Origin of the sequence: Oricola indica (assembly GCF_965227485.1) — a bacterium.
Taxonomy (GTDB): domain Bacteria; phylum Pseudomonadota; class Alphaproteobacteria; order Rhizobiales; family Rhizobiaceae; genus Oricola; species Oricola indica.
On sequence record NZ_OZ245747.1, the window covers coordinates 2,318,915 to 2,375,739 of the forward strand.

Consider the following 56,825-nt stretch of genomic DNA (forward strand, 5'->3'; position numbering starts at 1 on the left):
AGACCCCCGGTTGGAACAGTCGGAACGCGGGGTTCGCCAGTGCTCGAAATCACGAATGTGACTCGCCGTTTCGGCGCCAATGCGGCCGTCAAGTCGGTCACCCTGACAATCCCCTCCGGCCAGATGGTCGGCGTCATCGGCGCATCAGGCGCTGGCAAATCGACCCTTCTTCGCATGATCAATCGCCTGATCGACCCGTCCGAGGGTCGGATCGTTTTCGAGGGCGCGGAAGTATCGTCGATTTCGGGACAGACGCTGCGCAACTGGCAGCGCGACTGCGCGATGATCTTCCAGCAGTTCAACCTGGTGCCGCGCATCGACGTGCTGACCAATGTGCTGCTCGGCCGGCTGAACCATCGCTCGACGCTATCGAGCATTCTGAACATGTTCACACGCGAGGAACGCGCCATGGCGATCGCCTCGTTGGAGCGCCTCGATATCGCGAAGACCGCGATGCAGCGCGCCGGCACGCTATCGGGTGGCCAGCAGCAGCGCGTCGCCATCGCGCGCGCGTTGATGCAGCAGCCGAAGGTGATCCTGGCAGACGAGCCGATCGCCTCGCTCGATCCGCGCAATGCGCAGATCGTCATGCAGTCGCTGCGCGACATCAACCAGAGCGACGGCATCACCGTCATCACCAATCTGCACACGCTCGACACCGCGCGCGCCTATTGCGAGCGCATCATCGGCATGTCGGGCGGCGAGGTCGTGTTCGACGGCACGCCGGACGACCTGACGGAGGCTGCAGCGCGGCGCATCTACGGCGCGGATGCGCTGGAGGAAGCGTTCTCCGAGGCCGTCACCTCAACCAGCTTCGGAGCGGGTCGCGAAAAGGTCGCGCCGAAACCCGAACCCGAAGTGGTCGCCGCACGGCCCTGACAGACAGAGAGAATTCCGCGCGATGTCGGTCGCGTTGCGCGGTGCGTTTTCAGAACGACCATCAAACGGGGACATTCCCCGCCAACAGGAGAGACGAAATGCTCAAGAAACTCCTTCTTGCTACCGCCGCGGTCGCGGCCATCGCAACCGGTTCCGTTTCCGCCCAGGCCCAGGACGTGTTCCGTATCGGCATCCTCGGCGGTGAAAACGAAGCCGACCGCCTGCGCAACTTCCAGTGCATGGTCGACCAGCTTCCGGAAGCCATCGGCGTCAAGGAAGTCAAGCTGTTCCCGGCTGCCGACTATGACGGCACGATCCAGGGCCTGCTCGGCGGCACGCTCGATTATGCCGAGCTCGGCGCATCCGGCTATGCCAAGGTCTACCTGACCGATCCGGACGCGGTCGATCCGGTCCTGACCACGGTTCAGACCGACGGTGCGACCGGCTATTATTCCATCATGCTCGCCCGCAAGGATTCCGGCATCAAGACGCTGGAAGACATGAAGGGCAAGAAGCTCGGCTTCGCCGATCCGGACTCCACCTCCGGCTACCTCGTCCCGTCCGTCGCCCTGCCGGCGCAGATCGGCGCGAAGGTCGATGACTACTTCGCTTCCACCGGCTTTGGCGGCGGCCATGAGAACAACGTTCTCGAAATGCTCAAGGGCACTTTCGACGGCGCCGTGACCTGGTCGTCGGGCGTTGGCGACTATGCCGACGGCTACACCTCGGGCAACATCCGCAAGATGGTCGACAAGGGCCTTCTGGACATGAACGACGTGGTCGAAGTCTGGCGTTCGCCGCTGATCCCGAACGGCCCGATCGTCGTTTCGAACAAGCTGGACAAGGACGTCCGCGCCAAGTTCGTTTCCTGGATGAAGGCTCTTCCGGAGTCCGATCCGGATTGCTTCTCCGCCATCCAGGGCGGCGACTACAAGGGCTTCGTCGACGTCGACCAGTCCTTCTATGAGACCATCATCGCCGCTCGCAAGGCGAAGATCGGCTCGTAAGGTCCGAGGCCTTTTCGATCGCCGCGGCTTTCGGGCCGCGGCGGCTTTTTCCTCTTTCGGATCTGATCGATGGCCGTGACAGATGCATCCGCGCATGGCGCCTATGTGGACAGAGACGGGCGTTATGACGTCGAGCGCCACTGGCGCGACCTCAACGCCACCAGGCGGCTCTACACCATCGGCGGACTTGTCGCTCTGGCGATCGCGCTGGTCGCGTCGCTGTGGTTCGCCAACGAGACCAATGCGGGCAAGTTTTTTGATCGCCTGCCGCATTTCTTCGATTTCGTCGGAGACCTGATCCCGCGGGACGGCTGGGAAGTCTGGCGCGCCCTGTTCGACCTGCCGAGCCCCTACGACACCGGCAGTCTGCAGTACAATTACCCGGTCGGACGGGTCTACATCACCGACAGCCTCTACGTTCCGGAATATTTCTACAAGATGCTGGAAACGCTGAACATTGCGGTGTTCGCGACGCTGATCGGCTTCACGTTCGGCTTCGTTTTCAGTTTCGTCGCGGCGAAGAACCTGACGGCGTCGCGCTGGTTGCGCTTTGTCGTGCGCCGCTTGATGGAAATCCTGCGCGCCTTTCCCGAAATCGTCATTGCGGGCTTCTTCCTGGCGATCTTCTCGCTGGGGCCGATCCCGGCGATGATCGCCGTGTCGATCCATACAATCGGCGCGCTCGGCAAGATGTTCTTCGAGGTCGTCGAAAACGCGGACATGAAGCCCGATGAGGGCCTGCGCGCGGTGGGCGGAAACTGGTTCGAGCGCGTCTGGTTCGGCATAGTGCCGCAGGTCATGCCGAACTTCATCAGCTATTTTCTGCTGCGCCTGGAGATCAATGTGCGCGCCTCCACCATTCTCGGCGCGGTTGGCGCGGGCGGTATCGGCGAGGCGCTGAGGCTCTCGATCAGCCGCGGCCACGAGGCCAAGACGCTCGCCATCATCCTGCTCCTGTTCGTCACGATCATCTGCGTGGACCAGCTTTCGGCCTGGTTGCGCAAGAAGCTCGTCGGCAAGCAGGCCTTCGAATTCGGACGCTGACCATGACGACGCTGACCGCAGACCAGATCGACGATATCGAACGGCGTCACCCGGACGCCTTCCGTCAGCCCTTTTTCAAGCGTTTCGCCTATCCGATCGCCGTCGTGGTGCTGGTTCTCTACACCGTCTATGCGTGGTGGTTCTTCTCCATCGGTTCGGTCATCGCGAACGGCAACTGGAACATCGCCGGCGCCTATCTCGCCGACTGGGTGTCGTACGAAGTGCGGCCGGATGTCGAATACAAGACCGGCGATATCGAGATCACCTATCCGCGTTTCTCGCCGCTCGGCGAGAATCCGGATCCGTCCTGGATCACGACCGAGCGCGGCCTCGTGACGGTTTCGGTCGAAGGTGCCGACACCAGCGATTCGAAGCCCGCCAGCACGGGCGGGGCAGGGGTCGGCGGCAGTTTCATGTCTCCGTCCTCGGATGCCACAAACACCGGCGGCAGCGGCCTTGCCGGCAGTTTCATGTCGCCGAGTTCGGATGCGTCCAGCATGGGCGGCAGCGCGGATGCGGGCGGCGACACGAGCGTCGTGACCGAAACCCGCGAGGGTATCGCCGAAGCGACGGTGGAGATTTCCTCGACCGCGAAGGCTGAGATCATCGCAGACGAGGTCCGGCTGACGCGCGGTGGCGAGACGCTGGTGCTGACGATCGATCGCAAGAACGAGAAGGTGTTCCCCGTCCGCGATCTGCCGTCCTGGGCGCTGCAGAAGGAAGAGGGTGAGAAGGTTCTCGCCTATTTCGGTTTTGCCGGCCGCGCGGAAGTGCGCTGGTACGAGGTCAAGGTGAACCGGCGGTTCCTCGGCTGGGAGAATTTCTGGTTCGACACGCGGTCGCCCTATTGGGGCAAGACCTTTCCCGAGGTGATGGCGTTGGCCTTTTCCAGCGAGCGTATTGATCCGGACCGGTCCAATCTCGCGGTGATGTGGGACAATATCGTCAACAATGCCGAGTGGCAGCATGGCGATGTCTGGATCAAGCTGCTGCAAACCATCGTCATGGCGTTTGTCGGCACGCTGTTTGCCGTGACGATTGCCTTTCCGCTGTCCTTCATGGCCGCGCGCAACATCACGCCGAACCGCTTCGTCAACCAGGTGCTGAAGCGGTTCTTCGATTTCCTGCGCTCCGTCGACATGTTGATCTGGGCGCTGTTCTTCACCCGCGCCTTCGGGCCGGGGCCGCTGGCCGGCATCTCGGCGATCTTCTTCACCGACACCGGCACGTTCGGTAAGCTCTATTCCGAGGCGCTGGAGAATATCGACGACAAGCAACGCGAAGGCGTGCGGTCGGTTGGAGCGTCGCCAGCGGCCGTTCAGCGCTTCGGCGTCGTGCCGCAGGTGTTGCCGGTTTTCATTTCGCAGGCGCTCTATTTCTGGGAATCCAACACGCGTTCGGCGACCATCATCGGCGCGGTCGGGGCCGGCGGTATCGGCCTTAAACTGTGGGAAGCGATGCGCACCAATGCGGACTGGGAAAATGTCGCCTATATGGTGATACTCATCCTCATTGTCGTCTTTGTTTTCGACAATATCTCGAATGCGCTTCGCTCGCGGCTGGTCGAGCCGGCGTCCAAGGAATGACGATGTCCACCGGAAAGCTTTTTTGATGAACGAGATACGCGGCGCGTCGGCCTTCGCCGGCGCGGGGACCGAAGAGATTTTCACCAATGCGCATGTCATCCTCGCCGACGAGGTGATCGACGGAACGGTGGTCGTGCGCGACGGCCGGATCGCCGATATCCAGCCGGGCCGCTCCAGCGTGCCGGCGCACGATCTGGAGGGCGACTACCTGACGCCTGGTCTTGTCGAACTGCACACCGATCACCTCGAAACACACTACAGCCCGCGTCCCGGCGTGGCGTGGAGCCTGATGGCGTCCGTTCAGGCCTATGACGCCCAAATCGCGACATCCGGCATCACCACCGTCTTCGATTGCTTCCGGATGGGTAGCGACGAGGACAATGGCTACGAGAAGGGCGAAATGCGCCGGCTGGCCGACGCGCTCAAGGCGGGGCAAGCGGCGGGACGGCTGCGCGCCGAACACCGCATCCACCTTCGCTGCGAGGTTTCCGCGCATAACGTGATCGACGAACTGGATGAATTCCGCGATGAGGATCTCGTCGGACTGGCTTCGCTTATGGACCATGCGCCCGGCCAGCGGCAGTTCCAGACGATGGACAAATACATCCTCTACTACAAGAAAAAGCGCGGTCTGACCGACGCCGAGTTCGAGGATTTCATCAAGCGGCGGCAGGCGGAATCCGCGCGCTATTCGGACAAGCACCGCGACGAGATTGCGGAGCATTGCCATGCGATGGGGATTACCGTCGCCTCGCATGACGACGCAACGCTCGAGCATGTCGATGACGCCATCCGGCTCGGCGTGAAGCTCGCGGAGTTTCCGACTTCCATTGAGGCGGCCAAGGCGTCGCACGAGGCCGGCATGAGCGTCCTCATGGGCGCGCCGAACATCGTGCGCGGCGGTTCGCATTCCGGCAATGTCGCCGCGATTGACCTGGCGCGCCACGGAATCCTCGACGTTCTGTCCTCGGACTATATTCCGTTCAGCCTGTTGCACTCCGTCTTCGTGATCGCGCGCGATGTCGATACGCTCGGTCTGCCGCAGGCGCTGCGCATGGTCACCAAGACACCCGCCGAGACCGTTGGATTGACCGACCGCGGCGAGATTGCCATCGACAAGCGCGCGGATCTCGTCCGGGTCCATCACGATCCGGATCACCCGGAAGATGTCCCGGTCGTGCGCGGCGTTTGGCGAGACGGCAAAAGGGTCGCCTGACGGCAGGGAGAGGCGATGTTTGCGGGGCAGGGCTGTTTCATTGCCATTGTCGGCCCGAGCGGGGCCGGCAAGGACACGCTGATTTCGTGGCTGAAGCCGCGGCTGGAGCCCATCGACGAAATTCTGTTCGCGCGCAGGGCCGTCACACGCGATGCGGATGGTTCGACAGAAGATCACGACTCGCTCGACCGAGAGACATTCGCTGCGCAGGAGGACGCGGGGGCGTTCGCCGTCACATGGGAAGCGCATGGCCTGCGCTACGGTATTCCGGCGGCGACCCTTCGTCATGTCGAGACGGGCGGGATCGTGATCGGCAACGGGTCGAGATGGGCGCTCGCCGACATAGAGCGCGCATACTCGAACCTGCTCGTGGTCAATTTGGCCGTGGACCGGCATGTGCTGGCCGAGCGGCTTGCCGTACGCGGTCGCGAGACGGCCGAGGAAATTGAAAAGCGTCTTGCACGCAGCGCAGAGAAGCTGCCGGAAATCGGCCATGTGGTCGAGATCGACAATTCCGGTGAAATCGAAATGGCGGGACGGGCGTTCCTGTCGCTCCTGAAAGAGCGCTTCGATCTCGGCGAGACGGCTGTCATCGGCGCCTGACGCCGGTTTGCGGCGCTGTCAGTCCTCGAAGGGCAAGCCGATATATTCGTATGCGAGCGCCTGTTGCACTTCCTCGGATGCCAGCAGCAGGTCGTAATCGTTCTGGCGGATCTTCTGGTCGAAGGGGTCCTCGTCCGGAAAGACGTGGAGGAGTTTCGTCAGTTTCCAGGAGATGTTTTCGGCGGCCCAGATACGGCGCAACGCCATCTCCGAGTAGCAGTCGAGATAGTGATCGCTGCCCTCGTCGTAGTGGGTGATTAGCGCACGGCTCAAATAGAAGATGTCGGAGAAGGCGAGATTGAGCCCCTTGGCGCCGGTTGGCGGCACGATATGGGCGGCGTCGCCAGCCAGGAACAATTTGCCCCAGCGCATCGGTTCGGAAACGAAGGAGCGAAGCGGCGCGATCGATTTCTCGATCGACGGTCCGGTCTGGACCTGCTGCGCCATATTTTCCGGTACACGCCTGAGGAACGCGTCCCAGAACCGGTCATCGGACCATTGCTCGACCTTGTCTGCGGCGGGGACCTGCACGTAGTACCGGCTGAGCATCGGATTGCGGCGCGACGCCATGGCGAAACCGTCCGTGTGATAGGCGTAGACGAGTTCCTTCAGTGGCGGACGCTCGACCATGATGCCGAGCCATCCGAACGGGTAGATGCGCTCATATTCCCGTCGGATATCGGCCGGGATCGCCATCCGGCTCGGTCCGTGGAACCCGTCGCAGCCAATGACGAAATCGCAGTCGATCCGGTGGGGGATGCCGTCCTTTTCATAGGTGACGGAGGGCGATCCGGTGATGTCGTGCAGCGTCGTGTTCGCGGCTTCGAAGACGATCGCCGCGCCATCGCGCTCCCGTGCGGCATAGAGGTCCTCGGTGATCTGGGTTTGGCCCCAGATCATCATCCGCTTTCCGGTCCAGCGCATCGTGTCGATGAAGAAATCGTCCTTGCCCTGCCAGACGATGCGCGTGCCGTCCTTCGGCATACCGTCGCGGTCCATGCGCTCGGAGAGGCTGTATTGGCGCAGCAGTTCGACAGTGCCATGTTCGAGTACGCCGGCGCGGATGCGGCCGAGCACATGCTGTTTGGTCTGCCTTTCGACGATGACGCTGTCGATCCCCGCCGCATGCAGGACATGGGAGAGGAAAAGGCCGGCCGGGCCGCCGCCGATAATGCAGATCTGGGTACGCATGTCGGTTCCGTGAAAGAGGTCGGGCTAAACTGCTAGCGCGAGGCTCCGGCGAGTTCAATCGCGACGGGCGAACGGCATTACTGTGGAAATTCGCCCACTGGCCCGTCCTTAACCGCCTGCATCGAGACATATGTGGAGGTGTTGGAGACATGCGGCAGAGCGGAAATGGTTTCGCCCAGAATGCGGCGATAGGCGGTAATGTCGCGCGTGCGCACCTTCAGCAGGAAGTCGAACGGGCCGGCGATCATGTGGCATTGCTCGACTTCCGGGATTTGCTTGACCGCGGTGTTGAAGGCGGCGAGCGCCTTTTCCGTCGTGTCGGACAGTTTGACCTCGGTGAACGCGACATGCTCGCGACCGATCTTCGCCATGTCGAGGACGGCGCGGAATCCGAGAATGTATCCCTCATCGATCAGGCGCTTGAGGCGGACCTGGCAGGGGCTTTTCGAAAGACCAACGCGCCGCGACAATTCCGTGACCGGCAGGCGGCCTTCCGCCTCCAGAACCGCGATGATGCGCCTGTCGTAGCGGTCCAGTTGATCTTCGGGGTGGCCAGATTCTTTCATTTTGCCCTCAGATGAAGAAAATTTCGGGATACTTGCCCGATATTTCTCAAATCTGGGGAAAAATGCCTTCGCGGTCAATGATAGCATGGCCTGACAGCGTTTCGTGCCGGAGGTCCTGATGCCAAACGAAGCCCTTCACTCCATCCGCAAGACCATGCGCGCGGCGCATCGCGCCGACGAGGCCGGCCTTATCGAGGGTCTGATCGCTCGCGCTGCGCCCGACACGTCGTCACGCGAGAAGGCTGTTTCGCGCGCAGCGAAGCTGGTCGAGGCGATCCGCTCGGAGGATCGGCCCGGCCTCATGGAAGTGTTCCTGGCCGAATACGGGCTGTCGACGGAGGAAGGCATCGCGCTGATGTGTCTTGCCGAAGCGCTGCTGCGCGTGCCCGACGCGGCGACCATCGACGACCTGATCGAGGACAAGATCGCGCCGTCGCGATGGGGCCGGCATCTCGGCCACTCGAACTCTTCGCTCGTCAACGCCTCGACATGGGCCCTAATGCTGACCGGCAAGGTGCTCGACGGTGATCGCAAGCAGCAAGGCATGGCCGGGCTCTTGCGAGGCGCCGTGAAAAGGCTCGGGGAGCCTGTCATCCGGACGGCGGTGCGTCAGGCAATGCGCGAACTCGGCAGCCAGTTCGTTCTCGGCGAAACGATCCAGGCAGCCATGCAGCGCGGCGCCGCGATGGAGGCGAAGGGCTACAGCTATTCCTACGACATGCTGGGCGAGGCAGCACTGACGGCTGGCGACGCCGAGGACTATTTCGAGGCCTATTCCGGCGCGATCCGGGCGATCGCAGCGCGCTGTGTTCATGACGACATCAGGCGCAATCCCGGAATTTCGGTGAAGCTGTCGGCGCTTCATCCGCGCTACGAGCTCGGGCAGGAGGCGCGCGCGATGGAGGAACTCGCGCCGCGTGTCGCCGATCTCGCCGCGATGGCCGCGAAGGCGGGGATGGGGTTCAACATCGATGCGGAGGAGGCAGACAGGCTGGACCTGTCGCTCGACGTGATCGAGAAGGTGCTGGCCGACGAGCGGCTCGCGGGCTGGGACGGGTTCGGCGTGGTCGTGCAGGCCTATGGCAAGCGCGCGCCAGCGGTGCTCGACTGGCTGTATGCGCTGGCCGAAAAGCTCGACAGGAAGATCATGTTGCGGCTCGTCAAAGGCGCCTACTGGGACACCGAAATCAAGCGCGCGCAGATCGACGGTGTCGCCGATTTCCCGGTCTTCACCCGCAAGGCGGCGAGCGATGTGTCCTATATCTGCTGCGCGAAGAAGCTGCTCGACATGACCGGCCGGATCTATCCGCAATTCGCGACGCATAATGCGCACAGCGTGGCGGCGATCCTGGAGATGGCCGGCGACAGGGACAGTTTCGAATTCCAGCGCCTGCACGGCATGGGCGAGGCTCTGCACCGTATCGTGCTCAATGGCGAGAAGACGAAGTGCCGGATCTATGCGCCGGTCGGCGCGCACCGCGACCTGCTTGCCTATCTCGTGCGCCGGCTGCTGGAAAACGGCGCAAATTCGTCCTTCGTCAACCAGATCGTCGACGTGGACGTGCCGGTCGCGGAGATCGTTGCCGATCCGTTTGCCGAATGGGCCGAGGATCCGACGTCCAATCCGCGAATTCGAAAGCCGGCGGCGGTGTTCGAGCCGGTGCGCGGGAATTCCAAAGGGTTCGACCTGCGCAATCGCGACGATCTCGAAACAATCGAGGCGGCGCGATCCCCTTTCCGCACCGAGCGCTTCGAGGCCGGCCCGATGCTCTCCGGCGGACGCGGCAAGGGCGATACACGCGAGGTCTTCAATCCGGCAGATCCGAGCGACGTAGTCGGGACGGTCGCGGATGCCGAACTGAAAGACGTGCGCAATGCGCTGGACCACGCGCGCGACTGGTCCGACTGCCCGGCGGAAAAGCGGGCGCAGACATTGAGCCGTGTCGCCGACCTCTATGAAGAGAATTTCGGGCCGCTCTTCGCGCTTCTGGCGCGCGAGGCCGGCAAGACGCAACTCGATGCCGTGGGCGAGTTGCGCGAGGCGGCGGATTTCCTGAGATACTACGCGAACCAGGCCGAGGGGCTCGGAGACGCGCAACCGCGGGGGCTTTTCGCCTGCATATCGCCATGGAATTTCCCGCTGGCGATTTTCACAGGCCAGATCGCAGCCGCGCTGGCCGCCGGAAACGGTGTGCTGGCGAAACCGGCCGAACAGACACCGCTTGTCGCGGCGCGCGCCGTCCAACTTATGCACGACGCGGGGGTGCCGCGCGATGTCCTGCAATTGCTGCCGGGAGATGGCGCTGTCGTCGGCGCGGCGCTGACCTCCGATCCGCGCATCGGCGGGGTTTGCTTCACTGGCTCGACGGAGACTGCGCAGGCGATCAACCGGTCGATGGCGCAGCATCTCGCCCCGGACGCGCCATTGATCGCGGAGACCGGCGGGCTCAACGCGATGATCGTCGATTCCACCGCTCTGCCAGAACAGGCGGTGCGCGACATCGTTGCGTCGGCGTTCCAGTCGGCCGGGCAGCGCTGTTCGGCACTTAGGGTCCTTTACGTCCAGGAGGACGTGGCCGAGGGCATGCTGGAAATGCTGTTCGGCGCGATGGACGAGTTGAAGCCTGGCAATCCGTGGTCGCTGTCGACCGATACCGGCCCCGTGATCGACGAGGAGGCGAAACAGGGGATCGTCGCGCATATCGAAAAGGCACGTAACGAGAATCGCTTGCTCAAGGAACTTGAGATGCCGGACGAGGGCACATTCGTCGCACCGACGGTCATTCGCGTCGACGGGATCGGCGATCTGGAGCGAGAGATCTTTGGTCCTGTCCTTCACGTCGCAACCTTCCGGGCTGCGGAAATCGACCGCGTGATCGGCGACATCAATGCCACCGGATATGGCCTGACTTTTGGGCTACACAGCCGCATCGACGACCGGGTCGAGCATCTGACATCCCGCGTCAAGGCCGGTAATCTTTACGTCAACCGCAACCAGATTGGCGCTGTCGTTGCGTCGCAGCCTTTCGGGGGCGAGGGGCTTTCGGGCACCGGTCCGAAGGCAGGCGGGCCGAATTACCTCTCGCGCTTCGTGCAGGCCGAGGCGCGTCCCGGCACGCCGACCAGGGCAACGCCAGCCGATCCGCTTGCCGTTCAAAGCCGGCTCGATCAGCTGAAGCCGGCTCGGGAGGCGGCGCTGTCGACGCTGGCCATGCCGGGTGTAACCGGCGAGTCCAATCGTCTGTCGACCTATGCGCGAGGCACCGTGTTGTGTCTCGGCCCGGACCCGGCCGACGCGGAACGGCAGGCAGAAGTTGCGCGCGCGCAGGGCTGCGTGGCGCTGATCGTGACGGCTGACGTAAGCGGTGGAGACGCGATCCCGTTTTTCCTCGACCGCGAGGATTTGACAACACTGACCGGTTTCGATGCCGTGATGCTGTGGAGCGACCCGGCGGACACCCGCGCCGCGCGCAAGGCGCTGGCGAAGCGTACGGGGCCGCTGATACCGCTGGTCACCGAGCCGGACCCGTCGGAGCGCCTCATCATTGAGCGTCACGTCTGCATCGACACGACCGCCGCCGGCGGCAATGCGGCACTGCTGGCCGCGAATGCGTGAGGCGTAACGCGGTAGAAGTTGCGGTGCACAAACCTGAAAACGCGGCGGTTGCGGCGTTTTGCGGGTCTCAGGAGCTGCCTGTCAGCGCAGTATTGACCGCTCGGGCGATCACGCGTTCTTCGTCCGTGGGAATGACCATGACGCGGGTTCGGCCGGTCCCCAACTCCATTGCGTTATCCGCGTTTTTCGCCTTGTCGATCTCGATGCCAAGCCAGTCCATGTTCTCGCAAACCTTGTGGCGAACATGGGCCGAGTGTTCGCCTATTCCGCCGGTGAAGACGAGGGCGTCGAGCCCGCCGAGCACAGCGGCGAGGCCGCCCAGCTCTTGACGGATGCCCGCGACGAAATAATCGATGGCCTGCTGTGCTTCGGGCGCGCTGGACGCTTCGAGCTCACGCATGTCGTGAGTGAGGCCGGACAGGCCTTTCAGACCGCTCTTCCTGTAAAGCAGGTCGGTGAGCGCGTCCGGCGTCATCTTTTCGTGTTCGAGCATGTAGAGCAGGACACCCGGATCGATCTGGCCGCAGCGCGTTCCCATCGGCAGGCCGTCGAGCGTCGTGAAGCCCATGGTTGAAGTCACGCTGGCGCCGCCGCGCAGGGCGCACATGGACGCGCCGTTTCCGAGGTGGGCGATGACCACGCGTGCGTCGCGAAGCTCGGGCGCGACGCGGGCAACTTCGCTTGAAACGTAGTCGTAGGACAGGCCATGGAAGCCGTAGCGGCGAACACCGCGATCGTACCATTCGCGGGGCAGGCCGAAAGTGTCATGCACCCACGGATGCGCCCGGTGGAAAGCCGTGTCGAAACAGGCGATCTGCACGGCATCCGGAAAAGCGTCGATAGCCGCATGGACCGCGGCGAGGTTGTGCGGCTGATGTAGCGGGGCGAGGGGTTCCAGGTCGGTCAGCGCCGCAATCGTCGCTTCGTCCAGCCGGGCAGGCTTGGTGAAATCGGTGCCGCCGTGGACGATGCGGTGGCCGACGCCTGCGACGCCGCCATCCAGCCCGTCATCGGCATGGTCGAGGATTGCCGCGAGCGCCCGCTTGTGATCGGCTTTTCCGATCTCGTAGCGGTGCTTGTCCCGGCCGTCGGCTTCGATGCTCAATCGGGCGTCGCCACCGATATTCTCGACCTGGCCGCGCATCTTCTCGACAGGGTCCGTGCCGGGCGCATAGATCGAGAACTTGATGGAGGAGGAACCGGCGTTGATCGTGAGTATCGCGCCGGTCACGGCTTCTTTCTCCACTCATGAAAAAGCGCGGCGACGGCGCAGGAGGCGAGTCGAGCCTTGTCGTCATCGGCGCGGCTGGTCAGGATGATCGGACAAAGCGCGCCCATTACCACGCCGGCGGCCTCGGCATGGGCGACGAAGGTCAGTTCTTTCGCCAGCATGTTGCCGGCTTCCATGTTCGGAACGACGAGGATGTCGGCATGACCGGCCACAAGCGACTTGATGCCCTTGGTTCTGGCGGCCTCGACATCGACGGCGTTGTCCATGGCGAGCGGCCCGTCGACGATGCCGCCCTTGATCTGGCCGCGCTCGGCCATCTTGGAAAGGACGGCGGCGTCGATGGTCGACGGGATCTTTGGGTTTACGGTTTCAACGGCCGATAGAACGCCGACCTTGGGCTCCTCGATGCCGAGGGATCGCGCGAGGTCGATTGCGTTCTGGGTAATGTCGACCTTTTCTTCGAGGCTTGGCGCGATGTTGATCGCCGCATCGGTTACCATCAGGAGCTGGTCGAGGCCGGGCACATCCATGACGAAGACATGGCTGAGGCGCCGCGCCGTGCGCAACCCGCCGTCCTTCTTGATGACGTGGCGCAGCAATTGGTCGGTGTGAAGATGGCCCTTCATGACCGCCTTGGCGCGGCCCTCGTGAACGAGGTGAACGGCCAGCGCGGCGGCGCGATCATGATCGGGTTCATCGATCAGTTCGATTCCCGTCAGGTCGGCGCCCAGTTTCTTTGCGACGTCTGCAATCTTTTCGCGGTCGCCGATCAGGATCGGATGTATCAGCGTGTGTTCGGCGGCAAGCAGCGCGCCGGACAGGGCCTGCTCCTCCTCCGGAGCGACGACGGCGGTCGGAATCGCCTCCAGCGGTTCTGAAAGGTCGAGAAGCCTGTCGAAATGGACATGGCGACGGATCGTCAGGCCGGGAAGATCCTCGTCGTTGAAAGTGACCTGCTTTTCGGGCGCGATGACCTCGGCCTCGCCCTCGACGATTCGGCGGCCGTCCGGGCCCTCGACCCATGTGTCGAAACAGGCGATCCGGTCTGGCCGAAGCTCGGTGATACGAACCTTGATGGTCAGTTCCTCTCCGGCCTCAGCGCGGCCGAGGAAGCGTAGGGTCTGCTGCTTGTAGAGCGAGCCGGGGCCGGGGAGGAAATTGCCCAGCACGGCGGAAAACAGCGAGGCCACCCACATGGACGGCGCCTTGGGTTCGTCCTCCAGCCCGTCGCCCGTGTGGTCCTCGTGCGGGAGGTGCACCGGATTGTGGTTGCCGGAGGAGTTGGCGAAGATGAAGAAGTCCTCGGCGCGGCAAAGGCGCTTGATCTCGGCCTCCATGCCGACGGAAAGCTGGTCATGGGTCTTGTTGGTATAGATCGTCATTGGATTCGACTCGGAAAATTCGACGTATCGGGGAATGTCGGCGACCTTCGCCCGCTTCGCCGATTCAGGCAAGGCTTGCGCAGAGTTTCACCTGTGCGGACAGGCCACTCGCGTGAAAGTCGCATCAAGGTGTGACAGGTGTTTTACGTCGCGATTTTCAAATTTGACCTTTTGATAAAATTCGGTCATCTTTTTTTCGATGACGTCGCCCGGTGGGCGGCAGGGCAACGCGATGTGGAGGGAGTGCCGCATGAATGCCGATCAACAGGCCCGTGACGTAAAGGCCGGTCGTCTCGATCCGGATGCCTATTCCGATCTGTTTTCGGATCTGCATCCGCCGCTCGACGGGCACGAAGCGCATGTCGAGGCCGACCGGTGCTATTTCTGTTACGACGCGCCCTGCATGGAAGCGTGTCCGACATCGATCGACATACCGATGTTCATTCGCGAGATATCGACGGGCAATCCGCTCGGCGCGGCGAAGACGATCTTCGAGCAGAACATCTTCGGCGGCATGTGCGCCCGCGTCTGTCCGACGGAGACGCTCTGCGAGGAAGTCTGCGTGCGCGAAACGGCGGAAGGCAAGCCGGTGAAGATCGGCCTGCTGCAGCGCTTCGCGACCGATGCGGCCATGGCGGCTGAAAAGCAGTTCTTCACCCGCGCGCCTTCGACCGGTAAGCGCGTCGCGGTGGTCGGGGCCGGGCCGGCGGGGCTGGCCTGCGCGCATCGCCTGGCAGTGAAGGGTCATGATGTCGATGTCTACGAGGCGCATCCCAAGGCGGGCGGACTGAATGAATACGGCATCGCCAGCTACAAGACGCCGGACGGCTTCGCACAGGCGGAAGTCGATTACATTACCGCCATCGGCGGCATCACGATGCACTATGAAAAGGCGCTCGGCGCGGAGATTTCGCTGTCGCAGCTTTCCGCCGACTATGACGCGGTCTTCCTCGGCATGGGGCTTGCGGGCGTCAATGCGCTTTCCATCGATGGCGCCGATGCGGATGGCAGTCTCGACGCGGTCTCGTGGATCGGCGATTTGCGCCAGGCGTCCGACGTCTCGACCGTTCCGGTCGGTCGGCGTGTGGTCGTCATTGGCGGCGGCATGACCGCGGTCGATGCCGCGGTGCAGGCCAAGGCGTTGGGCGCGGATGAGGTGACGATCTGCTATCGCGGACCGAAAGAGCGCATGAAGGCGTCGGAATACGAGCAGGAAATCGCCAAGGTACGCGGCGTCTCGATCCGTTACGGGATGAACCCGAAATCGATGATCGTCGAGGGTGGCGCAATTGCGGGCATAACCTTCGACCGGGGCGGCGAAACCGTCACCATCGCATGCGACGAGGTGATGAAGGCGATCGGCCAGGCTTTCGTGCCGGACAGTCTGAACGGCTCCGGCGAGACGATCGCGCTCGACGGCGGGCGTGTCGCGGTCGATGAAGAGGGCCGGACGTCCATGGCGAAGGTCTGGGCAGGCGGCGATTGCGTCAATGCCGGCGACGACCTGACGGTGACCGCCGTGTCGCAGGGCCGCGATGCGGCCGAGAGCATTCACAGTGCATTGAGCGCCTGACAGGAGGACGCGACATGGCAGACCTTTCGACGAATTTCCTCGGTATCAAGTCGCCGAACCCGTTCTGGCTGGCCTCCGCGCCGCCGACCGACAAGCAGTATAATGTCGAGCGTGCCTTCGAGGCGGGCTGGGGCGGCGTCGTGTGGAAGACGCTGGGCGAGGCGGGTCCGCCCGTCGTCAATGTCAACGGACCGCGCTACGGCGCGATCTGGGGTGCGGACCGGCGACTGCTGGGTCTCAACAATATCGAGTTGATCACCGACCGCGACCTTGAGATCAATCTCGAGGAGATCAAGGCGACCAAGAAGAACTGGCCCGACCGGGCGGTCGTTATCTCGCTGATGGTGCCTTGCGAAGAAGAACCGTGGAAAAAGATCCTCGGCCGCGTTGCTGAGACGGGCGCCGACGGGGTGGAGCTGAATTTCGGCTGTCCGCACGGCATGAGCGAGCGCGGCATGGGTTCGGCGGTCGGACAGGTGCCGGAATATATCCAGATGGTCGCCGAGTGGTGCAAGCAGCACACCGACATGCCAGTGATCGTCAAGCTGACGCCGAACATCACCGACATCCGGCGCCCCGCGGAAGCGGCGAAACGCGGCGGCGCGGACGCGGTGAGCCTGATCAACACGATCAACTCAATCACCGCGGTCGATCTCGACAGCTTCGCGCCCGAGCCGACCATCGACGGCAAGGGATCGCATGGCGGCTATTGCGGGCCGGCGGTCAAGCCGATCGCCCTGTCCATGGTGTCCGAGATTGCGCGCAATCCGGAGACGCACGGACTACCGATTTCCGGCATCGGTGGCGTGACGACATGGCGCGACGCCGCGGAATTCATCGCGCTCGGCTGCGGCACCGTGCAGGTCTGCACCGCGGCGATGACATATGGATTCAAGGTCGTGCAGGAAATGATTGCAGGCCTTGAGAATTACATGGATGAGAAGGGCTTCGAGACGATCGAGGATTTCCGTGGCAAGGCGGTCCCGAACGTCACCGATTGGCAGTATCTCAACCTGAACTACGTCACCAAGGCGAAGATCGACCAGGAGGCCTGCATCAAGTGCGGCCGCTGCCACATCGCCTGCGAGGACACGTCGCACCAGGCGATTACCAACATGGTGGACGGCAAGCGCCACTTCGAGGTGATCGAGGAGGAATGCGTCGGCTGCAACCTGTGCGTCAATGTCTGCCCGGTAGAAGGCTGCATCTCCATGGAGCCGATTTCCGGCGTCGATCCGCGCACCAAGAAGCCGGTCGATCCGGACTATGCCAACTGGACGACGCATCCGAACAATCCGGCCGTCTGGGCGAAGGAAGCCGCGGAATAGCGACGCCACGTTGGTTACAGGATTTCCGGCCCGGCCTTGACGGGCCGGCCGGAAAAGTCCCAATTTCGCTGCATGGCTTACAAACTCTACTACTGGCCCGGATTGCCGGGGCGAGGGGAATTCGTCCGCCTCGCATTGGAATATGCCGGTGCCGATTATGAGGATCACGGCGGCTTCGGCGAAGATCGGGACATTGCGACCCCGTCCTTCGCTCCGCCCTATTTGCGCGACGGCGATCTCGTTATCGGCCAGGCGGCGCTGATCCTGCATCACCTCGGGCCGAAACTGGGGCTTGCGCCGCAGGACGAGGCCGAAAGGCTGTGGCTTCACCAGATACAGCTGACCATCATGGATTTCGTCAACGAGGTTCACGACACGCATCACCCGGTCGGTTCGGGTCTCTATTACGAGGACCAGAAGCCGGAGGCGCTGCGCCGCGCCGAGCATTTTCGGACGGAGCGCATACCGAAATTCCTCGGCTGGTTCGAAACCGTGGTCCGGCGCAATCCGCACGGGCAGGTTCACATGGTCGGCGACGCCGTCACCTATGCGGACCTGTCGCTCTTCCACATCTTCGCCGGGCTGGATTACGCCTTCCCGAAGGCCATGGCGCGGCATATCGGTGATTATCCGCATATCGCCGCGATCGCGAAGGCCGTGGGGCAAATGCCCGAACTATCCGGCTATCTGGCGAGCGACCGCCGTCAGGCCTTCAATGAGACGGGCATTTTCCGGCGCTATCCGGAGCTGGACGAACCGGAAGACGTCTAACGCGGCTTGATCCCGTAAAGTATGATCGAAAGCACGGCCTGGGCAGCCTGTTCGTGGAAGCCGGGCTTGCCCGCCTGGGTGCCGATGACGGCCCTGATCTGGACGTCGAAATCCGCGTAATGCTGGGTCGTTGCCCAGATGGTGAAGATCAGGTGATAGGGGTCGATCGGCGCGAGCTTGCCTTCGCCGACCCATTTGCGGATCACCTTCGCCTTTTCGTCGACCAGTGCCTTCAGCGACGTCGTGAGGAAGTCGCTGATTACCGGTGCGCCGTGAATGACCTCGTTGGCGAACAGTTTGGAGGCGTTGGGATTGCTCTCCGACATCTTCAGTTTGGCTGTGATGTAGCGCCGCAGTTCTTCCACAGGATCGCCGTTCGGATCGAGTTCGGCGAATGGGGTCAGCCATTCGGACAGCGTCTGTTCGAGAACCTGCTGGTAGATCGCTCGCTTGCTCTTGAAATAGTAGAGCAGGTTGGGTTTCGACATGCCCGCCTTGCCGGCGATCTCGTCGATCGTCGCGCCCCGGAAACCGGATTTGGCGAACACATCGAGCGCGGCGTCGAGAATGGCCTTTCGATTGGCTTCCTGGATACGCGAAAGCGGCTTGGCTTCCTTGGCGGTGCTTGTTTTCTTGGGAGACAAGGGCGCCTTCTTTTCTTTCCGTGACGCGGGCGTTCCGTGCGATGGTAATGCCACTTGACCGGCTGTGAAAGCTCTTTTAGCGTCCGATTTGACCAAACGGTCAAGCAATGTGCGAAACTTTCTGATTTTGGTCAAGTTTTCCGTCGGATCGCATAGCGCGACGGAAGAAAAACGGGAAATCGGAACCAGCGGCAAGGTGGTGCAGTGATGTCGGAACGAAATGTAGCGCCGAACAATCTTGAAGCGTTCTGGATGCCGTTCACGGCGAACCGGCAGTTCAAGTCGAGCCCGCGCATGCTGGTTGGCGCGCAGGACATGCACTACACGACGTCCGACGGCCGCAAGGTGCTGGACGGAACGGCGGGGCTCTGGTGCTGCAATGCCGGTCACGGCCGGCCGAAGATCGTCGAGGCGATCCAGAAGCAGGCCGCCGAGCTCGACTATGCGCCCGCCTTCCAGATGGGCCACCCCAAGGCCTTCGAACTGGCCGCGCGGCTGGCCGCCAAACTGCCGAAGCCGCTCGACCATGTCTTCTTCACCAATTCCGGCTCCGAAAGCGTCGACACCGCGCTGAAGATCGCGCTCGCCTATCAGCGCCAGATCGGACAGGGCACGCGCACGCGCCTGATCGGCCGCGAGCGGGGCTATCACGGCGTCGGGTTCGGCGGCATCTCGGTCGGCGGCATCGTCGCCAACCGGCGCACATTCGGCACCATGCTGACCGGCGTCGACCATATCCGCCACACCCATGACATCGCGCGCAACGCCTTCACCCGGGGTGAGCCGGAACATGGCGCGGAATTCGCCGACGACCTGATCTCCGTGATCAACCTGCACGACCCGTCGACCATCGCGGCCGTGATCGTCGAACCGGTGGCCGGCTCGACCGGCGTGCTGATCCCGCCGAAGGGCTATCTGAAGAAGCTGCGCGAGATCTGCGACAAACACGGCATCCTCCTGATCTTCGACGAGGTCATCACCGGCTTCGGGCGTCTCGGCACGCCGTTCGCGACGGACTATTTCGATGTCGTGCCGGACCTGATCACGACGGCCAAGGGGATCACCAGCGGTGTCGTGCCGATGGGCGCGGTGTTCTGTTCCTCCGACATCTACAACGCCTTCATGACCGGGCCGGAGAACATGATCGAACTGTTCCACGGCTACACCTATTCGGCGCATCCGCTGGCCTGCGCGGCGGCGCTGGGCACGCTCGACACCTATGAAGAGGAAGGGCTTCTGACGCGCGCGGCCGATCTCGCTTCCTGTTGGGAGGATGCGGTGCATTCGCTGAAGGACTGCCCGCATGTCATCGATATCCGCAATCTCGGCCTGATCGGCGCCATCGAGCTCGAACCGATCGACGGTCAGCCGACCAAGCGCGCCTTCTCCGCCTTCCTGGAGGCCTATGAGCGCGGCATCATGATCCGTACAACCGGCGACATCATCGCCATGTCGCCGCCGCTGATCATCAGCGAGGCGCAGATCGACGAACTCATCGGCACGCTCCGCGATGTCCTGAAGGCGATCGACTGAAGAGAGCGGGGGGAGAAGCCGATGGAGATCATCAGTAACGCGATAAACGGTAGCCTGGTTCGTTCGGCATCGACGCGAACGCAACCTGTGTTCAATCCGGCGACGGGCGAGGAGAGCGCCGTTCTGCCGCTTTCGACCGTATCCGAGCTGGACGAGGCGGTGGCGGCGGCGAAAGCCGCGCTGCCGGCATGGCGCGACACGCCGCCGCTCAAGCGTGCGCGCTACATGTTCAAGTTCAAGGAACTGCTCGACGCCCATGCCGACGACATCGCCCGCGCGATCTCGAAGGAACATGGCAAGACCCATCCGGACGCGCTCGGCGAAGTGGCGCGCGGCATCGAGGTCGTCGAGTTTGCCTGCGGTATTCCGCATCTGCTGAAGGGCGAGTTTTCCCGCAATGTCGGCCCGGCGATCGACTCCTATGCCGACCGGCAGCCGCTCGGCGTCGTTGCGGGCATCACGCCGTTCAACTTCCCGGCCATGGTGCCGATGTGGATGTATCCCGTCGCGGTCGCCTGCGGGAACACCTTCATCCTCAAGCCGTCCGAGCGCGATCCGTCCGCGCCGATGCTGGTCTACGATCTTTTCAAGCAGGCCGGCTTCCCGGATGGCGTGCTGAACGTCGTCCATGGCGACAAGGAAGTGGTCGACGCGATCCTCGATCATCCGGATATCAAGGCGGTGTCTTTCGTCGGCTCCACGCCGATTGCCGAATATGTCTATTCCCGTGGCACGTCGGCCGGAAAACGCGTGCAGGCACTAGGTGGGGCGAAGAACCACATGGTCGTGCTGTCGGACGCCGATATCGAAAAGGCGGCCGATGCGCTGATGGGCGCCGGCTATGGGTCCGCCGGCGAGCGCTGCATGGCGATCTCTGTTGCGGTTCCGGTGGGTGAGGAAACCGCCGACAAGCTGGTCGCCGCGCTGAAGCCTCGTGTCGAGGCGTTGAAGATCGGCCCCTCGACAGACCCGGATGCCGAGATGGGTCCGCTGGTGACGAAGCAGGCGCAGCAGCGAGTGCTCGGTTATATCGACGCCGGCGTCGAGGAAGGCGCGGACCTTGTCGTCGACGGCCGGGGTTTCTCGCTGCAAGGCTACGAGGACGGTTATTTCGTCGGCGGCACACTGTTCGACCGCGTCACCACCGACATGCGCATCTACAGGGAAGAAATCTTCGGCCCGGTTCTCTCGGTCGTCAGGACGAATTCCTACGAGGATGCGGTCGAGATGATCGACAAGCATGAATATGGCAACGGCACGGCGATCTTCACGCGCAACGGCGATGCTGCTCGCGATTTCGCGGACCGGATCGAGGTCGGCATGGTCGGCGTCAATGTGCCGATCCCGGTGCCGGTGGCCTATCATTCCTTCGGCGGCTGGAAGCGCTCGTTGTTCGGCGACCACTCGATCTACGGATCGGAAGGCGTGCGTTTCTACACGCGGCTGAAAACGGTCACCACGCGCTGGCCGGACGATATCCACGAGGGGGCGATCTTCACGTTCCCCTCCATGAAGTAAGCGAGACAGAAGGGACGTAATACCATGGCGGCACCGGGCGAAAATCTCAGGATCAACGGGGACCGGCTGTGGGACTCGCTGATGGAAATGGCGAAGATTGGCCCCGGCGTCGCCGGCGGCAACAACCGCCAGACGGTGACCGACGAGGACGGCGAGGGCCGCAAGCTTTTTCAGAAGTGGTGCGAGGATGCCGGTTGCACCATGGGCGTTGATACCATGGGCAACATGTTCATGATGCGCGAGGGGACCGATCCCGATGCGCTGCCCGTCTATGTCGGCAGTCACCTCGACACGCAGCCGACCGGCGGCAAGTATGATGGCGTTCTCGGCGTGTTGGCCGGACTCGAGATTGTCCGCACGCTCAACGATCTTGGCATCAAGACCAAGCATCCGATCATCGTCACCAACTGGACGAACGAGGAAGGCACGCGCTTCGCGCCGGCCATGCTCGCGTCGGGCGTTTTCGCCGGCATCCACGAGCAGGACTGGGCCTATGACCGTGAGGACGCCAAGGGCAAGAAGTTCGGCGACGAACTGGAACGCATCGGCTGGAAGGGCGACGAAGAGGTCGGCTCGCGCAAGGACAGGATGAAGGCCTTCTTCGAACTGCATATCGAGCAGGGCCCGATCCTCGAGGCCGAAGGGAAGGACATCGGTGTCGTGACGCACGGCCAGGGCCTGTCCTGGACGCAGGTGACCATCACCGGCAAGGACAGCCATACCGGCTCCACGCCGATGCCTATGCGCAAGAATGCCGGCCTTGGCATGGCGAAGGTTCTGCAACTTGTCGACGAGATCGCCTGGAGCCACGCGCCGCATGCGGTCGGCGCGGCGGGCCATATCGACGTCTATCCGAATTCCCGCAACGTCATCCCCGGCAAGGTCGTCTTCACCGTCGACTTCCGCTCGCCGGACCTCGCCGTCATCACAGACATGGAAGAGCGGCTGAAGATCGGCGCGAAGGAGATTTGCGACGAGATGGGGCTCGGCATCGAGTTCGAAAAGGTCGGCGGGTTCGACCCGGTGGAATTCGATGCGGATTGCGTGAAAGCCGTGCGCGATGCGGCCGACCGGCTCGGCTATTCGCATCGCGACATCATTTCCGGCGCCGGCCACGACGCCTGCTGGATCAACCGCGTCGCGCCGACCTCTATGGTCATGTGCCCCTGCGTGGACGGGTTGAGCCATAACGAGGCCGAGGACATCTCGCTGGAATGGGCGCGGGCAGGGGCCGACGTTCTGTTCCATGCGGTGGTGGAGACGGCGGAGATCGTGGAGTGACGCGTGGCTGACGTGGTGCAGATCCAAAACTACAAGGCTATTGCAGAGCATTTAAGGGCTGCGATGGACATGATTGCTCTGTCAGAGCAACAGGTTGTCGATGTGACCGGTTATCTCGACCATGACGAATTGGGTCTGGCCTACGAGGAAATCCTCGAAATTTGCGTAGAAGCATCCCTGGCCATTGATGATGCTGCCAGGAACGAACTCAATACTGCCGGGCGACTAATGGGGTTCGATGTAGAATCTCCGGTTGTGTCGGTCGAGTATCAAAAAAGAAGTCCGAACTGAAAAATAAAAGGTGCGCGCCATGAGCACAGTCATCAAGAACGGAACGGTCGTTACAGCCGACTTGAGTTGCAAGGCCGGCGTGAAGATCGAGGACAGGGTGATCACCGAGATAGGGCCGAACTTATCAAGGGCCGACGTGCTGTTCCATGCGGTGGTGGAGACGGCGGAGATCGTGGAGTGAACGAACCGCTTGGCGCCGAGGCCCTGCAAGCACCTGTCGCCGTGATGCTGTCCCGCGCCGAGATTGTTGTGCTCGGCGCGGAGCTGGATGCTCTCGCCGACCGCCTGCTGGAGGAAGGCGCCGAGTGCCGCCCGCTCGTACAGGCGCTCTGGAACCTGGACGCAGCCATTGAGCGTGTCGATCACGATGCGTTCAGGCAGGATCATGCGGATTTGCTCGCGCAGGCGAGGGCGTATCTTGCGGGGTACTTTGATGCCTGATGCCCGGGTAACTCTGCCGAAAAGGTCGCGCGGGGGCACGCTGTCAGTTGGCCGGGCACGGACACTAGGAAACGGGGAGTAACGTCATGTCGCAGTCCAATGTCGTAGCGCTGGAAACCGCCGACGAGAAACAGCTTCGCGTCGATCTCGCCGCTGCCTTGCGGTTGGCGGCGCGCAACGACTGGCACGAGGGTGTCGCCAACCACTTTTCAGCTGCAGTGTCGGCCGACGGAAAGAAGTTTCTCGTCAACCGGCGCTGGAAGCATTTCTCGATGGCGAAGGCGTCGGAGCTTCTGCTGGTCGATGCCGACGATCCGGAGACGATGAATCGGCCGGACGCGCCCGATCCGTCGGCATGGTCGATCCATTCGGCCATTCACCGCAATCTTCCGCATGCCCGTGTGGCGCTGCACCTGCATCCGCCCTACGCCACAACGCTGGCGACGTTGAAAGACCCGACGATTTACCCGATCGACCAGGTGACGGCACGGTTTTACAAGCGCATCGCCTATGATCTGAATTTCGGAGGTATCGCCACCGAGCAGGCGGAAGGCGAACGGATCGCCACGACCATCGGCAACCACCGTCAGGTGATGATGGGCAATCACGGCGTGACGACTGTCGCGCCCACTGTCGCCGAGGCATTCGATGCCATGTATCATCTGGAAAGGGCCGCACGGCAACTCGTTCTGGCCTATCAGACCGGTCGCGAACTGGCGATCATGTCCGACGAGATCGCAGAGGCGACCGCCGCCGAATGGGAAGTCTACAAGGACGCCGAATTCGCCCATTTCGACGAAATGAAACACATCCTCGACCGCGAGGGGGCTGATTATGCAGATTGAGACCGTCGGCAAGACCACGGTGTGCGCCGCAGCGGCGCTGGCTGCGGCTGCGGTCCCGGCCGGCGCGGCGGACCTCTACTGCCGGCAGTCGCACACCCTCATCTGGTCCGGGTCCGATCCCGTCCTGATCGAACAGGACGGGCAGGAGTTCTGGCTGTCCACGGAAAACGGTCGGTGGGCAGAACGCACGATCGGCTCGCGCGCGGGTATCGGCGATGGCGGCATCCTCGATATTCGAAGCGACGGAAGCGGATACCGGGCGAACTGGGTGGGCGTCAGTGGCGGGCCCGCCGAGACGCTGACACTCGACCTGGAGAGCGAACCCGTCGCCTATCTCTGGAGCCGTCGGGACGAGACGGCCCTGATCGGGACATGTGTCGATACAGCGGGACGTGAATTTTTCGATGGCGTTGAAATCGAACGGGAAGGGGAATGATAGTGTGAGCAGAGCCAGAGCTCACATTCCAATGCCCGCCCGACAAATGGTGCAGACAAGCTAAACTGAAGAACCGGAGGCCCGAATGCCCACCATCATCAAGAACGGAACCGTCGTCACCGCCGACCTGACCTACAAGGCCGATGTGAAGATCGAGGACGGCGTCATCATCGAGATCGGGCCGAACCTGTCCGGCGGCGACGAACTGGACGCGACCGGGTGCTATGTCATGCCGGGCGGCGTCGATCCGCATGTGCATCTCGAAATGCCCTTTATGGGCACCTATTCCTCCGACGATTTCGACAGCGGTACGCGCGCGGCGCTGGCCGGCGGCACGACCATGGTGGTCGATTTCTGCCTGCCGAACCCGGAGCAATCGCTGCTCGACGCGATTCAGCGCTGGGACAACAAGTCGACCCAGGCGAATTGCGACTATTCCTTCCACATGGCGATCACCTGGTGGGGCGAGCAGGTCTTCAACGAGATGGAGACCGTGGTTAAGGAAAAGGGCATCAACACCTTCAAGCACTTCCTTGCCTACAAGGGCGCGCTGATGGTCAATGACGACGAGCTCTACGCGTCCTTCCAGCGCTGTGCCGAACTCGGCGCGATGCCGCTGGTCCACGCGGAGAACGGCGATGTCGTTGCGCAGATGCAGGCGAAGCTCATGGCCGAGGGCAATAACGGGCCGGAGGGCCATGCCTATTCGCGGCCGCCGGAAGTGGAAGGCGAGGCGACCAACCGCGCCATCATGATCGCCGACATGGCCGGCGTTCCGCTCTATGTCGTGCACACCTCATGTGAGCAGTCGCACGAGGCGATCCGCCGGGCGCGCCAGAAGGGCATGCGCGTCTATGGCGAGCCGCTGATCCAGCACCTGACGCTCGACGAGAGCGAATATTTCAACAAGGACTGGGATCATTCTGCGCGCCGGGTGATGAGCCCGCCTTTCCGCAACCAGATGCATCAGGATTCGCTGTGGGCCGGTCTTCAATCTGGGTCGCTGCAGGTCGTCGCTACGGACCATTGCGCGTTCACGACCGAGCAGAAGCGTTACGGTGTGGGTGACTTCACCAAGATCCCCAACGGCACCGGCGGTCTCGAGGACCGTATCCCGATGCTGTGGACCTATGGCGTCTCGACCGGGCGTCTGACGCCGAACGAGTTCGTCGCGGTGACATCGACGAATATCGCCAAGATCCTGAACATGTATCCGAAGAAGGGCGCGATCCTTGTCGGCGCGGACGCGGATATCCTGTTGCTCGATCCGGAAAAGGAAAAGACGATCAGCGCCAAGAGCCAGGTGTCGGCCATCGATTACAACGTGTTCGAGGGCAAGCATGTGAAGGGGCTTCCGCGCTACGTGCTGTCGCGTGGCAAGGTGGTCGTCGACGACGGCAAGCTGCAGGCGGAGCCCGGCCACGGCAAGTTCGTCAAGCGCGAGCCCTATCAGGCGGTCAACAAGGCGCTGTCGACCTGGAAGGAACTGGTCGCCCCGCGTCCGGTCGAACGGACCGGCATACCGGCGAGCGGAGTGTAATTTGTCGAGACCAACCGGGGTAATCTGTCAGTGAATTCCGAGAGCAAGAACCGCGTGCCTGTCATTTCGGCGAAGTCGGTCGACCTGACCTTCCAGACCGGCGACGGTCCGGTGCACGCCCTTTCGGATATCAATCTCGACATCTTCAAGGGTGAGTTCGTGTCCTTTATCGGGCCGTCGGGCTGCGGCAAGACGACCTTCCTGCGGACCATTGCGGCGCTGGAGGAACCGACGGGCGGCTCGATCATGGTCAACGGTATGACGCCCGACGAGGCGCGCAAGGCGCGCGCCTATGGCTACGTGTTCCAGGCGGCGGGGCTTTATCCGTGGCGCACCATCGCCGGCAACGTCAAGCTGCCGCTGGAGATCATGGGCTATCCGAAGGCCGAGCAGAATTCCCGCGTCGAGAAGGTGCTGGAAATGGTCGATCTGTCCGGTTTCGGCCAGAAATATCCTTGGCAACTGTCGGGCGGGATGCAGCAGCGCGCCTCGATTGCCCGCGCGCTGTCCTTCGACGCGGACATCCTGTTGATGGACGAGCCGTTCGGTGCGCTGGACGAGATCGTCCGCGATCACCTGAACGAACAGCTTCTGGAACTGTGGGCGCGCACCGAAAAGACGATCGGCTTCGTGACGCACTCGATCCCCGAGGCGGTGTTCCTGTCGACGCGTATCGTGGTGATGAGCCCGCGGCCCGGGCGCATCCACGATGTCATCGACTGCGATCTCGGGCCGGACCGGCCGCTTGATATTCGCGAAACGCCCGAATTTCTCGCCATCGCCCATCGCGTACGCGAGGGATTGCGGGCGGGGCACAGCTATGAGGATGTTTGATTGGGAGCCACACAGCGGCTTTCCCGCAGAACGCGGGTACGGCACGGGCAGGGGGTTACGACAGTGATCATAGCGCCTGAAGGCGGCATATCCTCAGCGATCGTCGCGACACTGGTCCTCGCTTTCTGGACCTTCGGCGGCTTGTTCGCGGCCCTGATGCTTATGGTCGAGCTCGACAATGGAAATACGGGCGCCTTTTTCATGGTGTGGCTTACTGCCTGGGTCGCGGCAGAGGCCTTTGGCGTCATCTTCATCCTGTGGAAGCTGTTCGGCCGCATCGTCATCCGCGTCTCTCCGAAGGAGGTCGCGGTTTCGCACAAGATTCTCGGGCTGATAGGCCCGACGCAGCGTATGCCTGCGGAGACGACAACGGGCATGTTCTGGGTGCCAGACGACCCCATGGTGACGAGAAAGGTCAACGGCCGGCGCATCCCGCAAACGGCGCTGAAGATTCACGCCACGCCCTATCCAGTAATTGTTGCGCGCGGGATATCGCGCGAGGACGCGGAGGCGGTCATCGCGGCTTGCAGTCCGCGCATGCCGCGCTGGGGGAGGGCTGCCGCATGAATCGCGTGGTCCCGATCCTCACTGTCGTCCTCGCCATCTTCGCGATCTGGTATGTGGCCTCGTTCGCGATGAACCGTGCCTGGGTGATGGACCAGGCGGCCCGCGCCGGCGAGACGCCCAGCCTGTCCGAACAGATCGCCGGGACGATGAACCAGTCGCGACCGGTCGTTCCGGCGCCGCACCAAGTCGCCGCCGAACTCTATGACGGCATATTCGACAAGGCCGTCACATCGAAGCGCAGTCTCGTCTATCACGGTTTCATCACGCTGCAGGCGACGCTTTGGGGCTTCGCGCTCGGGATCATCGGAGGCGTGGCGCTGGCGATCCTGATCGTTCTCAGCCGCACTGCCGATCTGACGCTGATGCCATGGGCGATCATCTCGCAAACCATACCCGTCGTCGCGCTGGCGCCGATGATCGTGATCCTGACCAACGCCTTGGGCGCTGAGAGCCTGATGGTGCCGAAGGCGATTATCGCCGGCTACCTGTCCTTCTTCCCGGTGCTGGTCTCCATGGTGAAGGGACTGACGAGCCCGGATGCGATGCAACTCGACCTGCTGCGCACCTATGGCGCGACGAAGAACCAGGTGTTCTGGAAGCTGCGCCTTCCGGCCTCGATGCCGTTCTTCTTCGCGTCGCTGAAAATCGCGGTTGCGGCCAGCCTCGTCGGAGCCATCGTCGGCGAATTGCCGACCGGCGCAATTTCCGGGCTCGGCGCGCGCATGCTGATCGGCTCGCAATTCGGCAATCCGATGATCATGTGGTCGGCGCTCTTCGCGGCCGCCATCCTTGCCGCGATGCTGATCTGGGTCGTCGGCGGCATCGAACGGGTCGCGTCGCGGGCGATGGGAGGGCAGAGCGCATGATTCTCGACCGCGCACATCGCGTCTTCTATCCGCTCGGCTTTGGCATCCTCGTTCTCATTCTCTGGGAGATCTCGGTCCACGCCTTTAACATTCCGCCGGCGATCCTGCCGGCGCCGACCGATATCGGCGAGGCGATGGCCAACTCGACCGGCACGCTTTTCGCGGACTGGCTGCAGACCGTCGTGAAGGGCGCATTGACCGGGATGATCATGGGCGCGCTCGCCGGCGTTGCCGCTGCGATCGCCATCGACCGGTCCGACTTTCTCAAGAAGGGATTGCTGCCCGTCGCCAATTTCGTCGCCGCGCTGCCGATCGTCGGTGTCGCGCCGATCATGGTCATGTGGTTCGGTTTCGACTGGCATTCGAAGGCGGCCGTGGTCGTGGTGATGGTGTTCTTCCCGATGCTGGTCAACACGCTGGCCGGATTGCAGGCGACCGACCGGATGCAGCGGGACCTGATGCGCACCTACAGCGCCAGTCACGGGCAGACGCTGGCGAAGCTGAGGCTTCCCGCCGCACTGCCATTCATCTTCAACGGACTGAAGATCTGTTCCACTCTTGCCCTGATCGGCGCGATCGTTGCCGAATATTTCGGCTCGCCGACACAGGGCATGGGTTTTCGAATCTCCACCGAGGTGGGGCGGCTCGGGATCGATATGGTCTGGGCTGAAATCGCCGTGGCGGCTGTGTCCGGCACGGTGCTCTATGGCATCGTGGCACTGATCGAACGGCGAATGACCTTCTGGCATCCGTCGCAGCGCACGGGTCGGTAACTTCAGGCGAAAACAAGGAGAGTGTTGTTATGAGATTCATGAAGACAATTGCCGCAACCGCGGCGTCGCTGGCGCTGGTTACGGCGGCGCAGGCGGCCGACGAGGTGACGCTGCAGCTCAAATGGGTCACCCAGGCCCAGTTCGCAGGCTACTATGTCGCCAAGGACAAGGGCTTCTACGAAGAGGAAGACCTGGACGTGACGATCAAGCCGGGCGGCCCGGACATCGCGCCCGAACAGGTGATCGCCGGCGGCGGCGCGGATGTGATCACCACCTGGATGGCGGCCGGTCTGGCGGCGCGCGAGCGCGGTATCCCGCTGGTAAACATCGCCCAGCCGTTCAAGTCGGGCGGCCTGCAGCTGACCTGCCTCAAGGAAACCGGCATCGAAAGCCCCGAGGACTTCCCGGGCCATACGCTCGGTGTCTGGTTCTTCGGCAACGAGTATCCGTTCTACGCCTGGATGGCGAAGCTCGGCATTCCGACCGAAGGCGGCGATGACGGCGTCGAAGTGCTCAAGCAGGCCTTCAATGTCGATCCGCTTCTGCAGAAGCAGGCTGACTGCATCAGCGTCATGACCTACAACGAGTACGGCCAGGTTCTCGATGCCGGCATTTCGGAGGATGACCTCGTCACCTTCAACTATCTCGACGAAGGCATCGGCATGCTCGAGGACGGTCTTTACGTGCTCGAGGACAATCTCGACGATCCGGAATTTGTCGACAAGATGACCCGTTTCGTCCGGGCCTCGATGAAGGGCTGGAAATACGCGGAGCAAAACCCGGAAGAAGCCGCTGAAATCGTCGTCGAAAACGACGAGACCGGCGCGCAGACCCTGGAGCATCAGGTCTACATGATGGGCGAAATCGCCAAGCTGACGGCCGGCACCGATGGTGCGCTCGATCCGGCGGACTACCAGCAGACGGTGGATACCCTGTTGTCGGCTGTTTCGCCGGACAACCCGGCGATCACCAAGGAGCCCGACGACGGCGCCTGGACGCACGCGATCACAGACGAAGCGCTGTAAGAAGCGCCGACACGGAACCGACAAGGAAAGGGCCGCTCACGCGGCCCTTTTTTGTGGGATAGCAATGTGTTGCGGCCGTATCCCCGCAAATCGATTCAGGCTGCCGCCAGTTCCTCCGGCGGTTCCTTCGCCCCGGTCATGAAGGCGACCGCGTCGGACATGGTGTAGTCCTTCGGATTGACGACGCAGAGCCGTTTGCCGAGCCGGTGGACATGGATGCGGTCGGCGACCTCGAAGACGTGCGGCATGTTGTGCGAGATCAGGATGATCGGAATGCCGCGCGACTTCACGTCCTGGATCAGTTCGAGCACGCGGCGCGATTCCTTCACGCCAAGGGCAGCGGTCGGCTCGTCGAGAATGATGACCTTGGAGCCGAATGCCGCCGCGCGCGCGACTGCGACGCCCTGGCGCTGGCCGCCGGAGAGCGTCTCGACGGCCTGGTTGATGTTCTGGATCGTCATCAGGCCCAGCTCGGTCAGCTTATCGCGGGCGAATTTCTCCATGGCGGGCCGGTCCAGCTGGCGGAACCATTTGCCCATGACACCCGGTTTGCGCAATTCGCGGCCCATGAACATGTTGTCGGTGATCGACAGGGCCGGGGACATGGCGAGCGTCTGGTAGACGGTTTCGATGCCCGCCTCGCGCGCCTCGCTCGGCGAGGTGAAGCGCAGCTTTTCTCCATTCATCCAGATGTCGCCTTCTTCCGGCGTCACGGCGCCGGAAATGGCCTTGATCAATGTCGACTTGCCGGCGCCGTTGTCGCCGATCACGGCCAGGATCTCGCCCGGCATCAGATCGAAGTCGCAACGGTCGAGGGCGGTGACGCGGCCGTAGCGCTTGGTCAGGCCGCGGCCTTTGAGGATGGGTTCGCTCATGCCGATACCTTTCTGATCCACTGGTCGACGGCGACGGCGGCGATGATCAGCACGCCGATGAAGAAATAGGTCCATTGCGCATCCGCGCCGAGCAGGCGCAGGCCGAGCGAGAAGACGCCGACGATCAGCGCGCCAAACAATGCGCCGAGGATCGAGCCTCGTCCGCCGAAGAGCGATATGCCGCCGATCACCACGGCGGTGATGGATTCGATGTTGGCCTCATAGGCCGAGGTTGGAGAAACCGAGCCGATGCGGCCGATCAGAGCCCAGCCGGCAAAGGCGCAGATCAGTCCGGCCAGCGCATAGACCGACAAAAGCGTTGCCTTGACGTTGACGCCGGAGAGCTGTGCTGCTTCCGGGTCGTCGCCGACGGCATAGACATGCCGGCCCCATGCGGTGTGCCGGAGAACCCAGGCGAGGACGAGCATCAGCACGATCATGAAGATGACGCCGAGGGTCAGGACTGCGCCGCCGATCTGGAACTTCGTGCCCATCAATTGCAGGAGAGGGGCCTCGGCCTCGATCTCCTGGGCGCGGATCGTTTCGTTGGCGGAATAGAGATAGTTGGAGGCGAGGATGATCTGCCAGGTGCCGAGCGTGACGATGAAGGGCGGCAGCTTGACGCGCGCGACCAGAAAGCCGTTAAGCGCGCCGCAGAGTGTGCCGAAAATCAGGCCGCAGACCACCGCGACAGATGGCGGAAGCCCGTAGCGGAAGGCGAACTGACCCATGATGACCGAGGAGAACACCGTGATCGCGCCGACTGACAGGTCGATACCGGCCGTCAGAATGACAAGGCTCTGCGCGGCGGCGACGATGCCGACAATCTGCACCTGTTGCAGGACGAGGGTCAGCGCAAACGGCGAAAAGAAGCGGTCGCCGATCAAGACGCCGAAGATCAGGATCGAGGCGATCAGCACGATCAGCGGCACCGCTGCCGGCGTCTGGTGCAGCCAGTGTTGCAAGTTGCCGATCAGGCCGCGTTTGCTGACCTCGAATTCGGCAAGTTTTTCCTCGCGGTTGCTGGCGGACTCGTAATTGTCCTTCGTCGTGACATTGTCCGACATGGGCGCAGTCTCCTCCATTATGCCGGCCCATTCAGGCCGGACATGCGCCTGAAGGAAGGCGGGCCGGAGCCCGCGCTTCCAGTGTTGCATTGTGCCGCCAATGGCGGGTCGGGATCAAGGGTGGGCGATCAGCCCCAGCAAAGGTCCATGCCTTCCTTGACCGAGATGGAGGGCACGCCGTCCACCGGCTGGTCGGTGACCAGCGATACGCCGGTGTCGAAGAAGTCCTTGCCCTCTGTCGGCTCCGGCTTGGATCCGTCCTTCGCCCAGGCGGCAATGGCCTCGATGCCCTTGGAGGCCATCAGCAGCGGGTATTGCTGCGAAGTCGCGCCGATGACGCCATCGGCGACGTTCTGGACACCGGGGCAACCGCCGTCCACGGAAACGATCAGAACGTCGTTCTCGCGGCCGATCGACTTCAGCGCCTCATAAGCACCGGCCGCCGCCGGCTCGTTGATCGTGTAGACGACGTTGATCATCGGGTCGGTCGCCAGCAGGTTTTCCATCGCCGTGCGGCCACCTTCCTCGTTGCCCTGGGTCACGTCATGGCCAACGATGCGCTCATCCGTTTCGTCGCCCCACTTGTTGGGGTCGCCGAGATCGATACCGAAGCCCTGCATGAAGCCCTGGTCGCGCAGCACGCCAACGGTCGGCTGGCTGACGGCGAGATCGAGCATGCCGATCTTGGCGTTGGCCGCGTCGTCGCCGAGCTTGGCGGCGGCCCATTGACCGATCAGTTCGCCCGCCTTGAAGTTGTCGGTGGCGAAGGTCATGTCGGCCGCGTCGATCGGATCGAGCGGGGTGTCGAGCGCGATCACGAGGAGACCGGCGTCACGGGCTTGTTGCACGGACGAGACGATCGACGAAGTGTCGGACGCGGTCAGCAGGATGCCCTTGGCGCCGTCGGCGATGCAGGTCTCGATGGCTGCAACCTGGGTTTCGTGGTCGCCGTCGATCTTGCCGGCGAAGCTCTTCAGGTCGATGCCGAGTTCCTCGGCCTTGGCGGTGGCGCCTTCCTTCATCTTCACGAAGAACGGGTTGGTGTCCGTCTTGGTGATCAGGCATGCGCCGATCTTGTCCTGCGCGCTTGCCGGCGAGGCGAATGCCGCGCCGAGTGCGAGGGTCGCGATCGCAGTCGTAATAAGGGTCTTCTTCACGTGTAATCCTCCCAGTTTGATGTCTCCGCCGCGCATGGCGGAGTCGGCTCCGGTGAGATCCAATGCGGTCTCTACTCCCGGACGTTCCATAGGGAACTACAGGCAATTTCGCGTGTCAATAACTAATTCACAGTGATTTAATTATTGACAGATGCGAGCGGTCGCGGCCATTCTGGACGGGGGAGGAGTAAGCTTTTGACGTTGAATCCGTGTATGTCATGCCGTCCGATTCGGAATGCGGGGCAGGGGCATGGTCCAGACTGAAGAGCGCGACGATCCGTCGGGCGGCGGCGCGGTGCAGATGCGCGGCACGAACCAGAGCGGCATGCGCGCCTATAACGAAAAGCTGATCCTCACGCTTATTCGGCGGAGCGGCGCGTTGGCGAAATCCGATCTGACGCGTCTGACCGGTCTCTCCGCGCAGACCATTTCGGTGATCATGCGCCGTCTGGAGGCCGACGGGCTGGTGATACGCGGAGAACCGCAACGCGGGCGTATCGGCCAGCCATCGATCCCCCTGTCTCTCAATCCCGAAGGGGCCTATTCGTTGGGGCTGAAGATCGGCCGGCGAAGCATGGAACTGGTGTTGATGAATTTTCTGGGCGAGGTCATTCACCGCTCGGCCAGGACGCACCGCTATCCGAAACCCGATCAGGCCATTCAGTTTGCGCACGACGCGATTGGGGCTCTGATCAGCCGGCTCAATTCGGACGCGTTGTCGCGGATCGCCGGGCTCGGTATCGCGATGCCCTTTTACCTTTGGAACTGGACCCGGGCGCTGGGCGTGCCCGACGAAGCCATGGCCGATTGGCGGGACGCCGATATCCGCAGCGAAATCGCTTCCATGTATACGTTTCCCGTTTATCTCGAAAACGACGCGTCATCCGCTTGCGCGGCAGAGATCGCTTTCGGCGTGGCGAACACGCCGGACGACTACCTCTATTTCTATGTCGGCTATTTCATTGGCGGCGGCGTCGTTCTCAACCGTGCGCTCTATACGGGTCCCGGTGGGAACTCGGGCGCGCTTGGCCCGATGCCCGTCGTCGGCCGGGACGGCAAGGTTTGCCAGCTGATCGAGGTCGCAAGCCTTTCGGAACTCGAAAAGCAACTTGCCGAACAGGGGCTGGAAACGAGTTCGCTCTGGGAGGGTACGGAGAACTGGCAGGTGGACGCCGGTATTCTCGACGACTGGATCGCGTCCGCCGCGGCGGGGCTGGCGCATGCGATCGCCTCGGCATGTTCATTGATCGATTTTTCGGCGATTGTCGTTGATGGCTGGCTCCCCGTCGACGTTCGCCTGAGGCTTGTCGATGCAATCAGCGACGAGCTTGAGAAGCTGGATATGACCGGCTTGGAAAAGCCCGAAATACGCAGCGGTGTGGTGGGCGCCGATGCGCGGGCTCTCGGGGCGGCGAGCCTGCCGCTGTTCGCGCGCTTCCTGCTCAACCAGAAGCTGACGAACCGGGACGCGGCCTAACGGCGCAACGCTGATTGACAGTCCGCACTGGCATTGCTTTTGTGCGCCGCATCTGCCGACAAGAACGAATAAGAAAGGGATGTCATGGGCGATACGACAACGCCGGAACTCGGCTCGTTTTCCTGGGAGGATCCGTTCCTTCTCGACGACCAGTTGAACGACGAGGAACGGCTGATCCGCGACACGGCGGCGGCCTATGCACAGGAGAAGCTGCAGCCGCGCGTTATCGCCGCATATCGCGAGGAGCGCGTCGAACCGGAAGTCTTCGCCGAGATGGGGGAAACCGGGCTGCTCGGTGTCACCGTTCCCGACGACTACGGCGGGGCGGGCGCTGGCTATGTCGCCTACGGGCTGGTCGCGCGCGAGATCGAGCGCGTCGATAGCGGCTACCGTTCGATGATGAGTGTGCAGTCGTCGCTGGTCATGTATCCGATCCAGGCCTACGGGACCGAGGAACAGCGTAAAAAGTACCTGCCGAAACTGGCTTCCGGCGAATGGATCGGCTGCTTCGGGCTGACCGAGCCAGATGCGGGGTCCGATCCGGGCGGCATGAAGACGACCGCGAAGAAGACCGACGGCGGATATGTGTTGAACGGTTCGAAGATGTGGATCTCGAACAGCCCGATTGCCGATGTGTTCGTTGTCTGGGCGAAGTCGGAGGCGCATGGCGGCAAGATTCGCGGCTTCGTGCTGGAGAAGGGCATGAAGGGGCTTTCTGCGCCTAAGATCGCGGGCAAGCTGAGTCTGCGCGCATCCGTGACCGGCGAAGTCGTGATGGAGGGGGTCGAGGTCGGCGAAGATGCACTCCTGCCGAATGTCGAGGGGCTCAAAGGCCCGTTCGGATGCCTCAACCGGGCGCGCTACGGCATCGCCTGGGGGGCGATGGGCGCGGCGGAGTTCTGCTGGCATGCGGCGCGCCAATACGGTCTCGACCGCAAGCAGTTCGGCAAGCCGCTGGCGCAGACGCAATTGTTCCAGAAGAAACTGGCTGACATGCAGACGGAAATCTCACTCGGCCTGCAGGCGGCGCTCCGCGTCGGACGCCTGATGGAGGAGGCGAGGGCCGCGCCCGAGATGATTTCGCTCATCAAGCGCAACAATTGCGGAAAGGCTCTGGATATCGCGCGCCATGCCCGCGACATGCATGGCGGCAACGGCATTTCGGAGGAATTCCAGGTGTTTCGGCACATGGCCAACCTCGAGACGGTCAACACCTATGAGGGCGCGCATGACGTTCATGCGCTGATTCTCGGCCGTGCACAGACCGGTTTGCAGGCTTTTTTCTAGGGGCGTTTCATGGATCGCGCGGAACTTGTCCACAAGCGCTTCCTTGAGCGCGTGACGGCTGGCGACCTGCCCGTCGCGGACCTGCCGAACGAACTGCCGATGGATCGCGAAAGCGCCATCGGCATCTTCCGCTCGCAATGCACGTCACGGCATCTCGACCGGATGGGCCGCAGAATGCAGAAGGCGGGCCAAGGCTATTACACGATCGGTTCGTCCGGCCATGAGGGAATGGCGGCGGTCGCAGCCGCGTTGCGCCCGACGGACATGGCCTTTCTGCATTATCGCGACGGAGCGTTTCAGGTGGAGCGGGCCGGTCAGGTCGATGGGCAGAATCCGATCCGTGACATGCTGCTGAGCTTCGCCTGTTCGACGGAGGATCCGATCTCGGGCGGGCGGCACAAGGTGCTGGGTTCGAAGGCGCTTTCCATCCCGCCGCAGACATCGACGATTGCCAGCCACCTGCCGAAAGCGGTGGGCGCGGCCTATTCCGTCGGCCTCGCGAAGCGCCTGCGGCCGGAGCATGCGGCCTTGCCTCAGGATTCGGTGGTCATGTGTTCCTTCGGCGACGCATCCGCGAACCACTCGACCGCGCAAGGCGCGTTCAACGCGGCAGCCTGGACGGCATACCAGTCGGTGCCGCTGCCGCTCATGTTCGTCTGCGAGGACAACGGTATCGGCATTTCCGTGCGTACGCCGACGGACTGGATCACCGCGAATTTCTCCAACCGCGCCGGGCTTGCCTATTTCGCCTGCAACGGCCTCGACATCTTTGACACCTATGCCACAGCGCTCGAGGCAGCGGAGTTCGCACGCACCAGACGTCAGCCGGTGTTCCTTCACGTGAAGACCGTTCGCCTGTTCGGCCATGCGGGCTCCGACGTCGAGGCGGCCTACAGGCCAAAATCGGAGATCGAGCAAGCCGAAGACAACGACCCTCTGGTTCACACGGCGAGTCTGCTGTCGGCGGCGGGCTTTCTCGCGCCCGATGATGCCGTCGACATCTACAAGGGTATCGAGACGGCCTGCGAGGCGGAAATGGAGTTCGCCGTCGATCGTCCACGGCTTAAGGCGTCCGGCGACGTGATGGGGAGCCTCGTTCCCCCGAAGCGCATATGCAAGTCGACCAACGGCCCATCGGAAGCGGCGCGCGAGCGGGCCTTTGGCGGCGACCTCAAGGCTCTCGATCAGCCGCAGCCGATGGCCCGGTTGATCAACTGGGCGTTGACCGACCTGATGCTCGAACATGGCGAGATCGTTCTGGCAGGAGAGGATGTCGGCGCGAAGGGTGGCGTTTACGGCGTTACCCAGAAACTGATGGAGCGGTTCGGACGCCACCGGGTCATCGACACTTTGCTTGACGAGCAGTCGATCCTCGGTCTGTCCATCGGCATGGCGCATAACGGCATTCTGCCGATCCCGGAAATCCAGTTCCTGGCCTATCTGCACAATGCGGAAGACCAGTTGCGGGGCGAGGCGGCGACGCTGTCCTTCTTCTCGGACGGGCAGTATTCCAACCCGATGGTCGTCCGGATCGCCGGGCTCGGTTACCAGAAGGGGTTCGGCGGTCACTTCCACAACGACAATTCCCTTGCCGTTCTGCGCGACATACCAGGCCTGATCGTCGCCTGTCCCTCGAATGGCGTGGATGCGGCGATGATGCTGCGCGAATGCGTGCGGCTTGCGCGCGAGGAACAGCGCGTCTGTGTCTTCGTCGAGCCGATTGCGCTCTATCCGATGCGCGACCTGCATGGAGAAAAGGACGGGCTGTGGATGCGCCATTATCCCGCTCCCGACAAGCGTATCCCGCTTGGCGAGGTAGCGGTGGAGGGCCATGGCGACCACCTTGCGATCGTTACCTATGGCAATGGCTGCTACCTCGCGCACCAGGCGGTGGAACGGCTGGTCGAGGCGCATGGCATAGAGGCGCGCATCGTCGACATGCGTTGGCTCGCGCCGCTGCCAGGCGAGGCAATCCTGGAGGCGGTGGCCGATTGCCGCCACGTGCTGATCGTCGACGAGTGCCGGCGCACGGGCTCGCAATCAGAGGCGCTGATGGCGCTCATGGCGGAAGCCGGGGTCGAATCCTTCGCGCGCGTGACTGCCGAAGACAGCTTCATCGCGACGGGTCCCGCCTATGCGGCGACGCTTCCGTCCGCGGCGGGGATCGTCGAGGCGGCGGTGAAGCTGGCCGGCAAGCGCACAGGATGATTTGAAATTTCGCATTCCCGGGGGTCGGTTGCATCGCATCGACGACTCCGTCACCGCCGGACCGCTGTCGGGTGTGTGACGGCGTGGGGCGTTTGGTGTTAGATTTCTTCCGAAAGCCGGAACGCAGCAGAATGGACGATGAGCGAAAAGCGCGATCTTCTGAAGGACCGTCTCGGAAGCAACTATGACGCCTTTTGCGAGGCGCTCATGGAGGCGCATGAGGGGCTGACTTTCGAGCAATGCCTGCGCATGGATGCGCGCCTGATCCTGATCCTGGCAAGCCAGATCGGCGATCCCGAGATATTAAGCCAGGCGCTCGCCGCTGCGCGACGTAACGCGAAATAGGAATCGCGGCGGCAAGATATCGCCTATCAGCAACAGATCAATTATTATGCATATGATGAGTTTGCATATTTATTGAGCATTACATGCGTCGGTTTGCCGCTTTGCGGTGCAGTGACCGAGATCTCGCGTCGCTTGATGATGTGAATCGAATTGTCTCAATAAGGTATTGAAATATAGGTGGAATCTATTCTCTCGAGAGGCTTTTTTGGGTGTTGGCACGACGATTGCTCTTTACCAAGCGTTATCAATTGTCAGGGAGCCTCCTATGAATTTTTTTCGAAAAACGCTGACCGGTGCCTTAGCGGGTGCCGCGCTCGCAGCCTCGGCGCTGGTGAACGCGGCCACGGCCCAGGAAGACACGATCAAGGTCGGCATTCTACACTCGCTGTCGGGAACGATGGCGATTTCCGAGACGACCCTCAAGGACGTCATGGAAATGCTCATCGACGAGCAGAACAAGAAGGGTGGCTTGCTCGGCAAGCAGCTTGAAGCGGTCGTCGTCGATCCGGCTTCGGACTGGCCGCTTTTCGCCGAAAAGGCACGTGAACTGATCACCGGAGACGGCGTCGATGTGGTGTTCGGTTGCTGGACCTCCGTGTCGCGCAAATCCGTTCTGCCGGTCTTTGAAGAGCTGAACTCGATCCTGTTCTACCCCGTCCAGTACGAGGGCGAGGAATCGCAGCGCAACGTCTTCTACACAGGCGCCGCTCCGAACCAGCAGGCCATTCCGGCCGTCGACTACCTGATGGAAGAAGAAGGCGTCGAGCGCTGGGTTCTCGCCGGTACCGACTACGTCTATCCGCGTACGACCAACAAGATCCTCGAGGCCTATCTCAAGGACAAGGGCGTTGCTGAAGAAGACATCATGATCAACTACACGCCGTTCGGTCATTCCGACTGGCAGACGATCGTGGCCGACATCAAGGCATTCGGCTCGGCCGGCAAGAAAACCGCCGTCGTCTCGACGATCAACGGCGACGCCAACGTGCCGTTCTACAAGGAACTGGGCAACCAGGGCATCGAAGCTTCCGACATTCCCGTCGTCGCCTTTTCGGTCGGCGAGGAAGAGCTTGCCGGTCTCGACACCGGTCCGCTGGTCGGCCACCTTGCCGCCTGGAACTACTTCCAGTCCGTCGATACGCCGGAGAACGAAGAGTTCATCGCGACCTGGAAGGCGCGCATGGGCGACGATCGCGTGACCAACGACCCGATGGAAGCCCACTATATCGGCTTCAACATGTGGGTTAAGGCGGTCGAGGCTGCCGGCACCACGGATGCGGACGCCGTCATCGACGCGCTTCCGGGCATCGAGACCCCGAACCTGACGGGCGGGACCTCGGTGATGCTTCCGAACCACCACATCACCAAGCCGGTGCTGATCGGCGAAATCCAGGATGACGGTCAGTTCGAAGTGGTTTCCGAGACCGAAGATCTCGTTCCGGGCGATGCATGGTCCGACTTCCTGCCGGAATCCAAGCCGCTCAAGTCCGACTGGATCGAGCTGAAATGCGGTAACTACAATACCGAAACCGAAAAATGCCTGGGCTCTTCCTCCTAAGACACCCTCGCTGCGGGAAGCCGGTTCACCGGCTTCCCGTTCTTTCCGACAAATTCTTATTGGGCGCGCCAGACCGACAATGCGGCTGATCCTATTTCTCACCGGCCTGCTGGCCATGATCATGGCTGTCACGGGACCGGTTCGCGCTGACGAGGCGGAACTGCGCGCCGCAATCGCCAAATTCGCCGAAGCCACGAAATTTTCCCAAACCGAGGCCGTGATCGAGGAGATCGCAGCTCTTGGCGACCCCGCCGCCGCGACGGCGCTGAACGAGCTCTCCGAAGGCCAGGTGATGGTGCGCGAGAGCGATGGCGAGGTCTTTGTCATCCGCGGCAAGGACGACAATGTCCAATTGCTTGATCCGCTGACGCTCGACGTCGTTGGCACCGCCACCGAAGACGATCTTCGCAAAATCAAGATCAAGAACTCCATTCGCCGGATGATCGCCGATGTCGTGTCCGGCCTGACATTGCGCGCGAAAGACCCGAAGATTCGGATGCAAGCCGCCGAGACGATCTTCTCGCGGCCTGACGAGGACATCATCGAAACGCTCGACGCTGTCATCGCCGAGGAGCAGGACGACCGGGTGCGTCAGGCCTTCATTGATGCACGCGCCGCCGCCGTTCTCGACTCCGATATGAGCGAAGTCGAAAAACTCGAAGCGGTCGATATTCTCGAAACACGCGGCGGGCGCGATGTCCTGCCGATCCTGACCACTGTCTCAAACAGCGATATCGCGACCGTCGCGGAAGCCGCTAAAACCGCGATCGCCTCGGTCGAGGAGCGATTGATGTTCTGGGCCGCCGGCCAGAACATCTGGTACGGTATTTCGCTGGGTTCCGTGCTTTTGCTCGCTGCGATCGGACTGGCCATCACCTTTGGCGTGATGGGCGTCATCAACATGGCGCATGGCGAGATGGTCATGCTCGGCGCCTACACGACCTTCGTCGTTCAGGAAGTGATCCGCAACTCCGCGCCCGGCATGTTCGATTATTCGCTGGCCATCGCGCTGCCGCTCGCCTTTCTCGTCGCCGGCACCGCCGGCTTCGTATTGGAACGCGGCGTCATCCGTTTCCTCTATGGCCGTCCGCTCGAGACGCTGCTGGCGACCTGGGGCGTATCGCTGATCCTGCAGCAGACCGTTCGCACGATCTTCGGACCGACCAACCGCGAAGTCGGCAATCCGTCCTGGATGTCGGGTTCCTTCGAGGTCGGTGAAATCCTGATAACCACGAACCGGCTCTGGATTGTCGTGTTCTCGCTGGTGGTCTTCGCGATTCTGCTCATCGTCCTTAAGCGGACCCTTTTCGGGCTGCAGATGCGCGCCGTGACGCAGAACCGTCCGATGGCGTCCTCGATGGGGATCGCAACGCCCTGGGTCGACGCGTTCACATTCGCGCTCGGCTCCGGCATTGCCGGTATCGCCGGGGTGGCGCTGAGCCAGATCGACAATGTCTCGCCGAACCTTGGCCAAGGCTACATCATCGACAGCTTCATGGTCGTCGTCTTCGGCGGGGTCGGCAATCTTTGGGGCACGCTGGTCGGCGCATTGACGCTGGGTGTCGCCAACAAGTTCCTCGAACCCTATGCGGGCGCCGTGCTGGCCAAGATCTTCATTCTCGTCTTCATCATCCTGTTCATCCAGAAACGTCCGCGCGGCCTGTTCGCGCTCAAGGGGAGGTCGGTCGAGACATGATCACCGGGTTCCTATTCCGCGCGCTCGACAAGAAGGCGATCTGGGTCGCGCTGGCGCTGCTTGCGGTGGCCGTGCTTGTGCCGCTGTCGAACGCCATGCTGCCGATCAACCACCCGCTGCATGTGCCGACACACATCATGGCGCTGTTCGGCAAGTATCTCTGCTATGCCATGCTGGCGCTCGCGCTCGATCTCGTCTGGGGCTATTGCGGCATTCTTTCGCTCGGCCACGGCGCTTTCTTCGCGCTCGGCGGCTATGCGATGGGCATGTATCTGATGCGCCAGATCGGCACCCGCGGCGTCTACGGCCACCCGACCCTTCCCGATTTCATGGTGTTCCTGAACTGGAAGGAACTTCCGTGGTTCTGGTTCGGTTTCGACATGTTCTGGTTCGCCATGCTGATGGTGCTGTTCGTGCCGGGACTGCTCGCTTTCGTCTTCGGCTGGTTCGCCTTTCGAAGCCGCGTCAACGGCGTCTATCTGTCGATCATCACGCAGGCCATGACCTATGCGCTGCTGCTCGCTTTCTTCCGAAACGAGATGGGTTTTGGCGGCAACAACGGCCTGACGGACTTCAAGGATATTCTCGGATACTCCGTGCAGGCGCAGGAGACCCGCGCCGCGCTGTTTGCGGCGACCGCGATCGGGCTGGCGATCGCCTTTATCCTGTGTTCGGGAATCGTCAATTCGCGTTACGGCAAGGTGCTGGTCAGTGTGCGCGACGCGGAAAGCCGCACCCGTTTCATCGGCTACCGTGTCGAACACATCAAGCTGTTCGCCTTCGTTGTCTCCGCAATGATCGCGGGCATCGCCGGTGCCCTCTATGTGCCGCAGGTCGGCATCATCAATCCGGGCGAGTTCGCGCCCGCCAACTCCATCGAGGTCGTTATCTGGACGGCGGTCGGGGGACGCGGAACGCTGATCGGTCCGATCATTGGCGCGGTGGCAGTCAATTTCGGGAAGAGCTACTTCACCGCCGCTTTCCCGGAGTTCTGGCTCTTCGCGCTCGGCGCGTTGTTCGTGGCGACCACGCTGTTCCTGCCCAAGGGCATTGTCGGGCTCTTCAATGAAGGCTGGACGCGTCTCAGGAGCGGCCGCGAGGCCGACCGCGCCGAAGAGACCCTGCAGCCGGGAACGGAGGCGGCGGAATGACCGAAAAGCTCACCAAGTCGCTGCTCTATCTCGACGGTGTTTCCGTTTCTTTCGACGGCTTCAAGGCGATCAACGAATTGTCGCTGACCGTCGAGCATGGCGAAATGCGGGCGATCATCGGCCCGAACGGCGCCGGCAAGACGACGATGATGGATATCATCACCGGCAAGACGCGACCCGACTCTGGCACGGTCCTGTTCGAGGGCGATATCGACCTGACGCGTCACGATGAATCCGCCATCGCGTTGCTCGGGATTGGCCGCAAGTTCCAGAAACCGACGGTCTTCGAAAGCCACACGGTCGAGGACAATCTGGAACTGGCGCTGAAACGCGATCACGGCATCTTCGCCACGCTGTTCACCGACACGTCCCCGGAGCAGAAGGAACGCATCGACGAGATCCTGGAGACGATCCGCCTCGGGCACCGCCGCTCGGAACTCGCCGCCGACCTGTCGCACGGCCAGAAGCAGTGGCTGGAGATCGGCATGTTGCTGGCCCAGGATCCGAAGCTTCTTCTCGTCGATGAACCCGTTGCCGGCATGACCGATGCCGAGACCATAGAAACCGCCAAGCTGCTGCGCGAAATCGCCGGCGAAAAGGCGGTGATCGTCGTCGAACACGACATGACCTTCATTCGCGATCTCGACGTCAAGGTGACCGTGCTGGCCGAAGGCTCGGTTCTGGCGGAAGGCTCGCTCGACCATGTCAGCGCGGACGAACGCGTGATCGAAAGCTATCTGGGGCGCTGATGACCGCACTGACCGTCTCCAATATCGACCTCTACTATGGCGCCGCCCAGGCGCTGCGGAGCGTCTCCGCCAAGGCCGAGTCCGGCAAGATCACCTGCGTCCTCGGCCGAAACGGCGTCGGCAAGTCGTCGCTCTTGCGGGCGGTGATGGGCCATCAGCCGATCCGCACGGGTGAGATCGCGCTGGACAGCGAAAAGCTCACCGGCGCGCCGCATCCACGCGCGGGCAGGGGTATCGCCTATGTGCCGCAGGGACGCGAGATCTTCCCGCTCCTGACCGTGAAGGAAAATCTCGAAACGGGTTATGCCCGGCTTCCGCGCAAGGAACGCAATGTCCCGGACGACGTGTTCGAGCTTTTCCCGATCCTCAAGTCGATGCTGTCGCGGCGCGGCGGCGACCTGTCCGGCGGCCAACAGCAGCAATTGGCCATCGGCCGCGCGCTGGTCACCCGCCCCAAGGTCCTCGTCCTTGATGAGCCCACCGAAGGCATCCAGCCGTCGATCATCAAGGATATTGGCAGGGCGCTTCAGTATCTTCGCGACGAGAAGGGCATCTCGATCCTGCTGGTCGAGCAGTATCTCGATTTTTGCCGCGAACTGGCTGACAAGGTCTACATCATGGATCGCGGCGAGATCGTCCATGAAGGCCCGGCCGAAAGCCTGGACGATCCGTCAGTGCGCCGACACCTGACGGTGTGAGGCAGGCTTCTACGGGAGTTGTCCCGTCTTGCGCAATTCGCTGAACAGCCTACCATCCGGCGGAAGCGAAGGTTTTTCGGCATGGCGAAATTCGTCTTCGGAATGAACGTGTCACTGGATGGCTATGTCGATCATGACAAGTTCGCGCCAGATGCGGTGCTGTTCCGCCACTGGATCGAGGCGGTCAGCGGCCTGGCCGGCAGCCTCTACGGCCGCCGGCTCTATGAGATCATGCGTTACTGGGAGGAGGACGATCCCGCATGGTCCGCCGACGAACGCGAATTCGCGGCGGCGTGGCGGAACCAGCCGAAGTGGGTGGTGTCGCGGTCGCTGCAATCGGTTGGCCCCAACGCAACGCTCATCACGAGTGATTTCGAGGCAGCGATACGGGAATTGAAGGCGCGACAATCCGGTGAGATCGACATTGGCGGTCCGGTCCTTGCGGGATACCTGACCGAACTCGGCCTGATCGACGAGTACCGGCTCTACGTTCACCCCTGCGTGCTTGGCGGTGGAGCACCGTTCTTTACCGGTCCGAGGCCGCCGCTGCGCCTGATGTCACATGATCTGATCGGCGACAGTGCCATCAGGCTGACATATGTGCCTGCCTGATCGTGCACCAGGTTTTGCATGAAGACATCGCTGTATGTGGGCGCTGTCATGCGTGTGACACCTTCATCCTGGGGCCGCGCGTTCTGATATAAAGCATGCCGACCACGAGAAGGTTCAGCGCGGCGGCATAGGCGGCGATCGAGTAGGCGAGGGAATAGCCGCCTGTCAGGTCGTAAAGGTAGCCGCCGAGATAGCCGCCATTTGCGTGGCCGAGCCAGCCGAACAGCGAGACGATCGCCATCGCCGACGCGCGCCGCGACGGGTGTGTGAGAGAAGCGATCGAGACGAGAACACCCGTCATGACCCCGGCATAGCCAAAGCCATAGAGCGCGGCGTAGACGTAGAATCCGGAGAGGCTTTCCATCCACATGAAGCCGTAGACGAGCAGGCCCATCCAGGCCGTGGCGGTCATGTAGGCGGGGAGCGCGCCGATGATATCGGCCAGCTTGCCGAAGGCGACTCGGCCGGCAATGGCGACCATCAGCATCAGGAAGATGACGCTTCCCGCTTCGTCGGCCGAAAAGCCTTTGTCCTGGCAAAGCGGCACGAGGTGCATCAGGGGTACCGACATGCAGGTGCAGCACAGGAGGATCGCCGCGCACATCGCGGGGATGACAAGCTTTGCCGGCGGGTAGGTCCTGTCTTCCGCCGCCCGCGCCGCAGCGCTTCTGGTGGATAGTGCCGGCGGTTGCCGGAGCAGCAGGGCCAAAGGAATGAGAACGGCGAGCATGACGGCCCCGGTCACCGCGAGCGCGCCACTGATCCCGAAACTCTTGATGAGGAACGACGAGGCGAATGGTACGCCGCCCTGACCCAGCGCCTGTCCGCCTGAGGCGAGGCCGATTGCGAGGCCGGCGCCGATCGGAAACCAGTTGCCGATCGATGCCATGATCGGCGGGAAGATGGCCGCCGCACCGAAGAATCCGGCGCAGAACATCAGCAGGTAGAATTGCCACAGCGCGGTGGCGAAGGATGCCGCGAGATAGCAGATGCCGATCGCGACTGCGCCAAACAGCACGACCGGGCGCGTTCCGCGCTTGTCGGCCTGCGGTCCCATGATCAGCCCGCCCGCCGCGAGCCCGATGATTCCCGCCACGTTGATCAGGGCAATATCGCCCCGATCCCAGCCATAGGCGTCCTCGATCGGCACGATATAGGCCGACATGCCGTTGACGATCGATCCCATTGCGATCGCGAGGATGAGCGCGGATGCGAACACAATCGTCCAGCGATAGGCCGACAGCCCTTCAGTGTCCCGCATCGTCTTGCTCCCCGCCAATGAATCGGAGCGGGAGACTAGCACTTTTCGGGAACGCGCGCCAAACTATGACAACCTTACGTAATGCCGTTGCCATGGGACAGGTCCGTCCGCTCCAGCGCATTCATTTGTCACAACCGGTCGACTAGGCAGCGGACACCTGCTCAAGAATGGCGACACCCGCATGCCGGCTCGGGGCTACGCCGTATTTCCTCGAATAGTCCCGGCTGAAATGGGTCGGGCTTTCGTAGCCCACGGCGAAGGCCGCTTCGGAAACCGAGCGCTGTCCGGCGAGCAATGTCTTCGCCTCGATCAGGCGGAGATCCTTCTGGTATTGCAATGGCGTCGTTCCGGTCACGGACTTGAAGTGCTCGTGGAAAGACGACGGGCTCATGCCGGCGGTCTTCGCCAGGTCCGGCACGCTGAGCGGCGAACGGAAATCGGTACGTACCTTGCGGATGGCCTTGGCAATCCGGCTTGCATGGCTGTCCGCGACAAGGAGGTTTCGCAGCATTCCGCCGATCGGCGAGAGCAGGAGGCGATAGTGGATCTCGCGCCGGATGGAAGGACCAAGCACCTTCGCGTCCAGAGGATTGTCCATCAGTTCGAAATACCGTGTCAGCGGCGCTATCCATGCCGGGTCGACCGGACCTGCGGCGAGCGAACGCACACTGCCGGAGATGGACTCCGGCGCATCGGCGACCTGTTCATAAAGGCTCCGCAACAGCCCCGGATCGAGCGGAAGGATCAGCGCGAGATAGGGTTCGTTTTCGCTCGCGCGGGTGATCCGGGACACGACGGGCAATTCATGGCTCACCAGCAAGGCGTCGCCCGGATTGAGTTCGACGGTCTGGTCGCCAATGGATGTCACTTTGCTGCCCTGAAGGATCAGGCACATGACGGGCTCGTAGACCTGGGCTTCGATACTGCTCCTTTCGTGCCGGCGAATAATGGACATGCCGGGTGGCAGTTCCAGATTTTCTCTCTCACGATCAAGGAGGTAGCGGTTGCTCATCTCGAGGAGGGGCAAGACATTCATGGTTTTCTCCTGAACGCAGAGCTTATCAGGCTTCGCGGTACCGTGCATCGGAAAACAGGCCGATCTGGAGGAATTGGCAGGTGTTACGGAGGATGTGGCAGGTGCGGCAGGCTGGGCCGGTGGCGTTAGCTGAGTGCCGCATGGGACGCGGAAGAACTCGCGACCACGAAGGACGCGATCTGCTGGTGAATCGCCGGCGCCATCGCACTACATAAGGGCGATGATTACACGACGCAGTTTCACTGCCGGCCTGATCGCCGGCACCACCTCCTCCCTCGTGTCGAAGGCGATAGCGCAGGAAGACGACATCGAGAGCGCGATCGGGCGTCTCGACCAGTTGCACTCGATCCAGGTCCAGATCGGCGGCGAGCTCTTATTCGCCGCCGCACCGCGCGGACCGGGGCTCGACCGTGTCGCAAACATCAAGTCCTGTTCGAAATCCATCGTTGCTCTGCTCCTCGGGACCGCGCTCACCCGTGGTGAGATCGAAAGCGTCACTGCAACGCTCGGCGAAATTGCGCCGGGTCTCGTGCCCGCGAACGCCACCGAGGGCGTCGAAGAGATCACGGTGGAGCATCTAGTGTCCCTGCGCGCCGGGCTGGAGCGCACCTCCGGGCCGAACTATGGCGGGTGGATCGCCTCGCGAGACTGGATCGCCGACCAGCTGACCCGGCCATTCGTCGCCGAGCCCGGCGGTCGTATGCTTTATTCGACGGGCTCGTTTCATGTCCTCGGAGCGGTTCTATCGGAAGTCACGGGGAAGAGTCTGCTCACGCTCGCGCGCGAACGTCTCGGCGCACCGCTCGGAATCGAGGTGCCAGCATGGACGCGCGATCCGCGGGGATATTATCTCGGCGGAAACGAGATGGCGTTGACGCCTCGCGGCATGTTGAAGATCGCGGTCATGATTCGCGACGGCGGCCGATTCGAAGGCGAGCAGGTCATCGCGCAAGACTGGATTGACGCTTCGCTGCAAGCGCGCGCCGTTTCTCCGTTTTCGGGCATGGGCTACGGCTATGGATGGTTCCTGACCGATAGCGGATATGCGCTGGCACGCGGCTATGGCGGCCAGGTTATCGCGGCGCATCGCGAAAGGGACCTTGCGGTCGCCATCACTTCGGATCCGACCCGGCCCGCGCGCTCGGGCGGATATTTCGGGGACATCATGGCGTTGCTCGACGGGCCGGTGCTGAGAACGGCTTAAAAAAGGAGTGTCCGGCCGAAGTCTCTTGACCTTCCAGTGACTGGAAGCCCTATCTCAGGATTACTAAGACTGGAAGGTTTGAAAAATGGACCATCGGGACCACGATCATCACGAGCACAAATCCGACGGCAGCTGCTGCGGATCGCACAAGGCTGAGGATAAGTCGGAGAGCAAAGCCGTCGAGGGCGAAACCGCAATCGATCCGGTTTGCGGAATGACGGTGAAGCTCAATGCGGGAAAACCCTCGCTGACATACAAGGGCGAGGAGTACCATTTCTGCAATCCGAAGTGCCACGACCGCTTCGAAGCCGATCCGTATTTCTTTCTCTCGGGAAACAACAAGAAGAAGAAAAAGGCCGAGAAGAAGAACGCGCTCTACACGTGCCCGATGGATCCCGAGATCGTTCAGGAGGGGCCGGGAACCTGCCCGATCTGCGGCATGGCGCTGGAGCCGATGAGCGGCGTGTCCGAAGGCCCTAACACGGAACTGATCGATTTCACCCGCCGGCTCTGGGTCAGTGCCGGCGCGGCGATTCCGCTGCTGATCCTGACCATGGGGCCGATGATCGGCCTGCCGGTGCGTGACTGGATCGGCGAGCAGATCGCCGTCTATCTCGAGTTCCTGCTCGCGACCCCGGTCGTGTTATGGGCTGCACGACCGTTCTTCCATCGCGGCTGGACGTCCATTGTCACGCGAAACTTCAATATGTGGACGCTGATCATGCTGGGCGTGGCGGCAGCCTATGCCTATTCCGTCGTAGCGACTTTCGCGCCGGGCCTATTTCCCGAGACCATGCGCATGGAAGGGGGGCATGTACCGGTCTATTTCGAAGCGGCCGTGGTGATCATCGCACTCGTCTTCGTCGGACAGGTCCTTGAACTGCGAGCGCGCGAGCGCACGGGCGATGCGATCAAGGCGCTGCTCGACCTCGCGCCCAAGACGGCGCGGCGGATCACGCCGGACGGCGAGGAATATGACGCGCCGCTGGAAAACATCATCGAGGGCGACCTCATGCGCGTGCGGCCGGGCGAAAGTGTTCCGGTCGATGCCGTGGTGAAGGAAGGCCGGTCTTCGGTCGACGAGAGCATGATCACCGGTGAGCCGGTCCCAATCGAGAAAGGCGAGGGCGACAAGGTCACCGGCGGCACGCTCAACAAGAACGGCACGCTGGTGATCGTGGCGGACAAGGTCGGCGAGGATACGATGCTTGCCCATATCGTCGAAATGGTCGCCTCGGCGCAGCGCTCGCGTGCACCCATCCAGGGGCTCGCGGATCGCGTGGCGTCTTGGTTCGTCCCGACGGTTGTGTCGGTCGCGGTCATCGCCTTTCTGGCATGGCTGTTGCTGGGGCCGCAGCCGGCCTTCGTTTTCGCCATCGTTTCTGCGGTCTCGGTACTGATCATCGCGTGCCCCTGTGCATTGGGCCTCGCGACGCCGATGTCGATCATGGCGGCGACCGGACGTGGCGCGCAGGCCGGCGTGCTGGTCAAGGATGCGGAAGCGCTCGAGCGCATGGCGAAGGTGGATACGGTGATCGTCGACAAGACCGGCACTCTGACCGAAGGCAAGCCGAAGCTGACCGACGTCCTGGCGCTCGGGGAACACGACGAGACAACGATTCTCTCGCTCGCGGCGGCGCTTGAGAAGGGTTCCGAGCATCCGCTCGCCGAGGCAATTATTGCGGGCGCCGAGGAACGCGGCGTCACAGTCGGCTCCGCGACGGATTTCGACGCTGTCACCGGCAAGGGCGTCAAGGGCACGGTTTCAGGCGAGGCTGTCGCGCTCGGCAACACTGCGATGATGGAGGCCGAAGGCATCGACGCGGACGCCGCGGCGGATGAGGCCGACAGGCTGCGCGGCGAGGGCAAGACGGTCATGCTGGTCGCTGTCGGCGGCAAGATCGCAGGCATGGTGGCAGTTGCCGATCCGGTCAAGGAGAGCACTGCCAGCGCGATCAGGGCGCTGCACGAAGCGGGCCTGCGGGTCATCATGGCGACAGGCGACAACGAACGCACGGCGAAGGCGGTGGCCGCGCAACTGGGCATCGACGAAGTGCGCGCCGGCGTGCTGCCGGAGGACAAGAAAGCACTGGTCGAGGAGTTGCAGGCCGCGGGCAGGAGTGTCGCTATGGCCGGCGACGGCATCAACGACGCGCCCGCGCTGGCTGCAGCGCATGTCGGCATCGCGATGGGAACCGGCGCCGACGTGGCGATGGAAAGCGCCGGCATCACGCTTCTGAAGGGAGACCTGCAGGGCATCGCCAAGGCGCGGAAACTGGCGCAGTCGACGCTTGCCAATATCAAGCAGAACCTGTTCTTCGCCTTTGCCTATAACTCCATCGGCGTGCCGGTGGCGGCGGGCATCCTCTATCCGCTGACCGGGACGCTGTTGTCGCCGATGATCGCGGCTGCCGCGATGAGCCTGTCGTCGGTCTCGGTCATCTCGAATGCGCTTCGGCTGCGGACGTTGAAACTCTAGGGAGGGTCACATGAACATTGGAACGGCCGCCGATCAGGCAAACCTGCCACCCAAGACCATCCGCTATTACGAGGAAATCGGCCTCGTCACCCCGTCGCGCGCTGAAAATGGCTATCGCGACTACTCGGAGAACGACGTGCACAGGCTGCGTTTCCTGCAAAGGTCGCGCAGCCTTGGCTTCACCATCGACGAGTGCCGGCTGCTGCTCTCGCTCTACGACGACAAGAACCGGGCGAGCGCGGACGTGAAGGCGGTCGCTCTCGAAAAGGTGACGGAGATCGACCGCAAGATCGCCGATTTGCAATCGCTGCGCGACACGCTCGCGACCCTGGCGAAGCATTGCCACGGCGACGGGCGGCCGGACTGCCCGATCATTGACGATCTGGCGGGCGAGGCGGCGAACGCAGCTACCTAGTCGTTCGTGACGATCCAGTCGGCGAGTTTCGCTTTCGCCATGTCGCCGATCAGTTCGACGAATCCCTTCGCCTGGTGCTCAGCAGTCAGGCGGCCCTTTTCTCCGGTCGCCTGGGCTGCTTCGCCGACCGCGCCGGAGGGATTCACGTCCTGGGCGATCCAGGCGAAGGCGTTCGGGCCGGTGTGGGCGATGTGGGTAAACTGCTTCTGTGCGTCCGCGACGCGGGAGGTGAAGTCCTCGGCCTTGTCCATTTGCACCGTATCGGGCGTGAAATGCAGCATCAGCGACGTTTCGACGTCGCCACCATGGATGCCGTATTTGCGCTCGTAATCGCCATAGAGGCCTTCCGGCACGCCAAAACGCATCCATGATGTCTTGGCGACCATCATGTTGTGACGCACACGCAACTCACGGGCGACAATGCCCATGATTTCCTCATTGCCGCCATGCGAGTTGACGATCACGAGCTTGCGGATGCCAGCGCGGGCGACCGAGGCGCCAAGGTCGTACCAGTGGTCGATTAGCGTGGTCGCCGAAATGGTCAGCGTGCCGGGCGAGCGGATGTGTTCGTTGGACTTTCCGACCGACTGGATCGGCAGAACCCGCATGTCGATCCCGTCCGGCATCAGCGGAAAGACAGTTTCCAGCATGCCGGCCATGATGGCGTGGTCGGTCGAGACGGGCAGATGCGGGCCATGCTGCTCGGTTGCTGCGATCGGCAGCACGGCGATCGCCCCGTCGGGATCGAGGTTCTCGAATTCGCCTGTCGTGAAGTCGCCCCACCAGAAACGTTTTGTCATCATTCCGTCCTCGCCGGTCCGGCGGCGATCGCCTCGATCTCGACGGTGAATTCCTCGCGGGCGAAGCCGGAAACGATCATCAGCGTGGAGGCGGGGGCCGGCTCGGAAAACAATTCGTCGCGCACGGCCATGTAGGGTTTGAGATGGTCTCGTCCGGTGACATAGGCATTGATGCGCACGATATCGGAAAGTCCCAAACCGGCCTCGTTCAGGATCGCCTCGATATTGGCGAAGCAGAGCCGCGCCTGGGCCCCGGTGTCTGCCGGTATGACGTCGTCAGCGTCGATGCCGAGCTGGCCTGAACACAGGACCAGCCGCATGCCTTCGGGGATTTCCACGCCGTGGCTGTATTTCGCAAAGGGGGGCCGGATACCGGCAGGGGTCAGATGGTTGAACACAATGGTCTCCGGTCAGAATCGCCGCTCATAATGCAAAGCGCACCCGCAAACTCAAGCGTGCTGTTTTTTTAAGCAGGATGCGATAAAACTGGGCTTGTGAAAGGGAGGCTTTGCGGGAAAGAAGCGGAAACTGAACGGTCTGCGCTGTCGCATGGCTGGCATATCACTTGCATCAATTGCCGAGGTTCAAAAAGCGTGGCTAACCGGCTGTGCGTCCAACTAATAGAGGTGTGAACGTGAAACGAGTTCTATTGATCACCACTGCCCTTGCGGCCGTTTTCTCAACCCAGGCCTTCGCCCTGGAAAAGGTCACTTTCGGCACCAATTGGCTCGCCCAGGCGGAGCATGGCGGTTACTATCAGGCTGTTGCCGATGGTTCCTACGAGGAATGCGGGCTCGAGGTCGAGATCATGCCCGGCGGACCGCAGGTCTCCGGCCGTCCGCTGATGCTGGCCGGCAAGATCGACTTCTACATGGGCGGCAACATGCTGCAGGCCTTCTCGGCCGTCGAGCAGGACATTCCGCTCAAGGTCGTCGCCGCGCATTTCCAGAAGGAGCCGCAGGTTCTGATGAGCCACCCCGGCGAGGGGCTCGACACCTGGGAAGAGCTGAAGAACGCCGAGCAGTTCATCCTAGGCGACGAGGGTTTCCAGACCTTCTATCAGTGGATGGTCAAGGATTTCGGCTTTGATGAGTCGAAGCGCATTCCGTACACGTTCAACCCTGCGCCGTTCATCGCCAACCCGAAGTCTGTTCAGCAGGGCTATATCACCTCCGAGCCCTTCGCGGTGGAGCGTGAGGGCGGATTCGTGCCGAACCTGTTCCTGCTCGCCGATTTCGGTTTCAGCACCTATTCCACGACGGTCGAGACCATGCAGGCGACGATCGATGAGCGTCCCGAGGTCGTGCAGTGCTTCGTCGATGCCTCGTCGAAGGGCTGGTACAACTACCTCTATGGCGACAACGCTGCCGCCAACGAGATGATTAAGAAAGACAATCCGGACATGACCGACGAGCAGATCGCCTTTTCGATCGAGAAGCTCAAGGAATATGGCATCGTCGATTCCGGCGACACGGAAGAGATGGGCATCGGCGCGATGACCGCCGAGCGGATCGCCGACTTCTACCAGAAGATGGTCGATTCGGGCGTCATGGACGCGGGCATCGATATTGAGAAGTCCTACACGCTGGAATTCGTGAACAAGGGCGTCGGCCTGGACCTGAAGAAGTAATCTTCGAAAGGCATTTCCGCGTGGACATGCAAACTGCCGACAAGGCAAAAACCGGCGGACCGCAGCTTATTCTGCGGTCCGTCGGAAAAGTTTTCGGAAACGACGTCGTCGCCTTGCGCGATGTCGATATGACGATCAACCAGGGCGACTTCCTGAGCCTGCTCGGGCCGTCAGGCTGTGGCAAGTCGACGGCCTTGCGGCTTATCGCCGGGCTGTCGTCACCGACATCGGGCGTGCTCGACTGGCGCGGGCCGGCGATGGGAAAGGCCGATATCGGCTTCGTTTTCCAGGAGCCGACGCTGATGCCGTGGGCGTCTGTCTTTGACAATGTCTGGCTGCCGCTGCGCCTGCAGGGTGTTTCGCGTGCCGAGGCGAAGCCGCAGGTCGAGGATGTGCTGGCGCAGGTCAATCTGAGCGGTTTCGAGAATGCCGTCCCGCGCGAATTGTCAGGCGGCATGAAGATGCGCGTCTCTATTGCACGCGGTCTGGTGACACGGCCGCGGGTGCTGCTGATGGACGAGCCCTTTGCTGCGCTTGACGAGATCACGCGTTTTCAGCTCAACAGCGACCTGCTGGCTCTTTGGGAGCGTGAGCGCTTTACTGTGATTTTCGTGACCCATTCCGTGTTCGAAAGCGTGTTCCTGTCGAACCGCATCGTCGTCATGGCCGCTCATCCGGGCCGCGTCTTCGGCGAGATGGATGTGGACGCGCCTTATCCGCGCGACGAGACGTTCCGCACGTCGGAAGATTACGCGCATCTGACCCGCAAGGCCTCGTCGCTGCTGCGTTCGGCGATGGGCATAGAAGGCGAGGGGGGAGACGATCATGTCCTCCACTGAGATGCAGGGCGACGCAGCGGTCATGGTCGACGCCGAGGAAATGCGGCGCGCGCGTCAGCGCAAGATGGAAAAGACCGGCAAATGGCTGTTGCCGATCCTGATCATGTGTGTCGCGATCTTCATGTGGGACCGGATCTGCGTCTGGAACGAGATCCCGCGCTATATCCTGCCGCGGCCGGGCGAGGTGCTGGCAACGCTGATCGAGGATCGCGGCCTGCTGTTCTCATCGCTGGTGAACACGCTGAAGATCACCTTCCTATCACTGGCTCTCGCGGTTGCGGGCGGCGTCGGGCTTTCGGTGCTGTTCACCCAGTCAAAATGGGTGGAGATGAGCTTCTTTCCCTTCGCGGTCGTGCTTCAGGTGACGCCGATCGTGGCGATCTTCCCGCTGATCAATATCTATGTCGATAACCAGACCACCAAGCTCCTGCTATGCGCCTGGATCGTCGCCTTTTTCCCGATCCTGTCGAATACAACGCTGGGATTGAACTCGGTCGATCGGAACTTGCTCGACCTGTTCAAGCTGAACGGCGCAACGCGCTGGCAAACGCTTTGGCATCTGCGGCTGCCGGCATCGATGCCGTACTTCCTTGGCGGGCTTAAGATCGCCGGCGGGCTGGCTCTGATCGGCGCGGTCGTTGCCGAATTCGTTGCCGGTGCATCCGGCCAGTCTTCCGGGCTTGCAAGCCGCATCATCGAGGCCGGTTACCGGCTCAACGCCCCGCGTCTCTTCGCCGCGCTGATCCTGATCTCCTTTACCGGCATTGTGATCTTTCTCGTGCTTACATTCATTTCCAACCGCATTCTGCGCCGTTGGCATGAAAGCGCGCTAACACAGGAGCATTGATGTCTGGTGGGTCGATCGTTCGCACAGGAACGGGATTTTCGCTGCATCGGGTGCATTTGCATGACTCGTGGGTCGATGGAGACGCCAGCCGGCATGATGCGGAAGGCTTCGGGCTCTACGACCTGACGGTCGAGAACGGACGCATCACAAGGATCGCGCCATCGGAGGCGGCAGGCGAAGGCGCGCAAAACGATCTACGCCGCCGCGTCGTGATGCCGGCCTTCGTCGATTGCCACACCCATCTCGACAAAGGCCATATCTGGCCGCGCCAGCCCAATCCGGACGGGTCCTTTCCCGGCGCGCTGGAGGCGGTGGGTGCGGACCGCGCCGCCAAGTGGAGCGCCGAGGATATCGAGGCGCGCATGGAGTTTGCGCTGAAATGCGCCTACGCCTACGGCACAAAGGCCATCCGTACTCATCTCGATTCCCTGCCGCCGCAGGAAACGATCTCGTGGCCGGTTTTCGAAGCCATGCGCGAGCGATGGGCTGGGCGTATAGATTTGCAGGCAGCCTGCCTTTTCGGCATCGACACCGGGCGAGACAAAACGTGGTTCAAGACGCTTGTCGACCGGGTCAGGAATGCTGGCGGCGTGCTCGGCGCGGTGACCTTCATGGTGCCGGACCTGGACGAATTGCTCGACATGGTGTTCCGAGCGGCCATCGAGAATGAACTGCAGCTCGATTTCCATGCCGATGAGACAGACGCTCTCGAAGCGGTATCGCTTCGAAAGATCGCCGAAGCAGCCAAGCGGCATGGATATGAAGACCGCATCCTGATCGGCCATTGCTGCGCGCTGGCGCGCCAGCCCGATGACGAGGTTCTGCGCACGCTGGACGCCGTGGCGGA

53 protein-coding genes (1 of these 53 cut by a window edge) are annotated in these 56,825 nt (G+C 62.4%); 41 read left to right on the forward strand and 12 right to left on the reverse strand.

The annotated features are described in order from the left end of the window. Positions 1–39: 39 nt before the first annotated feature. From phnC to phnN, 6 genes are all read left to right on the forward strand, one after another. Positions 40–879, forward strand: coding sequence for a phosphonate ABC transporter ATP-binding protein (gene phnC, locus ACQK2M_RS11655; RefSeq protein ID WP_425417954.1), 840 nt, complete (start codon positions 40–42; stop codon positions 877–879). Between the two features lie 98 nt (positions 880–977). Then, the gene (gene phnD / locus ACQK2M_RS11660) at positions 978–1,886 is read left to right on the forward strand and encodes a phosphonate ABC transporter substrate-binding protein (RefSeq protein WP_425417955.1); all 909 of its coding nucleotides are present in this window, start codon (positions 978–980) and stop codon (positions 1,884–1,886) included. 69 nt (positions 1,887–1,955) lie between these two features. After that, complete coding sequence (gene phnE / locus ACQK2M_RS11665) at positions 1,956–2,930, forward strand: phosphonate ABC transporter, permease protein PhnE (RefSeq protein ID WP_425417956.1); 975 nt, start codon at positions 1,956–1,958, stop codon at positions 2,928–2,930. Positions 2,931–2,932: 2 nt separating this feature from the next. Then, a complete protein-coding gene (gene phnE, locus ACQK2M_RS11670) occupies positions 2,933–4,516 on the forward strand; it encodes a phosphonate ABC transporter, permease protein PhnE (RefSeq protein WP_425417957.1) in 1,584 nt (527 codons plus the stop codon). Positions 4,517–4,541: 25 nt separating this feature from the next. Further along, the gene (locus tag ACQK2M_RS11675) at positions 4,542–5,732 is read left to right on the forward strand and encodes an alpha-D-ribose 1-methylphosphonate 5-triphosphate diphosphatase (RefSeq protein ID WP_425417958.1); all 1,191 of its coding nucleotides are present in this window, start codon (positions 4,542–4,544) and stop codon (positions 5,730–5,732) included. 15 nt (positions 5,733–5,747) lie between these two features. Then, positions 5,748–6,335 (forward strand): phosphonate metabolism protein/1,5-bisphosphokinase (PRPP-forming) PhnN, encoded by a 588-nt coding sequence (gene phnN, locus ACQK2M_RS11680; RefSeq protein ID WP_425417959.1) that lies wholly within the window; start codon positions 5,748–5,750, stop codon positions 6,333–6,335. A gap of 18 nt (positions 6,336–6,353) precedes the next feature. On the opposite strand, the gene pobA is transcribed toward phnN, so the two are convergent. Further along, a complete protein-coding gene (gene pobA / locus ACQK2M_RS11685) occupies positions 6,354–7,526 on the reverse strand; it encodes a 4-hydroxybenzoate 3-monooxygenase (protein WP_425417960.1) in 1,173 nt (390 codons plus the stop codon). Between the two features lie 77 nt (positions 7,527–7,603). Continuing rightward, complete coding sequence (locus ACQK2M_RS11690) at positions 7,604–8,092, reverse strand: Lrp/AsnC family transcriptional regulator (protein ID WP_223475286.1); 489 nt, start codon at positions 8,090–8,092, stop codon at positions 7,604–7,606. A 118-nt stretch (positions 8,093–8,210) separates the two neighbouring features. Here ACQK2M_RS11690 and putA point away from each other — a divergent pair, with 118 nt between their 5' ends. Beyond that, positions 8,211–11,708 carry a bifunctional proline dehydrogenase/L-glutamate gamma-semialdehyde dehydrogenase PutA gene (gene putA, locus ACQK2M_RS11695; protein WP_425417961.1) on the forward strand — a complete coding sequence of 1,166 codons (3,498 nt, stop codon included), beginning with the start codon at positions 8,211–8,213 and terminating at the stop codon, positions 11,706–11,708. A gap of 67 nt (positions 11,709–11,775) precedes the next feature. On the opposite strand, the gene ACQK2M_RS11700 is transcribed toward putA, so the two are convergent. Together ACQK2M_RS11700 and ACQK2M_RS11705 are read right to left on the reverse strand one after the other, a co-directional pair. Beyond that, the gene (locus ACQK2M_RS11700; RefSeq protein ID WP_425417962.1) at positions 11,776–12,939 is read right to left on the reverse strand and encodes an acetate/propionate family kinase; all 1,164 of its coding nucleotides are present in this window, start codon (positions 12,937–12,939) and stop codon (positions 11,776–11,778) included. Continuing rightward, entirely contained in the window at positions 12,936–14,321 is a 1,386-nt protein-coding gene (locus ACQK2M_RS11705) for a bifunctional enoyl-CoA hydratase/phosphate acetyltransferase (RefSeq protein WP_223475282.1), read from the reverse strand. The genes ACQK2M_RS11700 and ACQK2M_RS11705 overlap by 4 nt, the downstream gene beginning before the upstream one ends. Positions 14,322–14,571: 250 nt before the next feature. Here ACQK2M_RS11705 and ACQK2M_RS11710 point away from each other — a divergent pair, with 250 nt between their 5' ends. The 3 genes from ACQK2M_RS11710 (at position 14,572) to ACQK2M_RS11720 (ending at position 17,993) form a co-directional block, all read left to right on the forward strand. Beyond that, entirely contained in the window at positions 14,572–15,894 is a 1,323-nt protein-coding gene (locus ACQK2M_RS11710; RefSeq protein ID WP_425417963.1) for an NAD(P)-dependent oxidoreductase, read from the forward strand. Positions 15,895–15,908: 14 nt separating this feature from the next. Further along, the gene (gene preA / locus ACQK2M_RS11715; protein ID WP_425417964.1) at positions 15,909–17,222 is read left to right on the forward strand and encodes an NAD-dependent dihydropyrimidine dehydrogenase subunit PreA; all 1,314 of its coding nucleotides are present in this window, start codon (positions 15,909–15,911) and stop codon (positions 17,220–17,222) included. Between the two features lie 72 nt (positions 17,223–17,294). Continuing rightward, a complete protein-coding gene (locus ACQK2M_RS11720) occupies positions 17,295–17,993 on the forward strand; it encodes a glutathione S-transferase (RefSeq protein ID WP_425417965.1) in 699 nt (232 codons plus the stop codon). Here the strand turns inward: ACQK2M_RS11720 and ACQK2M_RS11725 are convergent. Beyond that, positions 17,990–18,637 (reverse strand): TetR family transcriptional regulator C-terminal domain-containing protein, encoded by a 648-nt coding sequence (locus tag ACQK2M_RS11725; protein WP_425417966.1) that lies wholly within the window; start codon positions 18,635–18,637, stop codon positions 17,990–17,992. The genes ACQK2M_RS11720 and ACQK2M_RS11725 overlap by 4 nt on opposite strands. A gap of 207 nt (positions 18,638–18,844) precedes the next feature. Between ACQK2M_RS11725 and ACQK2M_RS11730 the strand changes: the two genes are divergently transcribed. The 14 genes from ACQK2M_RS11730 (at position 18,845) to ACQK2M_RS11795 (ending at position 30,587) form a co-directional block, all read left to right on the forward strand. Next, entirely contained in the window at positions 18,845–20,170 is a 1,326-nt protein-coding gene (locus ACQK2M_RS11730; RefSeq protein WP_425417967.1) for an aspartate aminotransferase family protein, read from the forward strand. 21 nt (positions 20,171–20,191) lie between these two features. Continuing rightward, positions 20,192–21,688 carry a CoA-acylating methylmalonate-semialdehyde dehydrogenase gene (locus ACQK2M_RS11735; RefSeq protein WP_425417968.1) on the forward strand — a complete coding sequence of 499 codons (1,497 nt, stop codon included), beginning with the start codon at positions 20,192–20,194 and terminating at the stop codon, positions 21,686–21,688. 24 nt (positions 21,689–21,712) lie between these two features. Then, positions 21,713–22,969: a Zn-dependent hydrolase gene (locus ACQK2M_RS11740; protein ID WP_425417969.1), complete on the forward strand. Its 1,257-nt coding sequence runs from the start codon at positions 21,713–21,715 to the stop codon at positions 22,967–22,969. 3 nt (positions 22,970–22,972) lie between these two features. After that, positions 22,973–23,260 (forward strand): hypothetical protein, encoded by a 288-nt coding sequence (locus tag ACQK2M_RS11745; RefSeq protein WP_425417970.1) that lies wholly within the window; start codon positions 22,973–22,975, stop codon positions 23,258–23,260. A gap of 19 nt (positions 23,261–23,279) precedes the next feature. Further along, positions 23,280–23,441, forward strand: a complete 162-nt coding sequence (locus tag ACQK2M_RS11750) for a hypothetical protein (protein ID WP_425420131.1) — start codon at positions 23,280–23,282, stop codon at positions 23,439–23,441. Next, a complete protein-coding gene (locus tag ACQK2M_RS11755) occupies positions 23,438–23,701 on the forward strand; it encodes a hypothetical protein (RefSeq protein ID WP_425417971.1) in 264 nt (87 codons plus the stop codon). Before ACQK2M_RS11750 ends, ACQK2M_RS11755 begins: the two co-directional genes overlap by 4 nt. Positions 23,702–23,787: 86 nt before the next feature. Next, positions 23,788–24,546, forward strand: coding sequence for a class II aldolase/adducin family protein (locus tag ACQK2M_RS11760; RefSeq protein WP_425417972.1), 759 nt, complete (start codon positions 23,788–23,790; stop codon positions 24,544–24,546). After that, positions 24,536–24,982 (forward strand): hypothetical protein, encoded by a 447-nt coding sequence (locus tag ACQK2M_RS11765; RefSeq protein ID WP_425417973.1) that lies wholly within the window; start codon positions 24,536–24,538, stop codon positions 24,980–24,982. The genes ACQK2M_RS11760 and ACQK2M_RS11765 overlap by 11 nt, the downstream gene beginning before the upstream one ends. Before the next feature lie 85 nt (positions 24,983–25,067). Further along, a complete protein-coding gene (gene hydA, locus ACQK2M_RS11770) occupies positions 25,068–26,522 on the forward strand; it encodes a dihydropyrimidinase (protein WP_425417974.1) in 1,455 nt (484 codons plus the stop codon). A gap of 30 nt (positions 26,523–26,552) precedes the next feature. Further along, on the forward strand, positions 26,553–27,356 hold the full coding sequence (locus ACQK2M_RS11775; protein ID WP_425417975.1) for an ABC transporter ATP-binding protein: 804 nt from the start codon (positions 26,553–26,555) through the stop codon (positions 27,354–27,356). Positions 27,357–27,419: 63 nt separating this feature from the next. Further along, entirely contained in the window at positions 27,420–27,923 is a 504-nt protein-coding gene (locus ACQK2M_RS11780) for a hypothetical protein (protein ID WP_223475271.1), read from the forward strand. Beyond that, positions 27,920–28,789 carry an ABC transporter permease gene (locus ACQK2M_RS11785; RefSeq protein ID WP_425417976.1) on the forward strand — a complete coding sequence of 290 codons (870 nt, stop codon included), beginning with the start codon at positions 27,920–27,922 and terminating at the stop codon, positions 28,787–28,789. The genes ACQK2M_RS11780 and ACQK2M_RS11785 overlap by 4 nt, the downstream gene beginning before the upstream one ends. Continuing rightward, complete coding sequence (locus tag ACQK2M_RS11790) at positions 28,786–29,562, forward strand: ABC transporter permease (protein ID WP_425417977.1); 777 nt, start codon at positions 28,786–28,788, stop codon at positions 29,560–29,562. The genes ACQK2M_RS11785 and ACQK2M_RS11790 overlap by 4 nt, the downstream gene beginning before the upstream one ends. A gap of 29 nt (positions 29,563–29,591) precedes the next feature. Beyond that, entirely contained in the window at positions 29,592–30,587 is a 996-nt protein-coding gene (locus tag ACQK2M_RS11795; RefSeq protein ID WP_425417978.1) for an ABC transporter substrate-binding protein, read from the forward strand. A gap of 95 nt (positions 30,588–30,682) precedes the next feature. Here ACQK2M_RS11795 and ACQK2M_RS11800 read toward each other — a convergent pair whose 3' ends face one another. From ACQK2M_RS11800 to ACQK2M_RS11810, 3 genes are all read right to left on the reverse strand, one after another. Continuing rightward, entirely contained in the window at positions 30,683–31,462 is a 780-nt protein-coding gene (locus tag ACQK2M_RS11800) for an ATP-binding cassette domain-containing protein (protein WP_425417979.1), read from the reverse strand. Beyond that, a complete protein-coding gene (locus ACQK2M_RS11805; RefSeq protein WP_425417980.1) occupies positions 31,459–32,529 on the reverse strand; it encodes an ABC transporter permease in 1,071 nt (356 codons plus the stop codon). The genes ACQK2M_RS11800 and ACQK2M_RS11805 overlap by 4 nt, the downstream gene beginning before the upstream one ends. A 128-nt stretch (positions 32,530–32,657) precedes the next feature. After that, on the reverse strand, positions 32,658–33,686 hold the full coding sequence (locus tag ACQK2M_RS11810) for a sugar ABC transporter substrate-binding protein (RefSeq protein ID WP_223475266.1): 1,029 nt from the start codon (positions 33,684–33,686) through the stop codon (positions 32,658–32,660). Positions 33,687–33,936: 250 nt separating this feature from the next. Between ACQK2M_RS11810 and ACQK2M_RS11815 the strand changes: the two genes are divergently transcribed. From ACQK2M_RS11815 to ACQK2M_RS11860, 10 genes are all read left to right on the forward strand, one after another. Next, positions 33,937–35,163, forward strand: coding sequence for an ROK family transcriptional regulator (locus tag ACQK2M_RS11815; RefSeq protein WP_425417981.1), 1,227 nt, complete (start codon positions 33,937–33,939; stop codon positions 35,161–35,163). 84 nt (positions 35,164–35,247) lie between these two features. Then, positions 35,248–36,450, forward strand: coding sequence for an acyl-CoA dehydrogenase (locus ACQK2M_RS11820; RefSeq protein ID WP_223475264.1), 1,203 nt, complete (start codon positions 35,248–35,250; stop codon positions 36,448–36,450). Between the two features lie 9 nt (positions 36,451–36,459). Next, positions 36,460–38,658 (forward strand): dehydrogenase E1 component subunit alpha/beta, encoded by a 2,199-nt coding sequence (locus tag ACQK2M_RS11825; RefSeq protein ID WP_425417982.1) that lies wholly within the window; start codon positions 36,460–36,462, stop codon positions 38,656–38,658. A gap of 138 nt (positions 38,659–38,796) precedes the next feature. After that, positions 38,797–39,003 (forward strand): DUF2783 domain-containing protein, encoded by a 207-nt coding sequence (locus ACQK2M_RS11830; RefSeq protein ID WP_425417983.1) that lies wholly within the window; start codon positions 38,797–38,799, stop codon positions 39,001–39,003. A 265-nt stretch (positions 39,004–39,268) separates the two neighbouring features. Further along, positions 39,269–40,561, forward strand: coding sequence for an urea ABC transporter substrate-binding protein (urtA, locus tag ACQK2M_RS11835; RefSeq protein WP_223475261.1), 1,293 nt, complete (start codon positions 39,269–39,271; stop codon positions 40,559–40,561). Between the two features lie 79 nt (positions 40,562–40,640). After that, positions 40,641–42,257: an urea ABC transporter permease subunit UrtB gene (urtB, locus tag ACQK2M_RS11840; RefSeq protein ID WP_425417984.1), complete on the forward strand. Its 1,617-nt coding sequence runs from the start codon at positions 40,641–40,643 to the stop codon at positions 42,255–42,257. After that, positions 42,254–43,408, forward strand: a complete 1,155-nt coding sequence (gene urtC / locus ACQK2M_RS11845) for an urea ABC transporter permease subunit UrtC (RefSeq protein WP_425417985.1) — start codon at positions 42,254–42,256, stop codon at positions 43,406–43,408. Before urtB ends, urtC begins: the two co-directional genes overlap by 4 nt. After that, positions 43,405–44,157, forward strand: a complete 753-nt coding sequence (urtD, locus tag ACQK2M_RS11850) for an urea ABC transporter ATP-binding protein UrtD (protein ID WP_425417986.1) — start codon at positions 43,405–43,407, stop codon at positions 44,155–44,157. The genes urtC and urtD overlap by 4 nt, the downstream gene beginning before the upstream one ends. After that, complete coding sequence (gene urtE / locus ACQK2M_RS11855) at positions 44,157–44,855, forward strand: urea ABC transporter ATP-binding subunit UrtE (protein ID WP_425417987.1); 699 nt, start codon at positions 44,157–44,159, stop codon at positions 44,853–44,855. The genes urtD and urtE overlap by 1 nt, the downstream gene beginning before the upstream one ends. An 81-nt stretch (positions 44,856–44,936) precedes the next feature. Then, the gene (locus ACQK2M_RS11860; RefSeq protein WP_425417988.1) at positions 44,937–45,467 is read left to right on the forward strand and encodes a dihydrofolate reductase family protein; all 531 of its coding nucleotides are present in this window, start codon (positions 44,937–44,939) and stop codon (positions 45,465–45,467) included. Between the two features lie 46 nt (positions 45,468–45,513). Here the strand turns inward: ACQK2M_RS11860 and ACQK2M_RS11865 are convergent, their stop codons facing one another. Further along, positions 45,514–46,728: an MFS transporter gene (locus tag ACQK2M_RS11865; RefSeq protein WP_425417989.1), complete on the reverse strand. Its 1,215-nt coding sequence runs from the start codon at positions 46,726–46,728 to the stop codon at positions 45,514–45,516. Between the two features lie 142 nt (positions 46,729–46,870). Then, positions 46,871–47,764, reverse strand: coding sequence for an AraC family transcriptional regulator (locus ACQK2M_RS11870; protein WP_425417990.1), 894 nt, complete (start codon positions 47,762–47,764; stop codon positions 46,871–46,873). Between the two features lie 220 nt (positions 47,765–47,984). On the opposite strand from ACQK2M_RS11870, the gene ACQK2M_RS11875 reads away from it, so the two are divergent. The 3 genes from ACQK2M_RS11875 (at position 47,985) to cueR (ending at position 51,862) form a co-directional block, all read left to right on the forward strand. Then, the gene (locus tag ACQK2M_RS11875) at positions 47,985–48,968 is read left to right on the forward strand and encodes a serine hydrolase domain-containing protein (RefSeq protein WP_425417991.1); all 984 of its coding nucleotides are present in this window, start codon (positions 47,985–47,987) and stop codon (positions 48,966–48,968) included. A gap of 85 nt (positions 48,969–49,053) precedes the next feature. Continuing rightward, positions 49,054–51,447, forward strand: a complete 2,394-nt coding sequence (locus tag ACQK2M_RS11880; protein ID WP_425417992.1) for a heavy metal translocating P-type ATPase — start codon at positions 49,054–49,056, stop codon at positions 51,445–51,447. A gap of 10 nt (positions 51,448–51,457) precedes the next feature. Further along, a complete protein-coding gene (gene cueR / locus ACQK2M_RS11885) occupies positions 51,458–51,862 on the forward strand; it encodes a Cu(I)-responsive transcriptional regulator (RefSeq protein WP_223475252.1) in 405 nt (134 codons plus the stop codon). Here cueR and ACQK2M_RS11890 read toward each other — a convergent pair. Continuing rightward, a complete protein-coding gene (locus ACQK2M_RS11890) occupies positions 51,859–52,662 on the reverse strand; it encodes a creatininase family protein (RefSeq protein WP_425417993.1) in 804 nt (267 codons plus the stop codon). The two genes, cueR and ACQK2M_RS11890, sit on opposite strands and share 4 nt — an antisense overlap. After that, positions 52,662–53,060: a RidA family protein gene (locus tag ACQK2M_RS11895; RefSeq protein WP_425417995.1), complete on the reverse strand. Its 399-nt coding sequence runs from the start codon at positions 53,058–53,060 to the stop codon at positions 52,662–52,664. The genes ACQK2M_RS11890 and ACQK2M_RS11895 overlap by 1 nt, the downstream gene beginning before the upstream one ends. Positions 53,061–53,296: 236 nt before the next feature. On the opposite strand from ACQK2M_RS11895, the gene ACQK2M_RS11900 reads away from it, so the two are divergent. The 4 genes in view from ACQK2M_RS11900 to ACQK2M_RS11915 are tightly spaced (at most 26 nt apart) and all read left to right on the forward strand, a layout consistent with a single transcriptional unit that may run on beyond the window. Continuing rightward, on the forward strand, positions 53,297–54,292 hold the full coding sequence (locus ACQK2M_RS11900; RefSeq protein ID WP_425417996.1) for an ABC transporter substrate-binding protein: 996 nt from the start codon (positions 53,297–53,299) through the stop codon (positions 54,290–54,292). 26 nt (positions 54,293–54,318) lie between these two features. Next, entirely contained in the window at positions 54,319–55,131 is an 813-nt protein-coding gene (locus ACQK2M_RS11905) for an ABC transporter ATP-binding protein (RefSeq protein WP_425420025.1), read from the forward strand. Next, the gene (locus ACQK2M_RS11910) at positions 55,118–55,978 is read left to right on the forward strand and encodes an ABC transporter permease (RefSeq protein WP_223475249.1); all 861 of its coding nucleotides are present in this window, start codon (positions 55,118–55,120) and stop codon (positions 55,976–55,978) included. Before ACQK2M_RS11905 ends, ACQK2M_RS11910 begins: the two co-directional genes overlap by 14 nt. Next, positions 55,978–56,825, forward strand: partial view of a cytosine deaminase gene (locus ACQK2M_RS11915; protein ID WP_425417997.1) — the 5' portion only. Its footprint extends 466 nt past the window's final position; 848 of the gene's 1,314 nt are visible here — the first part of the coding sequence; it begins with the start codon at positions 55,978–55,980; its stop codon lies off the right edge, out of view. Before ACQK2M_RS11910 ends, ACQK2M_RS11915 begins: the two co-directional genes overlap by 1 nt.

What these genes read in the sequence shown, in the direction of transcription:
- phnD (WP_425417955.1), top strand. Translation starts at nt 978, where the DNA reads ATGCTCAAGAAACTCCTTCTTGCTACCGCCGCGGTCGCGGCCATCGCA.
- phnE (WP_425417956.1), top strand. Translation starts at nt 1,956, where the DNA reads ATGGCCGTGACAGATGCATCCGCGCATGGCGCCTATGTGGACAGAGAC.
- phnE (WP_425417957.1), top strand. Translation starts at nt 2,933, where the DNA reads ATGACGACGCTGACCGCAGACCAGATCGACGATATCGAACGGCGTCAC.
- ACQK2M_RS11675 (WP_425417958.1), top strand. Translation starts at nt 4,542, where the DNA reads ATGAACGAGATACGCGGCGCGTCGGCCTTCGCCGGCGCGGGGACCGAA.
- phnN (WP_425417959.1), top strand. Translation starts at nt 5,748, where the DNA reads ATGTTTGCGGGGCAGGGCTGTTTCATTGCCATTGTCGGCCCGAGCGGG.
- pobA (WP_425417960.1), bottom strand. Translation starts at nt 7,526, where the DNA reads ATGCGTACCCAGATCTGCATTATCGGCGGCGGCCCGGCCGGCCTTTTC.
- ACQK2M_RS11690 (WP_223475286.1), bottom strand. Translation starts at nt 8,092, where the DNA reads ATGAAAGAATCTGGCCACCCCGAAGATCAACTGGACCGCTACGACAGG.
- putA (WP_425417961.1), top strand. Translation starts at nt 8,211, where the DNA reads ATGCCAAACGAAGCCCTTCACTCCATCCGCAAGACCATGCGCGCGGCG.
- ACQK2M_RS11705 (WP_223475282.1), bottom strand. Translation starts at nt 14,321, where the DNA reads ATGACGATCTATACCAACAAGACCCATGACCAGCTTTCCGTCGGCATG.
- ACQK2M_RS11710 (WP_425417963.1), top strand. Translation starts at nt 14,572, where the DNA reads ATGAATGCCGATCAACAGGCCCGTGACGTAAAGGCCGGTCGTCTCGAT.
- preA (WP_425417964.1), top strand. Translation starts at nt 15,909, where the DNA reads ATGGCAGACCTTTCGACGAATTTCCTCGGTATCAAGTCGCCGAACCCG.
- ACQK2M_RS11720 (WP_425417965.1), top strand. Translation starts at nt 17,295, where the DNA reads ATGGCTTACAAACTCTACTACTGGCCCGGATTGCCGGGGCGAGGGGAA.
- ACQK2M_RS11730 (WP_425417967.1), top strand. Translation starts at nt 18,845, where the DNA reads ATGTCGGAACGAAATGTAGCGCCGAACAATCTTGAAGCGTTCTGGATG.
- ACQK2M_RS11735 (WP_425417968.1), top strand. Translation starts at nt 20,192, where the DNA reads ATGGAGATCATCAGTAACGCGATAAACGGTAGCCTGGTTCGTTCGGCA.
- ACQK2M_RS11740 (WP_425417969.1), top strand. Translation starts at nt 21,713, where the DNA reads ATGGCGGCACCGGGCGAAAATCTCAGGATCAACGGGGACCGGCTGTGG.
- ACQK2M_RS11750 (WP_425420131.1), top strand. Translation starts at nt 23,280, where the DNA reads ATGAGCACAGTCATCAAGAACGGAACGGTCGTTACAGCCGACTTGAGT.
- ACQK2M_RS11760 (WP_425417972.1), top strand. Translation starts at nt 23,788, where the DNA reads ATGTCGCAGTCCAATGTCGTAGCGCTGGAAACCGCCGACGAGAAACAG.
- ACQK2M_RS11765 (WP_425417973.1), top strand. Translation starts at nt 24,536, where the DNA reads ATGCAGATTGAGACCGTCGGCAAGACCACGGTGTGCGCCGCAGCGGCG.
- hydA (WP_425417974.1), top strand. Translation starts at nt 25,068, where the DNA reads ATGCCCACCATCATCAAGAACGGAACCGTCGTCACCGCCGACCTGACC.
- ACQK2M_RS11785 (WP_425417976.1), top strand. Translation starts at nt 27,920, where the DNA reads ATGAATCGCGTGGTCCCGATCCTCACTGTCGTCCTCGCCATCTTCGCG.
- ACQK2M_RS11790 (WP_425417977.1), top strand. Translation starts at nt 28,786, where the DNA reads ATGATTCTCGACCGCGCACATCGCGTCTTCTATCCGCTCGGCTTTGGC.
- ACQK2M_RS11795 (WP_425417978.1), top strand. Translation starts at nt 29,592, where the DNA reads ATGAGATTCATGAAGACAATTGCCGCAACCGCGGCGTCGCTGGCGCTG.
- ACQK2M_RS11800 (WP_425417979.1), bottom strand. Translation starts at nt 31,462, where the DNA reads ATGAGCGAACCCATCCTCAAAGGCCGCGGCCTGACCAAGCGCTACGGC.
- ACQK2M_RS11805 (WP_425417980.1), bottom strand. Translation starts at nt 32,529, where the DNA reads ATGTCGGACAATGTCACGACGAAGGACAATTACGAGTCCGCCAGCAAC.
- ACQK2M_RS11815 (WP_425417981.1), top strand. Translation starts at nt 33,937, where the DNA reads ATGGTCCAGACTGAAGAGCGCGACGATCCGTCGGGCGGCGGCGCGGTG.
- ACQK2M_RS11820 (WP_223475264.1), top strand. Translation starts at nt 35,248, where the DNA reads ATGGGCGATACGACAACGCCGGAACTCGGCTCGTTTTCCTGGGAGGAT.
- ACQK2M_RS11825 (WP_425417982.1), top strand. Translation starts at nt 36,460, where the DNA reads ATGGATCGCGCGGAACTTGTCCACAAGCGCTTCCTTGAGCGCGTGACG.
- ACQK2M_RS11830 (WP_425417983.1), top strand. Translation starts at nt 38,797, where the DNA reads ATGAGCGAAAAGCGCGATCTTCTGAAGGACCGTCTCGGAAGCAACTAT.
- urtA (WP_223475261.1), top strand. Translation starts at nt 39,269, where the DNA reads ATGAATTTTTTTCGAAAAACGCTGACCGGTGCCTTAGCGGGTGCCGCG.
- urtB (WP_425417984.1), top strand. Translation starts at nt 40,641, where the DNA reads ATGCGGCTGATCCTATTTCTCACCGGCCTGCTGGCCATGATCATGGCT.
- urtC (WP_425417985.1), top strand. Translation starts at nt 42,254, where the DNA reads ATGATCACCGGGTTCCTATTCCGCGCGCTCGACAAGAAGGCGATCTGG.
- urtD (WP_425417986.1), top strand. Translation starts at nt 43,405, where the DNA reads ATGACCGAAAAGCTCACCAAGTCGCTGCTCTATCTCGACGGTGTTTCC.
- urtE (WP_425417987.1), top strand. Translation starts at nt 44,157, where the DNA reads ATGACCGCACTGACCGTCTCCAATATCGACCTCTACTATGGCGCCGCC.
- ACQK2M_RS11860 (WP_425417988.1), top strand. Translation starts at nt 44,937, where the DNA reads ATGGCGAAATTCGTCTTCGGAATGAACGTGTCACTGGATGGCTATGTC.
- ACQK2M_RS11865 (WP_425417989.1), bottom strand. Translation starts at nt 46,728, where the DNA reads ATGCGGGACACTGAAGGGCTGTCGGCCTATCGCTGGACGATTGTGTTC.
- ACQK2M_RS11870 (WP_425417990.1), bottom strand. Translation starts at nt 47,764, where the DNA reads ATGAATGTCTTGCCCCTCCTCGAGATGAGCAACCGCTACCTCCTTGAT.
- ACQK2M_RS11875 (WP_425417991.1), top strand. Translation starts at nt 47,985, where the DNA reads ATGATTACACGACGCAGTTTCACTGCCGGCCTGATCGCCGGCACCACC.
- ACQK2M_RS11880 (WP_425417992.1), top strand. Translation starts at nt 49,054, where the DNA reads ATGGACCATCGGGACCACGATCATCACGAGCACAAATCCGACGGCAGC.
- cueR (WP_223475252.1), top strand. Translation starts at nt 51,458, where the DNA reads ATGAACATTGGAACGGCCGCCGATCAGGCAAACCTGCCACCCAAGACC.
- ACQK2M_RS11890 (WP_425417993.1), bottom strand. Translation starts at nt 52,662, where the DNA reads ATGACAAAACGTTTCTGGTGGGGCGACTTCACGACAGGCGAATTCGAG.
- ACQK2M_RS11905 (WP_425420025.1), top strand. Translation starts at nt 54,319, where the DNA reads ATGCAAACTGCCGACAAGGCAAAAACCGGCGGACCGCAGCTTATTCTG.
- ACQK2M_RS11910 (WP_223475249.1), top strand. Translation starts at nt 55,118, where the DNA reads ATGTCCTCCACTGAGATGCAGGGCGACGCAGCGGTCATGGTCGACGCC.